At 64.7% G+C, this 57416-nt stretch carries 49 protein-coding genes and 1 tRNA gene (2 of these 50 only partly in view); 19 read left to right on the top strand and 31 right to left on the bottom strand.

All coding sequences use genetic code 11. From position 1 onward, the window contains the following. The 10 genes from ACVNHC_RS20415 to tsaD all read right to left on the bottom strand — a co-directional run. Positions 1 to 64, bottom strand: the start of a protein-coding gene (locus ACVNHC_RS20415) for a hypothetical protein (RefSeq protein WP_058898594.1). The gene continues 350 nt to the left of window position 1, outside the view; only the first 64 of its 414 coding nucleotides appear in the window; it begins with the start codon at positions 62 to 64; its stop codon lies beyond the left edge, outside the window. 105 nt (positions 65 to 169) lie between these two features. Further along, positions 170 to 1282 carry a 3-isopropylmalate dehydrogenase gene (gene leuB, locus ACVNHC_RS20410; RefSeq protein WP_055455758.1) on the bottom strand — a complete coding sequence of 371 codons (1113 nt, stop codon included), beginning with the start codon at positions 1280 to 1282 and terminating at the stop codon, positions 170 to 172. 131 nt (positions 1283 to 1413) lie between these two features. After that, positions 1414 to 2349: a threonine/serine dehydratase gene (locus ACVNHC_RS20405; protein WP_457169113.1), complete on the bottom strand. Its 936-nt coding sequence runs from the start codon at positions 2347 to 2349 to the stop codon at positions 1414 to 1416. Positions 2350 to 2577: 228 nt separating this feature from the next. Beyond that, complete coding sequence (locus ACVNHC_RS20400) at positions 2578 to 3744, bottom strand: M20 aminoacylase family protein (RefSeq protein WP_457169111.1); 1167 nt, start codon at positions 3742 to 3744, stop codon at positions 2578 to 2580. A 166-nt stretch (positions 3745 to 3910) separates the two neighbouring features. Further along, entirely contained in the window at positions 3911 to 4579 is a 669-nt protein-coding gene (locus ACVNHC_RS20395) for a class I SAM-dependent methyltransferase (protein ID WP_457169109.1), read from the bottom strand. 30 nt (positions 4580 to 4609) lie between these two features. Next, a complete protein-coding gene (locus tag ACVNHC_RS20390) occupies positions 4610 to 5035 on the bottom strand; it encodes an EVE domain-containing protein (RefSeq protein ID WP_094463699.1) in 426 nt (141 codons plus the stop codon). A 2-nt stretch (positions 5036 to 5037) separates the two neighbouring features. Continuing rightward, a complete protein-coding gene (locus ACVNHC_RS20385) occupies positions 5038 to 5328 on the bottom strand; it encodes a YciI family protein (protein WP_019965987.1) in 291 nt (96 codons plus the stop codon). An 85-nt stretch (positions 5329 to 5413) separates the two neighbouring features. Then, the gene (locus ACVNHC_RS20380) at positions 5414 to 6418 is read right to left on the bottom strand and encodes an NAD(P)H-dependent glycerol-3-phosphate dehydrogenase (RefSeq protein ID WP_457169106.1); all 1005 of its coding nucleotides are present in this window, start codon (positions 6416 to 6418) and stop codon (positions 5414 to 5416) included. 3 nt (positions 6419 to 6421) lie between these two features. Continuing rightward, the gene (locus tag ACVNHC_RS20375) at positions 6422 to 6871 is read right to left on the bottom strand and encodes an NUDIX hydrolase (protein ID WP_457169104.1); all 450 of its coding nucleotides are present in this window, start codon (positions 6869 to 6871) and stop codon (positions 6422 to 6424) included. Positions 6872 to 6997: 126 nt separating this feature from the next. After that, on the bottom strand, positions 6998 to 8086 hold the full coding sequence (gene tsaD / locus ACVNHC_RS20370) for a tRNA (adenosine(37)-N6)-threonylcarbamoyltransferase complex transferase subunit TsaD (protein ID WP_457169102.1): 1089 nt from the start codon (positions 8084 to 8086) through the stop codon (positions 6998 to 7000). A gap of 187 nt (positions 8087 to 8273) precedes the next feature. Between tsaD and hemC the strand changes: the two genes are divergently transcribed. The 7 genes from hemC to ACVNHC_RS20335 all read left to right on the top strand — a co-directional run bounded on the left by hemC (position 8274) and on the right by ACVNHC_RS20335 (position 17869). Beyond that, positions 8274 to 9197, top strand: a complete 924-nt coding sequence (hemC, locus tag ACVNHC_RS20365; RefSeq protein ID WP_122522965.1) for a hydroxymethylbilane synthase — start codon at positions 8274 to 8276, stop codon at positions 9195 to 9197. A gap of 8 nt (positions 9198 to 9205) precedes the next feature. Then, the gene (locus ACVNHC_RS20360; RefSeq protein WP_094463677.1) at positions 9206 to 9904 is read left to right on the top strand and encodes a uroporphyrinogen-III synthase; all 699 of its coding nucleotides are present in this window, start codon (positions 9206 to 9208) and stop codon (positions 9902 to 9904) included. A 124-nt stretch (positions 9905 to 10028) separates the two neighbouring features. After that, complete coding sequence (locus ACVNHC_RS20355) at positions 10029 to 11954, top strand: mitofilin family membrane protein (protein ID WP_457169100.1); 1926 nt, start codon at positions 10029 to 10031, stop codon at positions 11952 to 11954. A 26-nt stretch (positions 11955 to 11980) separates the two neighbouring features. Continuing rightward, a complete protein-coding gene (locus ACVNHC_RS20350) occupies positions 11981 to 13798 on the top strand; it encodes a heme biosynthesis HemY N-terminal domain-containing protein (protein ID WP_457169098.1) in 1818 nt (605 codons plus the stop codon). Between the two features lie 450 nt (positions 13799 to 14248). Continuing rightward, positions 14249 to 14324 (top strand) — tRNA-Thr (locus ACVNHC_RS20345). Positions 14325 to 15015: 691 nt separating this feature from the next. After that, positions 15016 to 15918, top strand: a complete 903-nt coding sequence (locus ACVNHC_RS20340; RefSeq protein ID WP_209005050.1) for a hypothetical protein — start codon at positions 15016 to 15018, stop codon at positions 15916 to 15918. Between the two features lie 175 nt (positions 15919 to 16093). Continuing rightward, on the top strand, positions 16094 to 17869 hold the full coding sequence (locus tag ACVNHC_RS20335; RefSeq protein ID WP_058898603.1) for an SLC13 family permease: 1776 nt from the start codon (positions 16094 to 16096) through the stop codon (positions 17867 to 17869). 107 nt (positions 17870 to 17976) lie between these two features. Here ACVNHC_RS20335 and ACVNHC_RS20330 read toward each other — a convergent pair whose 3' ends face one another. From ACVNHC_RS20330 to ACVNHC_RS20285, 10 genes are all read right to left on the bottom strand, one after another. Then, complete coding sequence (locus ACVNHC_RS20330) at positions 17977 to 19095, bottom strand: response regulator transcription factor (protein ID WP_457169096.1); 1119 nt, start codon at positions 19093 to 19095, stop codon at positions 17977 to 17979. Between the two features lie 222 nt (positions 19096 to 19317). Next, entirely contained in the window at positions 19318 to 20427 is a 1110-nt protein-coding gene (locus ACVNHC_RS20325) for a class II histone deacetylase (RefSeq protein WP_457169094.1), read from the bottom strand. A 9-nt stretch (positions 20428 to 20436) separates the two neighbouring features. Then, entirely contained in the window at positions 20437 to 21606 is a 1170-nt protein-coding gene (locus tag ACVNHC_RS20320) for an MFS transporter (RefSeq protein ID WP_457169092.1), read from the bottom strand. A gap of 184 nt (positions 21607 to 21790) precedes the next feature. Then, complete coding sequence (locus ACVNHC_RS20315) at positions 21791 to 22579, bottom strand: crotonase/enoyl-CoA hydratase family protein (protein WP_457169090.1); 789 nt, start codon at positions 22577 to 22579, stop codon at positions 21791 to 21793. Between the two features lies 1 nt (position 22580). After that, on the bottom strand, positions 22581 to 23438 hold the full coding sequence (locus tag ACVNHC_RS20310) for a hydroxymethylglutaryl-CoA lyase (protein ID WP_457169088.1): 858 nt from the start codon (positions 23436 to 23438) through the stop codon (positions 22581 to 22583). Continuing rightward, positions 23435 to 25078, bottom strand: a complete 1644-nt coding sequence (locus ACVNHC_RS20305) for an acyl-CoA synthetase (RefSeq protein ID WP_457169086.1) — start codon at positions 25076 to 25078, stop codon at positions 23435 to 23437. The genes ACVNHC_RS20310 and ACVNHC_RS20305 overlap by 4 nt, the downstream gene beginning before the upstream one ends. Continuing rightward, complete coding sequence (locus ACVNHC_RS20300; protein WP_457169084.1) at positions 25068 to 27062, bottom strand: acetyl/propionyl/methylcrotonyl-CoA carboxylase subunit alpha; 1995 nt, start codon at positions 27060 to 27062, stop codon at positions 25068 to 25070. The genes ACVNHC_RS20305 and ACVNHC_RS20300 overlap by 11 nt, the downstream gene beginning before the upstream one ends. Next, the gene (locus tag ACVNHC_RS20295) at positions 27062 to 27490 is read right to left on the bottom strand and encodes an ASCH domain-containing protein (RefSeq protein ID WP_457169082.1); all 429 of its coding nucleotides are present in this window, start codon (positions 27488 to 27490) and stop codon (positions 27062 to 27064) included. Before ACVNHC_RS20295 ends, ACVNHC_RS20300 begins: the two co-directional genes overlap by 1 nt. 4 nt (positions 27491 to 27494) lie before the next feature. Then, complete coding sequence (locus ACVNHC_RS20290) at positions 27495 to 29102, bottom strand: carboxyl transferase domain-containing protein (protein WP_457169080.1); 1608 nt, start codon at positions 29100 to 29102, stop codon at positions 27495 to 27497. Next, the gene (locus ACVNHC_RS20285) at positions 29090 to 29719 is read right to left on the bottom strand and encodes a TetR/AcrR family transcriptional regulator (protein ID WP_457169078.1); all 630 of its coding nucleotides are present in this window, start codon (positions 29717 to 29719) and stop codon (positions 29090 to 29092) included. The genes ACVNHC_RS20290 and ACVNHC_RS20285 overlap by 13 nt, the downstream gene beginning before the upstream one ends. Before the next feature lie 344 nt (positions 29720 to 30063). Here ACVNHC_RS20285 and ACVNHC_RS20280 point away from each other — a divergent pair, with 344 nt between their 5' ends. Then, positions 30064 to 30447, top strand: coding sequence for a hypothetical protein (locus ACVNHC_RS20280; RefSeq protein WP_050473961.1), 384 nt, complete (start codon positions 30064 to 30066; stop codon positions 30445 to 30447). A 476-nt stretch (positions 30448 to 30923) separates the two neighbouring features. Here the strand turns inward: ACVNHC_RS20280 and ACVNHC_RS20275 are convergent, their stop codons facing one another. Further along, entirely contained in the window at positions 30924 to 31751 is an 828-nt protein-coding gene (locus ACVNHC_RS20275) for a lytic murein transglycosylase (protein WP_055455742.1), read from the bottom strand. A 360-nt stretch (positions 31752 to 32111) separates the two neighbouring features. On the opposite strand from ACVNHC_RS20275, the gene ACVNHC_RS20270 reads away from it, so the two are divergent. The 4 genes from ACVNHC_RS20270 to ACVNHC_RS20255 all read left to right on the top strand — a co-directional run bounded on the left by ACVNHC_RS20270 (position 32112) and on the right by ACVNHC_RS20255 (position 34517). Beyond that, entirely contained in the window at positions 32112 to 32498 is a 387-nt protein-coding gene (locus ACVNHC_RS20270; RefSeq protein WP_050473963.1) for a hypothetical protein, read from the top strand. Positions 32499 to 32713: 215 nt separating this feature from the next. Further along, positions 32714 to 33718, top strand: coding sequence for a signal peptide peptidase SppA (sppA, locus tag ACVNHC_RS20265; RefSeq protein WP_457169075.1), 1005 nt, complete (start codon positions 32714 to 32716; stop codon positions 33716 to 33718). After that, positions 33715 to 34029: an integration host factor subunit beta gene (locus tag ACVNHC_RS20260; protein ID WP_050473965.1), complete on the top strand. Its 315-nt coding sequence runs from the start codon at positions 33715 to 33717 to the stop codon at positions 34027 to 34029. Before sppA ends, ACVNHC_RS20260 begins: the two co-directional genes overlap by 4 nt. A gap of 134 nt (positions 34030 to 34163) precedes the next feature. Beyond that, positions 34164 to 34517, top strand: a complete 354-nt coding sequence (locus ACVNHC_RS20255; protein WP_050473966.1) for a LapA family protein — start codon at positions 34164 to 34166, stop codon at positions 34515 to 34517. A 14-nt stretch (positions 34518 to 34531) separates the two neighbouring features. Here the strand turns inward: ACVNHC_RS20255 and ACVNHC_RS20250 are convergent, their stop codons facing one another. From ACVNHC_RS20250 to ACVNHC_RS20235, 4 genes are all read right to left on the bottom strand, one after another. Further along, the gene (locus ACVNHC_RS20250) at positions 34532 to 35173 is read right to left on the bottom strand and encodes a trimeric intracellular cation channel family protein (protein WP_082206048.1); all 642 of its coding nucleotides are present in this window, start codon (positions 35171 to 35173) and stop codon (positions 34532 to 34534) included. Between the two features lie 90 nt (positions 35174 to 35263). Further along, the gene (locus ACVNHC_RS20245; RefSeq protein ID WP_050473967.1) at positions 35264 to 36199 is read right to left on the bottom strand and encodes a response regulator; all 936 of its coding nucleotides are present in this window, start codon (positions 36197 to 36199) and stop codon (positions 35264 to 35266) included. 20 nt (positions 36200 to 36219) lie between these two features. Further along, complete coding sequence (locus ACVNHC_RS20240) at positions 36220 to 39657, bottom strand: hybrid sensor histidine kinase/response regulator (RefSeq protein WP_457169072.1); 3438 nt, start codon at positions 39655 to 39657, stop codon at positions 36220 to 36222. Positions 39658 to 39895: 238 nt separating this feature from the next. Beyond that, entirely contained in the window at positions 39896 to 41848 is a 1953-nt protein-coding gene (locus tag ACVNHC_RS20235) for a phosphatase PAP2 family protein (protein ID WP_457169070.1), read from the bottom strand. Positions 41849 to 42134: 286 nt separating this feature from the next. On the opposite strand from ACVNHC_RS20235, the gene urtA reads away from it, so the two are divergent. The 6 genes from urtA to ACVNHC_RS20205 all read left to right on the top strand — a co-directional run bounded on the left by urtA (position 42135) and on the right by ACVNHC_RS20205 (position 51459). Further along, positions 42135 to 43418, top strand: a complete 1284-nt coding sequence (gene urtA / locus ACVNHC_RS20230) for an urea ABC transporter substrate-binding protein (protein WP_371328526.1) — start codon at positions 42135 to 42137, stop codon at positions 43416 to 43418. A 408-nt stretch (positions 43419 to 43826) separates the two neighbouring features. Continuing rightward, positions 43827 to 45455, top strand: coding sequence for an urea ABC transporter permease subunit UrtB (gene urtB, locus ACVNHC_RS20225; RefSeq protein WP_457169068.1), 1629 nt, complete (start codon positions 43827 to 43829; stop codon positions 45453 to 45455). Next, on the top strand, positions 45452 to 46645 hold the full coding sequence (urtC, locus tag ACVNHC_RS20220; protein ID WP_094463688.1) for an urea ABC transporter permease subunit UrtC: 1194 nt from the start codon (positions 45452 to 45454) through the stop codon (positions 46643 to 46645). Before urtB ends, urtC begins: the two co-directional genes overlap by 4 nt. Before the next feature lie 4 nt (positions 46646 to 46649). After that, positions 46650 to 47396 carry an urea ABC transporter ATP-binding protein UrtD gene (gene urtD / locus ACVNHC_RS20215; RefSeq protein ID WP_050475104.1) on the top strand — a complete coding sequence of 249 codons (747 nt, stop codon included), beginning with the start codon at positions 46650 to 46652 and terminating at the stop codon, positions 47394 to 47396. 291 nt (positions 47397 to 47687) lie between these two features. Beyond that, entirely contained in the window at positions 47688 to 48383 is a 696-nt protein-coding gene (urtE, locus tag ACVNHC_RS20210; RefSeq protein ID WP_050475154.1) for an urea ABC transporter ATP-binding subunit UrtE, read from the top strand. 148 nt (positions 48384 to 48531) lie between these two features. Beyond that, positions 48532 to 51459 carry an AsmA family protein gene (locus ACVNHC_RS20205; protein ID WP_457169065.1) on the top strand — a complete coding sequence of 976 codons (2928 nt, stop codon included), beginning with the start codon at positions 48532 to 48534 and terminating at the stop codon, positions 51457 to 51459. Positions 51460 to 51472: 13 nt separating this feature from the next. Here ACVNHC_RS20205 and phnN read toward each other — a convergent pair whose 3' ends face one another. From phnN to fosX, 4 genes are all read right to left on the bottom strand, one after another. After that, the gene (gene phnN, locus ACVNHC_RS20200; RefSeq protein ID WP_094463690.1) at positions 51473 to 52081 is read right to left on the bottom strand and encodes a phosphonate metabolism protein/1,5-bisphosphokinase (PRPP-forming) PhnN; all 609 of its coding nucleotides are present in this window, start codon (positions 52079 to 52081) and stop codon (positions 51473 to 51475) included. 278 nt (positions 52082 to 52359) lie between these two features. Further along, positions 52360 to 53505, bottom strand: coding sequence for an alpha-D-ribose 1-methylphosphonate 5-triphosphate diphosphatase (locus tag ACVNHC_RS20195; RefSeq protein ID WP_457169063.1), 1146 nt, complete (start codon positions 53503 to 53505; stop codon positions 52360 to 52362). After that, a complete protein-coding gene (locus ACVNHC_RS20190; protein WP_457169061.1) occupies positions 53502 to 54254 on the bottom strand; it encodes a DUF1045 domain-containing protein in 753 nt (250 codons plus the stop codon). Before ACVNHC_RS20190 ends, ACVNHC_RS20195 begins: the two co-directional genes overlap by 4 nt. Positions 54255 to 54336: 82 nt before the next feature. Continuing rightward, positions 54337 to 54777 carry a FosX/FosE/FosI family fosfomycin resistance hydrolase gene (gene fosX, locus ACVNHC_RS20185; RefSeq protein ID WP_457169059.1) on the bottom strand — a complete coding sequence of 147 codons (441 nt, stop codon included), beginning with the start codon at positions 54775 to 54777 and terminating at the stop codon, positions 54337 to 54339. A gap of 215 nt (positions 54778 to 54992) precedes the next feature. Between fosX and phnF the strand changes: the two genes are divergently transcribed. Beyond that, entirely contained in the window at positions 54993 to 55727 is a 735-nt protein-coding gene (gene phnF / locus ACVNHC_RS20180) for a phosphonate metabolism transcriptional regulator PhnF (protein ID WP_122523009.1), read from the top strand. On the opposite strand, the gene ACVNHC_RS20175 is transcribed toward phnF, so the two are convergent. Next, positions 55728 to 57320: a CYTH and CHAD domain-containing protein gene (locus tag ACVNHC_RS20175; RefSeq protein ID WP_457169057.1), complete on the bottom strand. Its 1593-nt coding sequence runs from the start codon at positions 57318 to 57320 to the stop codon at positions 55728 to 55730. Positions 57321 to 57379: 59 nt separating this feature from the next. Further along, a protein-coding gene (locus ACVNHC_RS20170; protein ID WP_058898623.1) for a cupin domain-containing protein crosses the window boundary here: on the bottom strand, positions 57380 to 57416 show its 3' end. Its footprint extends 461 nt past the window's final position; only the last 37 of its 498 coding nucleotides appear in the window; its start codon lies beyond the right edge, outside the window; the stop codon is at positions 57380 to 57382.

Below are 57416 nucleotides of genomic sequence, written 5' to 3'. Positions count from 1 at the left end.
GCTCGAAGTCGCTTTCCTCCACATCGAGGATCCAGGTGCCGAGAAACGGTTTTTCCTTGGCCATGTTGCCGTGCCTTTCGACTGGAGTGTGCCTCTGGTTGGGGCGCAATGCATAAGGCCGCCGCCTGCGCATGGCAAGCGGCGGCCTCGTGATCGGTTAGTATTCAGATCAGGCGCTGAGGGCGTTCAGCTCGGCCACGATGGCATCGCCCATGGCGGAGGTGCCGATGACGGTGGTGCCTTCCGAGGCGATGTCGCGGGTGCGCAGGCCCTTGTCCAGTGCGTTGGCGATGGCCTTGTCCAGCATGTCCGCTTCCGCCACCTTCTCGAAGGAGTAGCGCAGGGCCATGGCGAAGGAGGCGATCATGGCGATCGGGTTGGCAGCGCCCGTGCCGGCAATGTCCGGGGCCGAGCCATGCACCGGCTCATACAGCGCCTTGCGCTTGCCGGTGGCGGCATCGGGAGCGCCGAGCGAGGCGGACGGCAGCATGCCGAGCGAGCCGGTCAGCATGGCGGCAACGTCGGACAGCATGTCGCCGAACAGGTTGTCGGTGACGATCACGTCGAACTGCTTCGGCCAGCGGACGAGCTGCATGCCGCCGGCGTCTGCCAGCATGTGTTCCAGCTGAACGTCTTCATAGCCGTTCTTGTGGGTGGCGGTGACCACCTCGTTCCAGAGCACGCCCGACTTCATGACGTTGCGCTTTTCCATCGAAGTGACCTTGCCCTTGCGGGTGCGGGCCAGCTCGAAGGCCGCCTTGGCGATGCGCTCGATCTCGTAGGTGTCATAGACCTGCGTGTCGATGGCGCGCTTCTGGCCGTTGCCGAGGTCGGTGATGGTCTTCGGCTCGCCGAAATAGACGCCGCCCGTCAGCTCGCGCAGGATCAGGATGTCGAGGCCCTCGATCACTTCCCGCTTCAGCGAGGAAGCGCCGGCCAGCGCCGGATAGCAGATGGCCGGGCGCAGGTTGGCGAAGAGCTGCATGTCCTTGCGCAGGCGCAGAAGGCCCGCTTCCGGACGCACCTCGTAAGGCACCTTGTCCCACTTCGGGCCGCCGACGGCGCCGAAGATCACGGCATCGGCTGCCATGGCCTTGGCCATGTCGCCTTCGGAAATGGACTGGCCATGTGCATCATAGGCGCAGCCGCCGACGAGGCCTTCCTCGGTTTCGAACGTGTCCGTGCCGCGTGCGTTGAACCAGGCGATGATCTTCTTCACCTCGGGCATGATTTCCGGGCCGATACCGTCGCCGGGCAGAAGAAGAAGCTTGTGAGTTGCCATGGGTGTCCATCCCGTTTTTTGAAATTGCTCTGGCCCTTGGGTTAGCGGCTTGGGGCCGCCTTTTCAAGGCGAAGGCACGCGTCAAGAGTTCAAGCGAGGCTGGGCATTTGATCAAGTGAGAGAGGCGCGCATCAGTGGGCGGTCAGTCCCGCGGGATCCATGTTGCCGCCGCACAGAAGGATGCCGGTGCGCTCACCGCGCTGGGGCACATAGGCACCACACAGCAGTGCCGCGAAAGCCGCGGCGCCACCAGGTTCCGCCACCAGCTGCAGCCCCTGCCAGAGCCGCTGCTGTGCGGCCATCACCTCTTCGTCGCTGACGGTGACGATCCGCTCGACGCAGCGTGCGGAAATGGCATAGGTGAGGTCGGACGCCCGCCGCGCACCGAGGCTGTCGACGGCTATGCCGGAGACCGGCACATCGACCGGCTGTCCGGCTTCCAGTGCGCATTTCATGGTCTGGCAGCCTTCGGTCTCAACGCCGATGATGCGGGTTTTTCCGGCAAACCACGTGGCTATGCCGGAAATCAGGCCGCCACCGCCCACGGCGATGAGCAATGTATCCAGTCCCCGGGTCTGGCTTTCCCACTCCAGCGCCTGGGTCCCCTGTCCGACGATTGTTTCGGCTGCGGCATAGGCGTGAATGTCCATTGCGCCGGTCTGGGCCTGATAGGCGCCGCAAGCGTCACGCGCTTCGGCATAGGTTTCCCCGCCAATTTCAAGCTCGGCTCCGTAGCTGCGGATCTTGGCTGTCTTGAACGGGGTTGCCAGTTCAGGCACAAAAATTCTGGCCTGGATGCCAAGGCTGCGGGCGGCATAGGCGACGGCCGCCCCATGATTGCCGCCCGAGGCGGCGGCGACGCCAGCGGCCGGAATATCCTTGCTTAACAGCATGTTGAAGGCCCCGCGGGCCTTGAAGGAGCCGCTGTGCTGCAGGGATTCCAGCTTCAGGGAAACGCCCGACGGAAGATTGAGATCTCCGGATCTGAGCTGCAGAGCTGGCGTGACGCGGATATGGGGCGTAATTCGGTCATAGGCAGCCTCAATGGCTGCAGCAGTCACGAGCATGATGGGCCCCGATGTTCTATTATCTCTCGCCACCATAAAAAACTCTTTGGCCGCCTGCCAGAAGAGAATGAAAGCATGATCCCTAAGGATGATGCAGGAAGCTTTTCCGAAGCTTTCTGAGAGGGTGGCATGAGCGGTCAGCACATGAACCCTGCTTCGCACATGGCCGCTCACCGGCTCCGGTGGCGTTCCGGAGCCGGGGCAGGCGATGTCAGATGCGCGGCAGGATCAGGCGGCGAGCGCTTTTTCCACCAGCCGCGCGAAATAGGAGCTTCCGGACGGGATCAGCCCGTCATTGAAGTTGTAGCGCGGGTGATGCAGGCTGGCGCTGTCGCCGTTTCCGGCGAAAATATAGGCGCCCGGGCGCTCCAGCAGCATGTAGGAGAAGTCCTCGCCGCCCATCATCGGCTCGGTCTCGCGCTGCACCCGCTCAGGCCCGGCAATTTCCTCGGCGACGCTGACGGCAAAGTCCGTCTGGTCATCGTGGTTGGCGGTGACCGGATAGCCGCGGCGGAATTCGATCTCGGCCGTGGCGCCATAGGCGGTGCACAGGGCGTTGACGATCTCGTTCAGGCGTTTCTCCGCCAGATCGCGGGTGGCATCGGTCAGGCTGCGAATGGTGCCGCGCAGGGTTGCCGTTTCGGGAATGACGTTGAAGGCTGTGCCTGCCTCGAAGATCGTGACGGAGACGACCACCGAATCGAGCGGATTGACCGCGCGGCTGGCGATGGTCTGCAGGGCGCTGACGATCTGCGTGCCGGTAATGATCGGATCGACCGTCTCATGCGGCTTGGCCGCATGGCCGCCGCGCCCGGTGATGGTGATGCGGAACTCATCGGTTGCAGCCATGATCGGCCCCTTGCGGATGGCGAATTCGCCCACCGGCAGGCCGGGCAGATTGTGCAGGCTGTAAACTTCATCGATGGCCCAGCGGGTCATCAGCCCGTCGTCGATCATGGCCTTGGCACCTGCGCCGCCCTCTTCGGCCGGCTGGAAGATGACCACCGCCGTGCCGTTGAAATTGCGGGTCTCGGCGAGGTATTTCGCGGCGCCCAGCAGCATGGAGGTGTGGCCGTCATGGCCGCAGGCATGCATCTTGCCGGGCGTCTTCGACGCATAGGGCAGGCCGGTCATCTCCGCGATGGGCAGGGCGTCCATGTCGGCGCGCAGGCCAATGACCCTGCCCGCGCCACCATTCTTGCCCCGGATCACGCCGACGACGCCGGTCCTGCCAATGCCGGTCACCACCTCGTCCAGCCCGAAGCTGCGCAGCAGGTCTGCCACTTTGGCGGCCGTGCGGACAGTCTCATACATGATTTCCGGGTTCTCATGGAAATCACGGCGCCAGCTGGCGATTTCATCGGCAAGATCGGCAATACGGTTGACGACCGGCATGGAAGGCTCCTCGGGGGACTTGATGCTGCCGGTTCTGACCGGCACAGCAGGTTTTCTTGCCAGAATGGTCTGGCGGAAAGGGATCTCTATAGGAGGGGTTGCCTGCAAAAAGCGCAAGCTGCTTTATGCGGCGCTGCAGCAGAAGACCGTCAACGGCCCCGGTGAATCAACCACCCGGAACTGGCCGGAAGCGGTAAACGCTGGTTTTCTTCACTTCCGAATCTTCGAGGCTGCGGATCACCGGCACCGTATAGGTGGCCAGATGCTCCAGCCTGTCCTTCGGCAGATAGGAGCGGCCCGGATCGCCGACGAGAATCAGGGTGCGGGCCTCGTCCAGCTGGTCGAGCCAGGCAATCAGCTTGCGCGACATGGGCAGCTCGTAGAACACATCGCCGCAGATCATCAGGTCCGTCTGCGGCGGCGGGGTGCCGGTGATGTCGCCCAGCTCCGTGGACAGACGGACGCCGTTGAGCGCCGCATTGAGGCGGATGGCTTCGATGGCAAAGCGGTCGATTTCCACGGCCGTCACCGATGCGGCCCCTGCCATCATCGCGGCGATGCCGACAATGCCGGAGCCGGCGGCAAAATCCGTCACCGTCTTGCCTTGCACCAGATCCGGATTGTCGAGGAGATAGCGCGCCAGCGCCTGCCCGCCTGCCCAGGCAAAGGCCCAGAAGGGCGGCGGCAGGCCGATTTCGCCCAGCTCATCCTCGGTTTTCTGCCACAGGTCCATGGCTTCGCTGGCGAGGTGGAGCCGGATTTCGCTGGCATGCGGGACGGCGAGCACTTCCGTGTTCGTCTCGATGAAGTGCTTCGGGTCTGCAATGCCGGTCAATCCGGTCTCCTGAACTGCGGGGAAAGGGAATCAGACGTTCGGATCGAGCCCGCCCATCTCGCACACCACTTTCCATTCCTCTTCCGTCACCGGCTGCACCGACAGGCGCATGGAGGTGACGAGGGCCATCTGGGCAAGGCGCGGCTCGGCCTTGACGGCGGCCAGCGTCACGGGCTTCGGCACGTCGCAGACGGCGCGGAAATGCACGCAGTCCCAGCGCGGGTCATCGGTGGTGCTGTCCTGCGCGGTGCCGCTGCACACTTCCGCCACGCCGACAATCTCCTTGCCGATGTTGGAGTGGTAGAAGAAGGCCCGGTCGCCCAGCGACATGGCACGCATGTTGTTGCGGGCCAGATAATTGCGCACGCCCGTCCATTCCTCGCCCGCAGCGCCCTTGGCTTTCTGCATTTCCCAGGACCAGACGTCCGGCTCGGACTTGATCAGCCAGTATTTCACGGTCACTGCGCCTCCGGGTTCTTGATCACCCAGTTCCATGGGCGGATCTCGACGGAGGCAAAAAGTCCGGCGCGGGCGTAGGGGTCTTCCTGCGAAACGGCGAGGGCTTCGTCCCGGTTCTCCGCTTCGATGATGACGAGGCTGCCGGTCATGTTGCCGGCGTCATCGAGAAAGGGACCGGCCGCCTTCAGGCGGCTGCCCATGGCCTTGAGAAATTCCACATGCGCCGGGCGGTTGTCGAGGCGCGTCTGCAGGGCGCCGGGCTTGTCGGTGCAGATCAGGGCATAAAGCATGGAAGAACCTCCTGTTTGTGCCGCAGGTTAGAGCATTTGGCGGTGGAATGAAGCGGCAAAATTGCCGCCGGTCACGCAAATTGAATCAGGCTCCGGCCTCGCGCCGCAGCGGGCGGCTCATCAGCCGGTTCAGCGCCTCGTCAATGGTCAGCCGGGCGGCGATCACATCGGCCACCACCTTGCAGACCGGCAGATCGACGCCGTGCCGCTCGCCCAGTTCCACGGCGATTTCAGCCGAGAATACGCCTTCGGCCAGCTTTTCGCCTGCATTCAGCAGGTCTTCCGCCGTGCGGCCCTCGCCCAGCTTGTGGCCGAAGCTGAAGTTGCGCGACTGTGTGGAGGAGCAGCTGAGCACCAGGTCGCCAAGGCCTGAAAGGCCCGTCAGTGTCTCAGGCCTTGCGCCTATGGCAAGGCCCAGACGTGTCAGCTCGGCAAAGCCACGGGCGGTGAGGGCGGCCTGCGCCGAGGCGCCGAGCTTGCGCCCCGCCACCGCGCCGCAGGCGATGGCCAGCACGTTCTTCAGCGCTCCGCCCACCTGCGTGCCGATGAGGTCACTCGAGGCATAGGGCCGGAAGCTGGCGGAAGCGAGCGCCAGCGCCAATGCATCGGCCATTGCGCCGTCACGGGCGGCAACCGTTACGGCCGTCGGCAGGCCGCGCGCCACATCGGCGGCAAAGCTCGGGCCGGACAGCACAGCCGGATGGGCCTGCGGCAGCACCTCGGCCAGCGTGTCGGTGAGAAGGTTGCCGGTGCCCTTTTCGATGCCCTTGGAGCAGAGCACCACCGGCGTGCCGGGGCGCAGGAGCCCTGCCAGCGGCGTCAGCACGGCGCGGGTGGTCTGGGCCGGTGTCACCAGCAGGATGGCATCGGCCTTTGCCGCTTCGGTGATATCGCCGGTGGCGGTCAGCGGCTCGTCGAAGGTGACGCCCGGCAGATAGGCGCTGTTGGTCTGGCGGGCGCGGATTTCTGAAACAAGGGCGGGATCGCGGGCCCACAGCAGGACGGACCGGCCTGCACGGGCTGCGGAAAGTGCCAGCGCCGTGCCCCATGCGCCGCCGCCCAGAACGGCAATGGTCTCGATCCCGGCCATGGTCTATCTCCCTTGCAGGCGCTGCCGCAGCAGGCCGATCTGTGCGCCGAAGCCCTCGTAGAACACGGCAGGGTCCACCTCGGTGAACAGATCCTGCCAGAACAGGCGGAAGCGGATCGGATCGCCGCCATCGCACGGCGTCATTTCGTAGTGTTCCCACTCGTCCTTGAGAATCACCGGCACCGTGGCGTGAAAATGGCGGCGCTTGTGCAGATCGCGCCCCCGGCCATTGTCGAACACGTGGTCCTGATCCGTGAGGTGATCAAGGGCGCCGTCCAGTGTCAGCCCGGTTTCCTCGAAGAATTCACGCCTCGCGCCGATGAGGTGGCTCTCGCCCGGATCCAGCGTGCCGCCGGGCACTTGCAGGCCGACCTCCGGCTGATCCGGCTGAGCAAAAACCAGCAGCTTGCGCCCGCAGGTGAGGTAGACATAGGCCTTGTGGCGCACATGCATGGCAGCATCCATCCTTCGAAACCGCCCCTGCCTAGCAAGTCCGGCTGGAGAAGGGAACCGGGTTTTGAAGGCGCACTTCATCTTCGATGGGTGCTGGTAACCTGCGTTGGTGAAGCCAGGGTGCCCTTAAACCTTCGCGCCCTTTTTCCCCGCGCCGAGCAGACCGGCGGAGGTCTCGTCGAGAGGCCAGCGGGGGCGGGGAGCGAAGGACATGCCGTCGAGGGAGGCGCCCGTGCGGCGGGCTTCCACCATGTGCTCGATCCCGGCCCAGGCGATCATGGCGGCGTTGTCCGTGCACAGCCGGGCCGGAGGGGCGATGAAGCGGGCCCCGGCCGCATCGGCGGCAGATGTCAGCGCACGGCGGATTTCGCCATTGGCGGCAACACCGCCCGCCACGACGATCACGGGTTCAACCCCGGCAAACCGCTGGCGGAACAGGGCAAAGGCGGCGCGGGTGCGGATGGCCAGCACGTCGGCAACCGCCTTCTGGAACCCGGCGCAAAGGTCGCAGACGGTCTGCTCGTCCACCGGCTGCAGTTTTTGCGCCGTTGTGCGCAGCGCCGTCTTCAGTCCGGCAAAGGACATGTCGAGGCCGGGCCGGTCCATCAGCGGGCGAGGCAGGGCAAAGCGGCCGGCATCGCCGCGTGCTGCCATCCGCTCCACCGCCGGGCCGCCCGGATAGGGCAGGCCGAGCAGCTTGGCGGTCTTGTCGAAGGCCTCGCCGATGGCATCATCAATGGTGCTGCCCAGGCGCTCATAGGCACCAATGCCGGTGACCAGCAGGAACTGGGTGTGCCCGCCCGAAACAAGCAGCAGAAGATAGGGGAAATCCAGCTGGTCGGTGAGGCGCGCCGTCAGCGCATGTCCCTCCAGATGATTGACGGCGATGAGCGGTTTTCCGGCTGCCATGGCGATGGACTTGGCCGTCATCAGCCCGACGATGACGCCGCCGATGAGGCCGGGGCCTGCGGTGGCTGCTACTGCGTCGATGTCATCGAAGCTGACGCGGGCTTCCGCCATGGCTTCGGCCACGATCCGGTCCAGCACGGCGATATGGGCGCGGGCGGCGATTTCCGGCACCACGCCGCCGAATTCGGTGTGCTCGTCAATCTGCGAGCGGATGACGTTGGAGAGGATTTCCGGCGTCTGCGGCCCGCGCACAACGGAGGCGGCGGTTTCGTCGCAGCTGGTTTCGATGCCAAGAACTGTCAGCATGGGGTCCTGCCCGCCGTCGCGGCTGCCGTGGTTTCACGGGCTTTGCCGGTGTCTCAAAAGGTGCTCCGGTGCCCCAATCCGGCCCGCCCAGTATAATCCGGGATTGTGCCGCCTTGGACAATGGCGCTAGAGAACCTATTGTCATCATGAATTCAATGGTCAGCCCCTAGCACCCGGATCCTTCGTCTTGCAATCGAAACCTTTGCGCATCGGAACGCGTGGCAGTGCCCTCGCACTCGCCCAGGCCCATGAAACCCGTGACCGGCTCGCCGCCGCCCATGGCCTCAAGGAGGACGACTTCGAGATTGTCGTGATCAAGACCTCCGGCGACCAGATCCAGGATCGGCCTCTTTCGGAAGCGGGCGGCAAGGGCCTGTTCACCAAGGAAATCGAAGAGGCCCTGATCGAGCGGCGCATCGATCTGGCCGTGCATTCCTCCAAGGACATGCCGACCGTGCTGCCGCAGGGGCTGGCGTTGACGGCCTTTCTGCCGCGCGAGGACGTGCGCGATGCCTTCATCTCGCCCAAGGCCAAGCACCTCATGGATCTGCCGCAGGGCGCGGTGGTGGGCTCGTCCTCCCTGCGCCGCCAGGCGATGATCAAGCGCCTGCGCCCGGATATCGAGGTGGTGATGTACCGGGGCAACGTGCAGACGCGGCTGAAGCGCCTGGAGGAGGGGCAGGTGGATGCCACGCTTCTGGCCCATGCCGGCCTGCGCCGCCTTGGCCTTGCGCATATCATCACCAGCCTGCTCGATACGGATGACTTCCTCCCCGCAGTGGGGCAGGGCGCCATCGGCATCGAAAGCCGCATCGATGACGAGGCGACGCTGAAGCTGCTCGCACCCATTCATGACCGTGACACGGAAATCCGGCTCACTGCCGAACGCGCTTTCCTGGCGGTGCTGGATGGCTCCTGCCGCACGCCGATCGGTGGGCTGGCGGAAGTTGACGGGAACCGCCTGCGCTTCCGGGGCATTATCCTGCGCCCGGATGGAAGCGAGCACCATGCAGTCACCCGCGAGGGCGGACTTGACGATGCCTTCGAGCTTGGCTGCGAGGCAGGTCAGATTCTGCAGTCTCTCGGTGGTCCTGCCTTCTTCCGGTACTGAGGTTCCTCATGCGCATTCTCGTCACCCGGCCCTATCCCCATTGTGCCCGAACCGCCGCGCGTCTGCGCGACATGGGGCATGAGGTGATCGAGGCGCCCGCGCTGGACATCGTGCGCCGTGCGCCGGACGAGATTGATCTCGGCGGTGTCGATGCGCTGGCCATCACCAGTTCGCAGGCCATCGGCGCGCTGGTGGGTCACCGCCAGCTGCCGGAACTGGCGCGCCTTGCCGTCTATACGGTGGGAGCACGCACGGCGGCAGCGGCGCGGGAGCTCGGCTTCACCTCGGTGCTGAGCGCCGACGGCGATGCCAAGGATCTGTCGCGCCTGATCGAGGCCTGCCACGGCAGCGGCGATATTCTCTATTTCGGCGCGCGGGACCGCTCGGGCGATCTGGAAAAGCACCTGGCCGCCGCGGGCATCGGCTGCCGCCTGATCGAGGTCTATCAGGCCGATCCGGTCGCCAGCTGGCCGCATGAGGTCAACGAGGCGCTGGTGAAGGGCGAGATCGACATTCTGCTCGCCTATTCCACCCGTTCTGCCGAGGTTTGCGCGAATCTGCTGCGCGGCCTTGCGCCTGCCATGCTGCCGCGCATGGTGGCGCTGTCGGCCAAGGCCGGGGCGCCGCTGACGGCGCTGGGGCCTGTGGAATGGGCGGAGACGCCGGACGAGGAGGCTCTGTTCCTGCGCGCCTTAAATCGCTGTTAACCGGCTGGGTGGCCTGCTCGCGCCGGTTAGACATCATGTCACGCCGGGTCAGCGGTTCCTGCCCTGCCGGTATTGTGTATAGTTGATGGCCCTGAAGCCGGTCATGCCACAGGAGGAAGAGGTCATGGTTTCCGAAAAGGACAAGCCCGGTCAGGGCGCCAAAGGCTCCGAATCTGCAACCAGCGCATCTTCATCCGGCGCGGCAGGCGGCTCCCGCCGCCCGGTGACCATCGATCTGGTGCCGGAGAAGGTGGAGGCCAAGGGCGAGGCGAAGGCGGAAGCAGCCAAGGCCGAATCTGCCAGGACCGAATCTGCCAGGACCGGGGCAAAATCCGGAACCACACCCGAAACGCCCAAGACAGATGCACCGGAAACGCCCAAGACAGATGCACCGGAAACGCCCAAGGCGCCTGCAAAGGCGGCCGGGCCCACACCGGAAATCCGGTCTTCCCCGGCTGCCGCAGAGAAGCCTGCCGCTGAAGCTGCTGCCGGTTCTGCCAATGAGCCCGCAGGCACAGGCAAATCCGGGGCGGGCAAGGACACCTCTCCGGCCAAGCCAGCCGCTGCATCCGCAGCCTCTGCCGCACAGGCGGGCCCGGCTGCTGCCAGCCAGAGCGCGGCCGGTGCCGCCAAGCCGTCGACCGCTTCCGCAGCTTCGCAGAGCCAGGCAGGCCAGAGCCCGGCAGGCCAGAAGCCTGCTGGCCCCAGCGCTTCCGGGCAAGGCGCTGAGCCGGCCGCTGCATCCGCCTCGTCTTCTGCCACGGCTCAGGCCGAGCGGGCGCCGTCCTCATCGCAGCCGCGCCGCCCGGCGGCTGCCTCCATCGGCTTCGGTGGTGCGCTGGCGGCTTCGCTGCTTGTCAGTGCCGCCGTGTTTGGCGCCGGTTACGGGCTCAATCTGGCCGGATATCTGCCGCTGCGCGCCGGGCTCAGTGCAGAGGTTGCCGAACAGGCGGCGCTGGACGCCACCCGTCTCGACACGCTGGAGCGCCGTCTTGCCGAATTACAGGCTGCGGCTCCGGCTGAAGGTCAGGCACAGGGCGATGCCCAGCCTCCCGTCCCGGAGGAACTGGCGGGCCTCGATACACGCCTGACCCAGACCATTGACGCCCTGCGCGGTGATACGTCCTCGCGCCTTGCCGATCTGACCGGCCAGTTGGATGCCCTGCGCGGCAGGGTGGATGGCATGGCCGCCACCGCACCTGCGGAAGGGGATGGCGCTGCCCCGGCTGCAGCCGCTCCGGCAGGCAATGCGGAGCTGACCGCACGGCTCGACAGCATGCAGCAGGCGATCGACGCTCTGTCAGCCTCTCTGGCCGCGCTGCAATCGGCTGCCACCAGCACGGAAGCGGCCATCCGCATGGTCTCCGACGCGCAGGGGCGCAATGCCGGCACGCTGACCAGCCTTTCGGCGGAGCTGACTGCCGCTACGGAAGAGAGCCGTAAGTCCCTGGACGCGCTGAAGGCTGAGGCCGGGGAGCTGACCCAGCGCCTTGCTGCCGTGGAAAGCACCATGGGCGATGCCACCGCCCGCGAAATGGCGGCGCGCGCCGTTGCCGTCTCCGCACTCAGGACGGCGGTGGATGCGGGCAAGCCCTTCGAGACGGAACTGGCCGCCCTGCGCGCCAGCCTGCCTGAGGGCGCGGACATTGCCCTGCTGGAAAGCCATGCGGCACAGGGCATTGCCCCGCAGCAGAAGCTGATGGCGGAATTTGCTCCCGTGGCCCGCGCCATCCACGCCACCTTCGCCAAGCCTGCGGAAGACGGGTCGATCCTGGGCAGCCTGACCTCCAGTGCTGCCTCCATCTTCACCGTGCGCGGACCGGGCGATGCCAGCGGGCAGGGGCCTGAGGCTGCTCTGCGGCGCATGGAAAATGCCGTTGCTGCCGGGGACTTGCCTGCCGCGCTGGCCGCTTATGACGAACTGCCGGAAGCGGGCAAGGCGGCCGGTGCGGACTGGGCCGCTTCGGCCCGCGCCCGTGTGGCCGTTGATGAGCTTACGGAAAAGACTTCGAAGGACGTTCTCTCCAGCCTCGCCCGCAAGGGCAGCTGATCCGACCCGCAGCCCGGAGGACTGGCATGATCCGCGTTTTTGTCTTCTTCGCCGCCCTGTTCGCCGCCGCGCTCGGGTTCGCCTGGCTCGCCGATCTGCCGGGCATGGTTGCCGTCACCTGGAATGGCTACATCTGGGAACAGCCGCCCGCCACCGTGGCGCTGGTCGTGATTGTGGGCCTTGCGCTGTTCCTCGGTGCCGTCTGGCTCGTGCTCACCGTGCTGCGCTCGCCGAAGATCGCCAGCCGCTTCTTCCGCCGCCGCCGCCGCGACAGGGGTTATCAGGCCCTGTCCTCCGGCCTGCTGGCGCTGGGCACGGGCAACGCAAAGCTTGCCCGCAAGCATGGCCTTGAGGCCGGCAAGCTGCTGCCCGGCGAGCCTGCCGCCCAGTTGCTGATCGCGCAGGCCGCGCAGATGTCCGGGGACCGGGACGAGGCACGCCGCCGCTTCGAGACCATGCTGGAAGATCCGCGCACCCGCGTTCTCGGCCTGCATGGCCTCTTCATCGAGGCCGAGCGTGAGGGCGCCCCCGCCGCGGCCCGCCACTATGCCGAGGAGGCGCTGCGGGCGCAGCCCGGCCTCGACTGGGCCGGCAAGGCCGTGCTGGGCTATCAGGCGGTTGCTTCTGACTGGGAAGCCGCCATCGCCACGCTGGAAAAGAACTACACCGCCCGCCTCATCGACAAGCCGGCCTACCGCCGTCAGCGCGCCGTGCTGCTGACGGCAAGGGCGCTGGAACTGGAGGACAGCGATCCCGATCAGGCCATGCAACTCGCCCGCGAGGCCCATGGGCTGGCCGGAGATCTGGTGCCAGCTGCGGCCGTCACCGCCCGTCTTGCCACCCGCAAGGGCGATGTGCGCAAGGCGGCCAAGGTGCTGGAAGCCACCTGGCGCCTGTCGCCGCATCCCGATCTGGCCGAGGCCTATGCCCATGCTCGCATTGGTGATGCTGCTGCCGACCGGCTGAAGCGGGTGAAGACGCTGGCAGCCCTGCGCCCCAACACGGCGGAAGGCGCGCTCGCCATTGCCCGTGTGGCGCTGGATGCCCGCGAATTCGCCGAGGCCCGCACCCAGCTGAAAAAGGTGCTGCGCTCCGAGCCCACCCGCAACGCTTTCCTGCTGATGGCGGATCTGGAAGAAGCCGAAAGCGGCGACAAGGGCCGCATGCGCGAGTGGCTCGCCCGCGCCGTGCGCGCGCCGCTCGACAAGGCATGGATTGCCGATGGCATGGTGTCCTCCGTCTGGTCACCGGTTTCGCCGGTCACGGGGCGTCTTGACGCCTTCGTCTGGGAGACGCCGCCTGCGCCGTCCGGTGCGCTGGCGCTGGACCTGCCCGATGAGGCCCTGTTCGACCGCCCCGGCCTTGCCGCGCCGCAGGAGGCAGCCGCAGAGGCTGCCAAAGAGGCGGCCCGCCCGGCTGGCCCCTTCGATATGCCCGTGCGTTCGCCCAAGCCGGAAGCCGGAGGCGAGCCGGTGATGGACCTGACGCCGGAACCTGCTGCAACGCCTGCCGCAACACCTGCCACAACACCTGCCACAACGCTGGCGGAAGCGCCCGGCGAGAAGCCTGCCGTCAAGCCGGCCGGGGCTGCTGCGGCAAGCGTGAACGGCGCTGCTGTCCCCCAGCCGGGCAAGCCTGCCGCCGCCCCGGCTTCTGCTGCAGCCGTGGCACCGGTTGATGTGATCAACCCGGCGGCAAGCCAGCCGGTGGATGCACCGGCGCCGGACAATGCGGGCAGCCCCGTCCGCCACGCCGCCGCCTATCCTTTCCCCCGCCTGCCGGACGATCCGGGCCCGGATGCCGCTGACGACGTGCCTCTGCCCAAGCCGAAGTTCGTGAACTGAGGCAGGGAGCATTCCCTGGGGCAGCAGCACCGCCCCGGACAGCCGGAAGCCGCGCAACGCCTCCCCATGCACCGTCCCGGCCTCCGTGCTGACCTCCCTGCCGGGACCTGTGAGGGACGCTCTGCTGTGCCGTTTCATGGCTGCTGCCCGGCCCGCGCTGCGTTTGCCGGGGCAGTGCCAGTGAGGCCGCCGTGCTCCCGGCCGTCGCGGCAGCAACCCGCCGGATCTTCTGGATGCTTGTTCTGCCGCAGGCCGTCAAACGCCGCCCGGAGCCGCGCGGATGCTGAAGCATCCACAGGCGGGAAGGGCGGTGACAATCTTGCAAGAAACCCTCTTGCATCCCCGCCCCGCCTCCGCTATCAAGCGCGCACCACCGCACCAAGCGGTGCCGGTCTCCGCGCCTTGCGCCGGACACCATCCGCAAGAGCTTCAACCGCTCCCGTCGGATAAGCCGCTTTAGCTCAGTTGGTAGAGCACATCATTCGTAATGATGGGGTCGCAGGTTCGAGTCCTGCAAGCGGCACCACTTCTTTCCAGTTTGATCGTATTGTGAATGTGAGTTCGTTCTTGTTTTGCGGTTTGCAGGCAGGCGGTCACACAGCAGATTCGCGGCTTCTTTGAAGCGGGTGATCTGGAGAAAGCGGCAACTTGTAAGGAGCTCTCACAAGTTCGAACGAAGTCCCGCTCTTCTTAAAGTCCGGCCCTCTCGCCGAGGTAAGCGCTGCAGGCAAATACGCGGCCGCGTTTACGGCCGGTGCCGGTGACGCCAGTTCTTCAAAAAAGCCAAAGGCAAGCCGGATAGTAGCCGCTTCGTGTTTCACAAGCCTCCTTCCGTCATGCCATGACTTGATCATGGCATCCATTCCGTGACCGCGCTGCACGCTCAGTCTCTCTGAAAACACGCACCCCGCTACCGCTCCGGCATGGGGATAGGCAAGGGTATGGATGCCATGGTCGAGCCATGGCATGACGGAAACAACAGGGCTCCGTAAAGGAAGGGATCACCGATGCGGGAGAAGGCGGAGCTGACGCTTCCTCCTGCTCCGGGCCGGGATATCTGATTGACTTTTGGGGGAAGCGTCACCCCCTATCCCGCCAAACACCACCGCCCATTTGCGCCGCAATCTTGACCTTGCTGCCTTGACAAGGCCATGGTTAACGCCAGTGTGCGGGGTGTGATTCGGCAGGGCTTTCAGGGCTGCCGGGCGGAGGGGTGTTTGGGCGAGACGGGAACCATTGAGCTTGCGCGGCGTGCGGGGGCCATGGGGCTGGCGGTTCTGGGGCTTGCCGGGGGGCTGACCGTGTTCAGTGCCTTCACGGTGCTTGTCTGTCTTGGCGGGGCAGTCGGGCTCTACACGTCGCTGCCGCGCCGCAAGCCGCCCACGGGGGCGGTGCAGCCGCGCTGGCGCCCTTCGATCTTCACCTCTGATCTCATTGGGTTTTCTGTCGGCATTCCCCTGTTCACGGCGGCTTTTGCCGGTGCGGGGCTGATGCCCGGCAGCGCCGGGCTGTGGTTTCTGCTGCTGCTTCTGCCCGCCGGTCTGTCGATCCCGGTCTTCATGATTGCGGTGCGGCAGGAAACTTCCTGGATCCGCTTCTTCGGCAATGGCTTCGAGGTGACGGAACTCGGCCGTGTCATCCGGGTGCGTTACACGGATCTTGCCCGTGTCGAGCTGAAGCTGCGCAACGTGCGCGGCACGCTGGACTGGGCGGCGGCCATGCTGGGAGCCGAAAAGGCCGTGGTGCTGCTGGGCGGCTCCGGCGCATCCACGGCGCTGACCTTCCGCCGCAAGGATGGGTCCACCTTCATCATCTCCACCGAGGCAATCCCGGATCTGGAGCGCATCTTCATCGACATGGACCGTGCCGGCATTGACCTGCCTTCAGGCCTGTCCGAGCGCGGCAAGCGGCGCATCCGGCGGGTGCGCGAAAAGCTGTATGGCAAGGTTGCCCCGAAGGAAAGCTTCATGCCGCTGCCGCCGGAGATGCCGCGCACCGTGCGCGAGGGGCTGGAGCTTCTGGCCCGTCAACGTTCTGGGCAGCTCTCCGGACAGCACGCCTTGCAGCAGGCCGGTGCCTCCGGGGCGCAGGGGCAGACCCGTTCGCGGGCGGGCCTTTGAAGCGGGCGGCGTTTTCCTTGCACCAGCGGAGAACCGCATTCTCCGGGAACCGCCCGCCGTGGCATGGCATTGCTATTCCTGTGAAACAGTTGTCCGGCGGTTGCTTCATCGCAAGCGCTGCCGGTGCTAGGCTCCGCCGTCGAACCTGCGGCTCTGAAAGGCGCGTTGTCCGAACATGACACTTGACCAGTTTATCGTCTTCGCCCTTCTTGGCCTCGTTTTTTTCAGTTTTTTCAAGGAAATATATCCGCCGGAGGTGACCGCCCTGGCAGGCACGGCCGTGCTTCTGGCGGTCGGCATCATCGACACCAAGGAGTTTCTGTCGGTCTTCAGTTCCGGCGCACCGATCACCATCGCCATGATGTTCATCCTCAGTGCAGCTCTGGAGCGAACCGGCGTTCTGCAGGTGATGGGCGACTGGCTCGGCGCATCGGCCAAGGGCTCCTATCTCAGGGCCGTGTTCATCATGATGGTGATGGCCATCATCGCCTCGGCCTTCATGAACAACACGCCCGTGGTCATTCTGCTGGCGCCGGTGATGATCGCGGTTTCGGCGCAGCTGGGCTCTGCCCCGTCGAAGTTTCTCATTCCGCTGTCCTATGCGGCCATTCTCGGCGGCACGCTGACGCTGGTGGGCACCTCCACCAACATTCTGATGAGCGGCATCACGACAAAGGCCGGGCTGCCGGCCATCGGCATGTTCGAGATGACGGGCATCGGCCTTGTCTTCGCCGCTGTCGGCCTTCTCTACATGCTCTTTGCCGTGCGCTATCTCCTGCCCGAGCGCCAGTCCATGGCAGGCGTCCTGGGGCAGGGCGGCTCGCGCCGCTTCATGGCGCGGCTGCTGGTGCCGGCGGGCTCACGTTATGTGGGCAAGACGCTGAGTGAACTGCCTTTCACCAACAGCCAGAGCCGGGTGGTGGACGTTCTGCGCGGCGAACAGTCGCTGCGCAACAGGCTGGACGGCATCACCCTGCAGGCCGGTGACCGGATCGTGGTGAAGACCGGCACGGGCGAGATTCTGGCCTTGAAGGAGGACGGGCAGATCGAGTTCCGCGATGTGTCCGACCAGGGCTTCGAGCCGGTCGCCGCCGATCAGAGCATCACGCTGGAGGCCAGTGTCGGTCCCAATTCGCGCCTGATCGGGCGGCTGCTCAACTCGCTGGACCTGCGCCGCACCTATGGCGTCTATGTGATGGCGGTGCACCGGCAGGACCGCAATATCTCCAAGGAGATCAACACGCTCCGCCTGCATTTCGCCGATACGCTGCTGCTGGAAGGCCCGGCCGAAGGCCTGCAGCGGCTGGCCCAGAGCGAAGGGCTGATCAACCTCTCTGCCCCGCAGGAAAGCCCGATCCGCCGTCAGAAGGCCCCCATCGCCATTGCGTCCATTCTGGGTGTCATGGTTCTGGCCGCGCTCAATGTTATGCCCATCGAGGGGCTGGCGCTGATCGGGGCGGTCCTCGTGATGATGACACGCTGCATCGAGCCGCAGGATGCCTTTGATTCCATCGACTGGAACATCCTTTTTCTCATCTACGGCATGCTTGGCTTCAGTATCGGCATGGAAAAGACCGGCGCAGTGCAGCTGGTGGTGGATGGGGTGATGCATGTGCTGGGCCATGCCAATCCGATCGTCATTCTGGCCATGGTCTATGTGCTGACCTCGGCGCTGACGGAGATGGTCAGCAACAATGCGGTGGCGGTGCTGGTCGGGCCACTGGCCATTTCGCTGGCGCAGCAACTGGGGCTTGACCCCCGGCCCTTCATCATGGCGGTGATGTTTGCCGCCAGCGCCAGCTTCGCCACACCCATCGGCTATCAGACGAACACCTTCGTCTACAGCGCCGGCGGCTACAAGTTCCGCGACTTCATCACCGTCGGCCTGCCGCTGAACATCATCTTTGTCTTTGTGGCCATGGTGGCCATCCCCCTGTTCTTCCCGTTCTGAGGCGTTATACCAAGGCTTTCGATGCTGATGCATCACGCCTTGAAAATGCTCAAGCGCCGCACGGGCTTAACCAATGCTCGATGAGTCAAGCTCATCGAGCATTGGTATTAGCGGCCCGGGCGGGTGCTTTCGTCCTGTCCTCCGATAAGGCGCGAGATCTGCGCCTTGTCGTGCACGCCGAGCTTCTTGTAGGCGGAGCGCAGATGGTGGCGGACCGTGGCGGGGGAAATGTTCAGCTGCCGTGCCACCTCCTTGTAGGAGGCCCCGCTGGCGAAATGCCGGATCGTCTCCAACTCCCGGGCGCCCAACCGGTCAATCAGGGTCCGGGGCCGCAGCTCAAGAACGAAGAGCCCGGCAACACTGCTTATGCCGATCCGGCATGTGGTGCCGGTGAGCGCCGCATCCGGGGTTGTCTGCAGGTGACGGCAAAGCGCTGCGGGCAGAGCAGGCCCCTCCCAATCGGGCCACTCGGCCTTGATGCTTTCGGGAAATCCGGTATCTGCCCGGTGGATGACACCATAGGCATCACAGATGGCGCGGGTGACGGGCCCGGTTCCGTCCCTGCCCAGATGGAAGAGCTGAACCGTGCGGTTGATCCGCATGGCAGCGGCTAGATGCGGGATCACGGTCTCGATGATCTCCGCTTCTGCGGCGGTGAAGGGCTGCGCCGGGTCAAAGCGGTAGACTGACAGGAAGCCGAACAGGCCGAATTGCCCATCGACGGCACAGATATGCATCAGTTGTGCGAGGCCGAACCGGCTGGCCCAGGCGCTGAAAACCGGATCCACCGTGGCGGTGGTCATGTTGATGACATTGGCGCGTCCGATGATCAGCCGTGAGAGGTCGGCCAGTGGATCACTGTGCATCACCGCCAGCCATTCGCGGAAGAATGTCTCCGGCAGGCGATGGGTGAAGCTGTTGTGTATGACCGGACGGTTGCCGCCTGCGCCCGCAACGCCTGTCCAGCCTGCGTCCAGAGGGATCAGTTCCTCCAGCAGCAGAAAGACGGAGCGCTCGAAACGGCCGACGGGCTCGCGGACCGCGGCGGCATAAAGGTCCAGCAGGAAAATGCTCAGCTTGCGCCCCTGCGCCTCCGCATGGGCCAGGGTCTCGGCAAAGTCAAGACGGCGGGGCGGCCGCAGAAGACCGGAGACGAGGTCAAGCCTGACCGGCTCCTGCAGCTTTTCCGGCTGACCAGGGGCTTTTATCCTGCTGTGCCCTTTCACAGGTGGGCCCGCGTCAGACTTGTCACTTGTGCCTTCTGCCACTTCGATCCCCATCCTCTCGAAGCCCGGCCGTCCGAAACTTTGCCTTCCGAAACTGGCCCGATACCGGCACCCGGTGAGCTGGCAGCGCCGGAAAGCCCGGCCGAGTTTGTCCAAGCTTACCTTGCCGCACAAGCCGGAGGTGCCTTGTGATGTGCACCCCGGCCTGTGTTCTGTCCGCCGCTAAAGTCCGAGGCTTTGCGCAAGCTCGTCGAGAAGCTGGAACTGCAGCGCATCAAAGCGGCTGGAGGGCTGCCAGAGCTGGGCCATCTCCAGCAGTGGATCGGTGACGCTGGTGGTCTCGCCCGACAGCGCCTCGACCAAGGCGTGACCGCAGAAGGGGACATAGGTTTCCGAATAGCCGCCTTCGTGCACGATCACCAGCCGCCCGCCGCAGAGCCGGTCCGCAGCCTCGCGGATGGCGGCTGTCATGCTGCGGTAGCTGCCGCTGTGCAGTTGCATGCGCGCCAGAGGATCGACTGCGGAGGCGTCAAGGCCGCTGGCGACCACGATCAGATCCGGCTTGAAGGCCTCCAGCGCCGGAATGACGATCTGCTCGAAGGCGCGCATGTAAACCGCATGGCCGCCGCCCGGCAGCAGGGGGATGTTGATGTTGGCGCCCAGCCCTGCCCCCGCACCGCGATCTTCCGCGCCGTTGTAGCCGGGGGGAAAACAGCCATCCTGATGCAGCGAGATCGTCAGTGTGTCCGGGTCTTCGTAATAGATCGCCTGCGTGCCGTTGCCGTGATGCACGTCCCAGTCCACTACGGCAACGCGTTCAAGCCCGTAGCGCGACCGGGCTGCTTCAACGGCAATTGGAATATTAGCCAGCAAACAAAACCCCATCGGCGTGCCGGGAAGGCAGTGATGACCTGGCGGACGGGACAGGGCGAAGGCGTTCTTCAAGCTGCCGGAGACCACCGCTTGCACGGCTTCTTTTGCCAGACCGGCCGACAAAGCAGCGATCTCGTAGCTGCCCGCACCAAAGGGAGCGCTGACGCCCAGATCGCCGCCCCCGGCGTTGCTGACCTGCTGGAAGGTGTCGAGATACTGGGCGGGGTGGATGCGCAGCAGGTCTTCCCGGCTCGCCGGTTCGGCGCTGCGCAGGTCAAGCTTTGCCGCAAGACCCGAGACCTGCAGCAGCGACAGGAAACGGCGCTTGGATTCAGGAGATTCGGCAAAGCCTGCAGCTGATGGCGGCTGCACCCAGCCGCCCACCGGCAGCACCAGCGACTGGATGCCGCCCGTGTGCCAGAAGGTTCGTTCGTCAGTGAAGAAGCCGGTTGTTTTCATGGATGTCACTCATTTCAGGCTGGAAGCGGCGCGGGGCGAAAATGCCAGACAGGCGAAGGACAGCGCCCCGCAGGCTGCTGCGGCGAGGAAGACGGCGCTGAGGCTCCAGCCTGCGCCGAGCAGTTCCCCTGCAAACAGCGGACCGAGAGACAGCCCGGTGCCGATGATCATGGTCGTGGAGGCGACGAGACGGCCCGATGGGTCGCGCTGGGCCACTTCGGCAATGATGAAGGGCAGGGCGAAGGTCCATGCAAACTTGAAGGCGAAGATGGCTGCCGCGAAACCTGCCGCTCCCTTCAGGATCGCCAGCCCCGCCAGTGAAGCCACAAGGATGGCGTAACCTGCGAGCAGCATGGAGCGGCGGTAAAGGCGGCCGCCGGTGACGGCGGTGATCAATGCACCGGCGATGCCGAACAGCGATGCAATGGCAAGCAGCGTTCCCGTCTGCGGTTCCACGATACCGGCCTCTGCGGCGGCATGGCTGGCAAAGGTCCAGGCGCCACCGATGGCAATGTAGAAAATCAGCACCGCTGCGAGCGTGAAAGCTGCAAGGACGAGGAATGGCTTGTCCATGGCCGCGCCAGTCTTCTTTGACCCCGGTGCTGCGGCGGGCGCGAGAAAACCTTTGTAGAGGGGCACCAGAGCAAGGGTAAGCAGGCCGAGGAGGATGTAGAAGGACTGCAGGCCAAAGCTTGCAAACACATGCGGCAGCGCGGCCAGTCCTACGGCTCCGGCCACGAGCTGGCCTGCGACCCAGTAGCCGTAGATCCGGTCAGGGTTCTGCGCATCCTGGGCGCTGATCATGGACAGGACCATCAAGGTGCCGCCGCCGAAGCCGGTCATCGCGCGGATCAGCAGCAGGCTGGTGTAGTCCGGCAGCACCAGTGGCGTCAGGAGATTGCCTGCGATGAAGACGGCAAGAGCGGCAAGCGCGGCATGATGCACGTTGATGCGGCCAAGCCAGATCAGCGACAGGAGCGATGCTGCACTGAAGGCGCCGTTTTCGACAAAGAAATAGGTGCCGATCTGTGAGGGGCTGGCGTTGAGCTCTCTGGCAAGCTGAGCTGCAAGGGCCGGTGCCACCAGCAGCGCCAGTGGCGTGATGGCGGCAAAGGCCACAAGGGCAAAGAGCGTGATCCTTGGAAAGCTGCTTTCGGCGTGGGCGGAGGCGCTTGTCATGGACACACCTCTGCCGCCGCAGGGACACTGCCCCGGTTCTTGTCTGCCATCTTGTTCCCCAATCTGACTGCTTGCCTCTTTTGGCGAGGCTTGCCGTCAGTCTTTGGCGGAAATGGCTGGCTGCATAGCCGTTCATATGAACGGCTATGCAGCTGCGGTGCGGCCTATGGAGCTTCCGTAAAGGTCAGGCCCACGCCGGTTTGCGCTTTTCGAAGAAGGCGGAGATGCCCTCGTGGGCTTCGGGGTCTTCCCAGCAGTCGGCCAGCTGGCGGATCGTGTCTTCGATCACCGCACCGGTGATGGGCGTGCCGAGCGAGCGGGCGAGGCGTTTGGCGCGGGCAACCGCGCCGGGCGCGGCGGAGAGGTAGGGCTTCACCTCGCGCTCGATGGCTGCGTCCAGATCCTCCGGCGCAACGGCCCGGCCGGCGAGATCCAGCGCCACGGCCTCCTGTGCATCGAACAGCCGGGCGGACATGAACACGCGGCGCGCCTTGCCCTCGCCCATGCGGGCCAGCACATAGGGGCTGATGGTCGCCGGGATCAGGCCGAGGCGGGTCTCGGTCAGGCCGAATTTCGCGCCTTCTGCCGCGATTGCCACGTCGCAGACGCTCATCATGCCGATGCCGCCGCCGAAGGCCTGGCCCTGCACACGGCCAATGAGGGGCTTGGGCAATTCGTTCAGCGCCTTCAGCATCAGCGCCAGCTTGCGTGCCTCGGCCATGCGGGTGGCGCGGTCAGCGGTAAACTGCTCGCGCATCCAGTCGAGATCACCGCCCGCGCAGAAGCTGGCGCCCGCGCCGGTGAGGATCACCACCCGCACGGCGCTGTCTGCGGCAAGCTGCGCGGCAGCTTCCGTGAGTTCGGCAATCATCTGCGCTGACAGGGCGTTGTGCTTGTCCGGACGGGCGAGCGTCAGCGTGGCAACGCCGCGGGCGTCCGTCTCAAGGCGGATGGTCTCGTAAGTGCCGCTCATTCTATGCGTCCTTTCTGAGCGTGCGGGCAAAGGCGGCGGCTTCTGCCAGCTTCTCCCTGTCGAGGCCGGTCTCGAAGCCCTTGTCTGCCAGCAGGGCCGCAACTGCTTCCGTCGCCACATTGCCCTTCGCGCCGGGGGCATAGGGGCAGCCGCCGAGCCCGCCGACGGCGGCATCGAACACGCGCAGGCCTTTCTCAAGGCTCACCTCGATATTGGCGAGGGCCAGCCCCTTGGTGTCGTGGTAATGCCCGGCGAGCTTCTGCGCGGGTACCTGTGCCAGCACCGCGTCCAGCATCCGGCCGATGGTGTCCGGTGTGCCTGCGCCGATGGTGTCGCCGAGGGAAATCTCGTAGCAGCCCATGGCCAGCAGCTTGGCTGCGACATCAGCCACGTTTTCCGGCGGGGTGGGGCCGTCATAGGGGCAGTCTGTGACGCAAGAGATATAGCCGCGCACCGGGATGCCGTCCTCCAGCGCCTTGTCCACCAGCGGGCGGAAGCGCTCCAGACTCTCTGCAATGGAGCAGTTGATGTTCTTGCGCGAAAAGCCTTCCGAGGCCGAGCCGAACACGGCCACCTCATCCGCCCCGGCCGCGCGGGCGGCCTCGTAGCCCTTCACGTTGGGGGTGAGGGCCGTATAGGCGGTCTGCGGCCGGCGGTGGATGCCCGCCAGCACATCGGCGGCATCGGCCATCTGCGGCACCCATTTGGGGCTGACGAAGCTGGTCACCTCGATCTTGGCAAAGCCGCAGGCGCTCAGCATGTCGACAAGGCGGATCTTGTCTGCGGTGGCAATCAGCGCCTTCTCGTTCTGCAGCCCGTCGCGGGGCCCCATTTCGAACAGGGTGACGAAACCGGTCATGACGCTTCTCCGGAGTTTTCGTTGCTTGCGCGCTGGCGCAGCTCCCGGCGGATCACCTTGCCGGTGGTGGTCATCGGCAGGGCGTCCACAAACTCCACCTCGCGGGGGTATTCGTGGGCGGCAAGGCGGGTCTTGACGAATTGGGCGATGTCACCGGCGAGGCTGTCCGAAGGCTCCACCCCGGCCTTCAGCACCACATAGGCCTTGACGATTTCCGTGCGCTGGGCGTCCGGCTTGCCGACAACGCCGGCCATGGCGACGGCGGGATGGCGCAGCAGGCAATCCTCGATCTCGCCCGGTCCGATGCGGTAGCCGGAGGAGGTGATCACGTCATCATCCCGGCCGACGAAGCGCAGCCAGCCGTCCGCATCACGCACGCCCGTGTCGCCGGTCAGCATCCAGCCGTTGATGAACTTGGCGCGGGTGGCGGCCTCGTTGTTCCAGTAGCCGAGGAACATCACCGGGTCAGGTCCGCGCACGGCGATCAGCCCCTGTTCGCCATCGGCGGCAAGTTCGCCTGTCTCCGTCACCACGTCCACGTCATGGCCGGGCACGGCGCGGCCCATGATGCCGGGGCGGGCCTCCATGACGGCGGCGCAGCTCGACACGATCATGTTGCACTCGGTCTGGCCGTAGAACTCGTTGATGGTGAGGCCGAAGACCTTGCGGCCCCAGGCGATCAGCTCGGCCCCCAGCGTCTCGCCGCCCGAGGCGACGGAGCGCAGAGCCAGTTTGTAGCGGGTCTGCGGGCTTTCCACCTGCCGCATCATCTTCAGCGCGGTGGGCGGCAGGAAGGCGTTGCGGATGTTCTGTTTTTCCATCAGCTCGAAGGCCGCTTCCCCGGTGAACTTGCGGAAGCGGCAGGCGACCACGGGGATGCCGTGATAGAGCGCGGGCATCAGCACATCGAGAAGGCCGCCGATCCAGGCCCAGTCCGCCGGGGTCCAGAACCGGTCACCGGGGCGGGGCAGGAAATCGTGGCTCATTTCCACGCCGGGCAGATGGCCCAGCAGCACCCGGTGCCCATGCAGCGCGCCCTTGGGCTGGCCGGTGGTGCCGGAGGTGTAGATGATGATGGCCGGATCTTCGGCGGCGGTGTCCACCGGGGTGAAAGCCGTCTCGTGCCCGGTCAGGGACCGTGCCAGATCCTCCGCGCCGTGATGGGCGCCGTCGATGCAGAACACGGTGGTGAGGGCGGGAAGCCTGTCCCGCAGATGCTCCAGCTTCGCCGCGCCGCCCGCATCGGTGACGAGGATCTTCACCCCCGCATTGCCCAGCCGGTATTCCAGCGCCTCTTCGCCGAAGAGGGTGAAGAGCGGAATGGTGATCGCCCCGCATTTCAGCGCGGCGATATGGGCAGCGGCGGTTTCAACGCTCTGCGGCAGCAGCACGCCCACCCGGTCACCGCGCTCAAGGCCCCGGGCGCGGAACAGGTTGGCCATGCGGTTGGACAGGGCTTTCAGCTCGCCATAGCTGACGCGGGTGGCGGTGCCGTCTTCGGCCACATAGGTGATGGCCTCGCGGTCCGGTTCTGCATCCGCCCAGCGGTCGCAGATGGCGGTGCCGATGTTGAAGCGATCGGGGATCTGCCAGCGGAAGGCCGCCCGCATGGCGTCATAGCTGTCAGCTTCAGGCAGCATCGGCGCTCTCCTGAGCAAGGGCCAGCAGCAGCGTGCCATCAGTCACCTGTTCGCCTTCGCTGACGAAGACATCGCCAATCACCCCGTCACGCGGGGCGGTGAGCGTGTGCTCCATCTTCATGGCTTCCAGGATCAGCAGCGGCTCGCCGCGTGTCACGGCCTGCCCTTTGGCGGCGGTCAGCACCTTCACCAGCCCCGGCATCGGGGCAATCAGCCGGTCACCGGCGGCATCGCCCTCATCCTCGCCGGACAGCATGTCGGCGCGGGTGAATTCGAAGGCCTCGCCGCCGTGGAAGACGGAGATGGCCGCGCCCATATCGGCAATGCGCGCCTTGTCCCGGTGGCCGCCCGCATCAAAGCGGATGGTGCCGTCTTCCACATGGGTGATCTCGATCTCCAGAACGCTGTCCGCCACATGGGCGGCAAAGCGGCTGCGGCCAAGGCTGTGCACCTCGACTTCAAGCCGCGTGCCCTTGTGATCGAGCACGGCAAACTGGCGCGCTGCGCTCCAGGCCCGCCAGCCGCTCAGCCGCTCCCACGGGTCCTGCCCGGTGGCTGGGCGCGTCAGGCCAAGGCTGGTGAGGGCGGCAAGCGCCAGAACCACGGGTGGTGTGCCGGGCCTTGCGGTCAGCGCTTCCTGATCGCGGCCAATGAGGCCGGTGTCCACGTCTCCGGCGGCAAAGCCCTCGTGGCGGCACAGGGCGGCGAGGAAGGCGGCATTGGTGACGGAGCCCGCCACTTCCGTTGCCTCAAGGGCTGCCAGCAGCCGCGCCAGCGCCGTCTTGCGGTCCGGGCCGTGGACGATGATCTTGGCGATCATCGGATCATACCAGGGGGTGATCGTGTCGCCCTGCCGCACGCCGGAATCAACGCGGGCCATGTCTTCCGGCAGGCGCAGATGGGTCAGCGTGCCGGTGGCCGGCAGGAAGCCGCGTTCCGCATCCTCCGCATAAAGCCGCGCTTCGAAGGCCCAGCCGTGGATGGCCAGCTGGTCCTGCGTCAGGGGCAGGGGCTCGCCATTCGCCACCTTCAGCTGCCATTCCACCAGATCCTGCCCGGTAATCAGTTCCGTCACCGGATGTTCCACCTGCAGGCGGGTGTTCATCTCCATGAAGTAGAACCGGTCCTGCGACAGGCCTTCCGACACATCGGCGATGAATTCGATCGTGCCTGCCCCGCAATAGCCGATGGCCTGCGCGGCCTTGACGGCGGCAGCGCCCATGGCGGCGCGCATGTCCTCCGGCATGCCGGGGGCAGGGGCTTCTTCGATCACCTTCTGGTGGCGGCGCTGCAGCGAGCAGTCGCGCTCGAACAGATGCACCACATTGCCCAGGCTGTCGCCGAAGACCTGAATTTCGATGTGGCGGGGCTTGGTCAGATATTTCTCGATCAGCACCCGCGGATCGCCGAAGCTCGCCGCGCCCTCGCGCTGCGCGCCCTCCAGAGCCGCGCGGAAATCCTCGCGCCGGTCCACCCGGCGCATGCCCTTGCCACCGCCGCCTGCGCGCGCCTTGATCAGCACGGGATAGCCGATCCCGTCAGCGCGCTCCTGAAGGAAATCCGCGTCCTGATTGTCGCCGTGATAGCCAGGCACCACCGGCACCCCGGCCTTTTCCATCAGTGCCTTTGCGGCATCCTTCAGCCCCATGGCACGGATGGCGCTGGCGCTGGGGCCGATGAAGGCAATGCCGGCCGCTTCCAGCGCCTCGACGAAATCCGGGTTCTCCGACAGGAAACCATAGCCCGGATGCACCGCTTCTGCGCCCGACTGGCGGCAGATCTCGATGATGCGCTCCGCCTTGAGATAGCTTTCCGCCACCGGTGCCGGACCCAGCCGCCAGGCCTCGTCCGCCATGGCCACATGCTGCGCGCCCGCATCCGCATCCGAATAGACCGCGATAGTGCGGACACCAAGCCTGCGCGCCGTCTTGATCACCCGGCAGGCAATTTCGCCACGGTTGGCAATGAGGATTTTTCTGAACATCACTGTGCCTCCCCGGCGAGATCTTCAACGACACGGAACCGCTCGCAGACGAGTTCCATCTCTGGCGAAAAGCCGCCGTTGCGCTCGAAATAGGCCCCATGATCCCGCTGCCAGCCGGCCAGATCATCATTTTCCCCCTCGCTGAGGGCGAATTCGGCCTCAACATCGCAGAAGCGCCGGATCGTGACGGAGCTGGTTTCGATGACGATGGCAGGCGTGCCGTCCCAGTTGAGGACAATGTCGCGGCGTCCGGCCACCGGCAACGGCTCTCCGCCTTCCGTGAAGTCCCGCAATGCAGCGCAGGTGCCTGTCTTGCGGCCGCTGCGCACCAGGGCGATCAGCTCCGCCGACAGGCGCTCACTGTCGCCGAACTTGAATGTCACGGCGCCGGGATACTTGGCTTGCAGATCATCCAGTGTCTGGGTCATGGCATCACATCCGGAACAGGCCGAAGCGGGTGTCTTCGATCGGGGCGTTGAGGGCGGCGGAGAGGGAGAGGGCGAGGATCTCGCGGGTCTTGCGCGGATCGATGATGCCGTCGTCCCACAGCCGCGCCGAGGCATAGAGCGGGTGGCCCTGCGCCTCGAACTGGTCGATGACCGGCTGCTTGAAGGCCTTTTCCTCGTCTGCGGACCAGCTGCCGCCCTTGCGCTCGATGCCCTCGCGCCGGACGGTGGCCAGCACGCCGGCAGCCTGCTCACCGCCCATCACCGAAATGCGGGAGTTGGGCCAGGTCCACAGGAAGCGGGGCGAATAGGCGCGGCCGCACATGCCGTAATTGCCCGCCCCGAAGGAGCCGCCGACCAGCATGGTGATCTTCGGCACGGAGGTGGTGGCCACAGCCGTCACCAGCTTGGCGCCATCCTTGGCGATGCCGCCGCTTTCATACTTCCGGCCAACCATGAAGCCGGTGATGTTCTGCAGGAACACGAGCGGGATCTTGCGCTGGGAGCAAAGCTCGACGAAATGCGCGCCCTTGACCGCGCTTTCGGAGAAGAGCACGCCGTTGTTGGCAATGATGCCCACGGGCATGCCGTAGATATGGGCAAAGCCGCAGACCAGCGTCGTGCCGTAGCGGGCCTTGAATTCATCGAAGCGCGAGCCGTCGGTGATGCGGGCGATCACCTCGCGGATGTCATAGGGCGTCTTCAGATCCGCCGGAACCACGCCGAAGATTTCCTCCGGATCATAAAGCGGATCTTCCGGGCTCTGCAGGTCGAGGTGCACCCGTTTGGTGCGGTTGAGATTGGCCACCGCCCGGCGGGCCAGGGCCAGCGCATGGGCGTCGTCCCGGGCGAGGTGATCGGCCACACCGGAGAGGCGCGTGTGCACGTCGCCCCCGCCAAGGTCTTCCGCGCTCACCTCCTCACCCGTCGCCGCCTTCACCAGCGGGGGGCCTGCGAGGAAGATGGTGCCCTGATTGCGCACGATGATGGTTTCATCGCTCATGGCCGGGACATAGGCCCCGCCAGCGGTGCAGGAGCCCATCACCACGGCGATCTGGGCAATGCCGCGTGCGGACATGTTGGCCTGATTGAAGAAGATGCGGCCGAAATGGTCGCGGTCGGGGAACACTTCGTCCTGGTTCGGCAGGTTGGCGCCGCCCGAATCCACCAGATAGACGCACGGCAGGTTGTTCTCGGCGGCAATCTCCTGCGCCCGCAGGTGCTTCTTCACCGTCATGGGATAGTAGGTGCCGCCCTTCACCGTCGCGTCATTGGCGACGATCATCACTTCCCGGCCCTCGACACGGCCAATGCCGGCGATGACGCCCGCCGAAGGGGAGGCGTTGTCATAGAGCCCATGGGCGGCGAAAAGGCCGACTTCCAGAAAGGGCGAGCCGGGATCGAGCAGGCGCGAGACGCGCTCGCGCGGCAGGATCTTGCCACGTGAGGCATGGCGGGCGCGGGCTTCCGAGCCGCCGCCTTCAAAGGCCGCTTCCGCTGCCCGGCGCACCTCTTCAAGGGCCGCTTCATGCGCCTTGCGGTTCTTCTCGAAAACCTCGCCGCGTGTGGCCGCGTTCGATTTCAGGATGCCCATTGTCTCCCGGCTCCTCTCCCTCCGGTGACGCTTGCGGTCACCATGTCCAGATAGATGGTTTCGATGTCGGCCTTGGAGAGCCTGCCGCCCTCCCGGTACCAGGTGCCAAGGCCGGTCAGCATGGCGATGATGGCGCGGGTGGCCACCTGCGGCTCGCTGACGGCAAAGCTGCCCGCCTGCGCACCGCGCTTCAGAATGTCCGTCAGGATCGCCTCGTACCGCTGGCGCAGATGCTCGACGGCCTGAAAGTTATCCGGCTCCAGATTGCGGAGCTCCATGTAGGAGACAAACACCGCATCGGTGCGCGCCAGATGGTAGCGGATGTGAAAGCGGGTGAAGCGCTCCAGCGCCGCATCCGGACTTTCGCCGGGCTCTGCTGCGGCGCAATTTTCGTCCCAGGCTTCAAGCAGTGCCTGCATGTGGCTGACCATCAGGTCGCGCAGGATGTCCTGCTTGGTGGGGAAATGATTGTAGAGCGCACCGGGCTGGACGCCGACGGCAGCCGCGATCTGGCGCATGGAAACGGCGGCGTAGCCCTCGCGCGCAAACAGCCGCAGCGCAGCCTCGCGCACGCGCTCTGCCGTTTCCTCGCCCCTGGCTCCCACCGTGCGTGCCATGCCTGTTTCCTCCCTCCTTTAAAATAAATGAACGATCATTCATTTGCAAGTGCAGCTGATGGAGGGCACGACCATGGCGTCTGCAGGAAATGATGGGGGCGTGAAACTTGGTATAAGACAGGGTTCTCCGTAGTTTTCCGCAGGTGTTGCAATTTTTCTGCGTGCGCTTAATGCATTGAAATTCAATTAAAAATCCGGACACGCAACCGCGTGTATAATCTCAGGTTGCTGCGGGAGGACTTATTTTGGTCCGGTTGCCCTTGTCCGTTTTGCCGATTGCCGCTAGGCCGTGGCCGTTTTCACAAGCCATGCGTGCAGACTTGCCGCGATAACGGAGGCGAACCTTGAAGAAGATACTGACTGCGCTTGTTGTAGGCCTGACCCTTGCCGGCTGCGCATCTTCCGGCAATCAAAGTCTCAGGAACGAGACGGAGGCGAGCGTCTCCGCCAAGCTGACCGAAGGCAAGACGACGCGCAGCGAGGTGCAGCAGATGTTCGGCTCGCCCTATCAGACGAGCTTCACCTCCGAGGGCGAAGAGATCTGGACCTACCAGCTCGACAACCTGCAGGCTGATGCGGTGAACTTCATCCCCGTGGTCGGTGCGCTGGGTACGTCCCACTCGGGCAAGCGCAAGCAGCTTGTCGTCCTGTTCAACAGCAAGAACATCGTCCGCCGCTATTCGATGACCGATTCCGACGTCTCGGTGAAGACGGGCGTCTTCCGGTAAGACTATGCCCTGAACTCAAAAGTCACGGCAGGAGTGAACTGAACCCATGAATTTGGATGGTTCATAGACTGGGCCGATTTAAGGACTGGGTCCTGTACTGCAAAGGGCTCAGTCCTTCGAGTTTCGTCTTGCCATGGCCCGGCCATGGCATCCATTCCGTGACCGTGCAGCCGCTCTGAATGCTCGCGTCCTTTCACTGCTCCGGTGTCTGGAGATGCAAGGGTATGGATGCCATGGTCAAGTCATGGCATGATGGAAGAGGGCATGTGAAACCCAAAGGGCGTGCCCATCCGGCACGCCCTCAGACTGCTGACAAACCTTCGGCCTCTCCATCGTCATCCTCGGCCTTGTGCCGAGGATCTATACAAATCAATGTCTTGTAGATGGCTGGGACAAGCCCGGCCATGACGAAAGAGGAGAACACTTGCTTTGTCATCGACCTCAGGGCGCCCCCATCCGGCGCGCCCTTTGGCTTTTTATTCGACGAGCTGTTCAGCCATCACGCCGATGGTCTGGACATAGACCTCGGCCTTGTTCCATTCCCGCAGAACTTCGTGGTTCGGCGTGCCGGGAGCCCAGCTTTCACCGGCGCGCCAGCCCTTCTGCTTGAGATAGTTGGCGGTGGAGGCCAGCACGTCCGGGATGGAGCGGATCAGGTCGCGCTTGCCGTCCCGGTCATAGTCGACGGCGTAGTTGAGATAGGAGCTGGCGAGGAACTGGGTCTGGCCGAGTTCTCCCGCCCAGGCGCCGCGCATGTCCTCGCGCACCTTGTCGCCGTTTTCGATGATCTTGAGGGCCGAGACCAGCTCGCGGGTGAAGAATTCCGAACGGCGGCAGTCATAGGATAGGGTCGCCAGCGAGCGCACCACATCCATCTTGCCCGAGTTGGCACCATAGCCCGTTTCGAGGCCCCAGATGGCGATGATGATCTGCGGCGGCACGCCGAAGTCCTGCTGGATGCGCTCGAACAGCCCGGCATATTGGGCATGCAGCTGCCGGCCCCGGTTGATCAGCGCCTTGTTGACGCGGCGCTGGTAGAATTCCTCGAAGCTGAGCTTGAAGGACCGCTGCCCCCGGTCGAGTTTGATCACCTGCGGATCATAGGTCACGCCCTCAAGGGCGTTTGCCACCGTGTAGGCCTTCAGCCCATGACGGGCCGGGGCTTCCTGCTTGAAGGCTGCAATCCAGGCATTGAAACCGGAGGCATCATTGCCGCAGGCGGCCGCCCGGGCGGGCGTCGCCGTCAGGGCAGGGGCGAAGGATGCAGTCAGGGAAAGGGCAAGAGCGCAAAGCAGCTTGCGCATGGCGGGCACTCCCGGATGACCCGGCGGCACAGAAGCCGGGCATGTGTGATGGGTAAAACCGAAGGGTGGATGATTCGTGATGACTCCTGCCCTTCGAGTTAGCTGGCTTGCCTTCGTTTCCCCCGGTTCGTCAAGGGAAAGCGGGCGTTAAATGCCGTTTCAGCCGGCGGTCCCACGCGGTTGTGACCGGACGTGAACCTTCAGAGGCTTCAGGCGGCAGGATGTGATAGCGCAAGCCAATCGGCCGGAATGTGATGCAGACCACGGTTTTGGTCCGGCAACAGGCGCATGCCATCTCCATGGGGGCGGGCTGCAGGGCCGTGAAGGCGCTGGAGCGGCTTTGGATCAAGGAACAGACCCATGCGAGGCATTTCCTTCTGGTTCTTCATTTCCGCCATGTTCTATGGCGTGGGCAGCATCATCTTCGGCATTCAGATGTCCGCAGGTCAGGGGGCAGGCTTTGCCACCGCCAATGTGCAGCTGACCCTGCTCGGCTTTCTGACGATGACGCTCTTCGGGCTCTACTACAACGCCGTGCCGCAGGCGGCCCATTCCCGGCTGGCGCGGCTGCATTTTGTCGCAGCAACCATCGGCATGTGGCTGATGATCCCCGGCGTTGCGATTGCCATCGAGGATGGCAACCTCTTGCTGGCGATGACAGGCTCGGCCGTCATGGCCCTCTCCATGGTGCCTTTCGTCATGATCCTGCGCCGCCTGCGCCGGATTGCGGCTCATGCGGCCGGTTGAGGCGCCGCGCCGTCAGCCTCAAGCAAGGCAGAAATCTTAACTCAAGGCCGGGGTCCGGCTGTCCCCGGCCTTCCGCATCGGCGCTCCGGGGCAGAGAGTCAGGCAGGCAGAATGTCTCTTCCGCTGCCAATGATTTGACCTTGCAGCCTATTTGGGCTTTTCATCGCAGCGCAGGCTGTGTAGCCATGAAGGCCGTTGACCGTGGAGCGTGACAGATGTCCCTGGATGCCGAAGCCATAACCGACCGCCGGAGGCTCCGCCGCAAGCTCGTGTTCTGGCGCGTTGCAGCCTTTCTCATCCTGGCGGCCGCCCTCATCTCAGGCCTCATTGCTCTTGGCGGCGGTTTCAATGCGGAGCGCAGCAAGCCGCACATTGCGCGCATTCCCATCGAAGGCGTGATCATGGAGGACCGCGACCAGCTCAAGCTGATCCGGGAAATCGGCGAGAACAAGAGAGTCGCCGGTGTGATCATTTCCATCAATTCGCCCGGCGGCAGCACCACGGGCGGCGAGGCGCTTTATCAGGCGCTCCATGAGCTGTCCAAGAAGAAGCCGGTGGTCGCGGAAATCCGCACGGTTGGCGCCTCGGCCGGATACATGGTGGCTCTGGCCAGCGATCACATCGTCGCGCGGCACAATTCCATTACCGGTTCCATCGGCGTGCTGTTCCAGTTCGGCAATGCAGAGAAACTGCTGGATATGGTCGGGGTGAAGATGGATGCGGTGAAAAGCGCGCCGATGAAGGCCGAGCCCGATTTCTATTCCGATCCCTCGCCCGAAACCCGTGACATGCTGGCGCTTCTGGTGGGCGACAGCTACGACTGGTTCGTCAAGCTGGTGGCTGAGCGGCGCAAGCTGAGCCCGGAGGCGGCCCGTGCCGTGGCCGATGGCAGCATCGTCACCGGCTTCCGGGCGCAGGAGCGCAAGCTGGTAGATGCGATCGGCGGCGAGGCGGCAGCCATCGCCTGGCTGGAGAAGGAAAAGGGTGTCGCCAGGGATCTTCCGGTCGTCACCTGGAAGGTGCCCGATGAGCGCAGCCGCCTGCCGTTTGCGGCACGGATGTCGCAAGGTATCGGTGAAGGGGCCGCCAAGGCGCTGATTGAGGGCGTTTCAGAGGCTAAGGGATTGATTTCTCCAAGCCTTACGCTTGACGGGCTCGTGTCTGTTTGGCAGGCTCCCGGGGGTGTGCCGGGTGGTCAGGAACAAGGGAGCGGGGAATGATCAAGTCCGAGCTTGTGCAGCGCATCGCGGAACAGAACCCGCATCTCTATCAGCGCGACGTCGAGAACATCGTCAACGCGATCCTTGACGAGATCACCGAGGCGCTGATGCGCGGTGACCGTGTGGAATTGCGCGGCTTTGGCGCCTTTTCCGTCAAGAACCGCCCGGCCCGTGTCGGCCGCAATCCGCGCACGGGGCAGAAGGTCGAGGTGGACGAGAAATACGTTCCCTTCTTCAAGACCGGCAAGGAAATGCGTGAACGCCTGAATGATGGCGTCGATCACGGCGAAGATAGCGACGACGAAGACTGACCGCCGCGCAGCCAAGGCAGTTCCAGCAAAGGCGGAGACCGGTTTTGTGTCCGCACTTGCGTGAAGACAAAGACCCAAGAGCATTGCAGGCGGAGCCGTTTGCGCCGGACATGCTCTAGAAAAAGGCAGGGCCCGTGACCCGGTTTCTCAAGAACCTGATCCTTGTTGCCATCGCCCTTGTGGTGGTGCCGCTGTCTGTGGCCAACCGGCACGGGGTCGATCTTTCGCTGAACCCCTTTGATCCGCAGGATCCGCGCCTGACGCTGACCGGCGTGCCGCTGTTCTGGGTGATTTTTGCCGCCATTCTGGTGGGCATCGTCATCGGCGGGCTTGGGGCCTGGGCAAAGCAGGGCCGCTGGCGCCGCGAGGCGCGCGTCAAGCGCTCCGAGGCCGACAAGTGGCACAAGGAAGCCGACAAGCTGCGGGCCGAGGCCGAGCAGTCCTCGCCGTCCCGCGCCCTTCCCGGTCCGGGCAGCCGCGCTGCCTGAGACCGGCGCAAAAATCAGGATTTCGGTGCGGAATAGCCCGGCAGCGTCCAGCCCCTGAGAATGGCGCCGCCCCGGATGATGAAGGCTGCGAGCGCACCGATGATGGCCGCGGGCCAGAGCGAGAAGCCGACCAGCGTCAGCACCACGAAGACGGCCGCGCCGGTAAAGGCAGCGGTGACATAGATCTCCGGCTTGGCAATGGCGGTCGGGTCGCCGGCGACAACGTCACGCAGGATGCCGCCGAACGTGGCGGTGGAGGCCCCCAGCAGGATGGCGACGAGCGGCATGTGATCGACCGCCATGGATTTGGCCGCCCCCATCACGCAATAGGCGGCAAGGCCGATGGCATCGGCCCAGCGCAGCGGTTTGCCCCAGCTTTCGACGATATGCGCGCCGAACCACATCAGCACGCTGACGCCAAAGCAGACCAGCAGGTAGCCTTCCGATTTGGTCCAGAACACGGGCACGCCGAGGATCAGGTCACGCAAGGTGCCGCCGCCGACGCCGGTCATGGTGGCGAAAAACAGGAAGGCGATGAAGTCCATGCCCTTGCGCGAGGCGACGATGGCGCCGGTCACGGCAAAGACGGCAACGCCCACATAATCGAGCACCATCAGCACGTTGAGCAGCGTTTCGGGGGCCTTGTCGAACATCATGAGCCGGTCACCTTCTTCTTGCCGGGGCGAAAAGCCGCCTGCAATCGAAGCTTCTCTAGTCCAGATCGGTGCTTGCGTGCAATCGCGCTGCTACAGCTCGCTCATGGCTTCGGCGGCCTTTACGGCGGCGGAGGCGCGGTTTTCGACGCCGAGCTTCACGTAGATCTGCTCCAGATGCTTGTTCACCGTGCGCGGTGACAGGCCGAGAATTTCGCCGATGTCCTTGTTGGCCTTGCCACGGGCGATCCACAGCAGCACCTCCGCCTCGCGGGCGGTGAGGCCGAAGCGGGTGCGCAGGCCATCGGTCTGGCCTGCCTCGTCGCCGCCCGTCAGGCGGAAGAGATATTCATCCGGGCCGACGGCGCCCAGATAGGTGAAATCAAGCTTCTGCCCCGGCGCCCCCATGAAGGAGGTGGAGCGGCTGCCGCCCATCTGGCCTGCCATCTGACTGGGGCTGCCAAGCCAGGCGCCCAGATGCTGGCTGATGAGGGGGAGCACATCGCTGCCCACACGGCCGGCGAAATGGCTCAGCGCGGTGCGGGCCTGCGGGGTGGCCCATTTCACGCTGCCGGTTGAGGTGACCGCCATCAGGTGCCGCCCGGCGGCATCCAGCGCGATGCGGGCGCTTTGCACCTGCCGGGCATTGGCCAGATGCACGCGGATACGGGCCTGCAGCTCATCGAGATTGATTGGCTTTGTGAGAAAATCCACGCCGCCGCTTTCCAGTGCATGCACCACATGCTCGGTTTCGCTGAGGCCGGTCATGAAGATCACCGGCACATGCGCCAGCTCCGGCATGGCCTTCAGCTGCCGGCAGGTTTCGAAGCCGTCCGGTTGCGGCATCACCGCGTCCATCAGCACCATGTCGGGTGTGATGCGCCCGGCAATGGTGAGGGCTGCCGTGCCGGAGGTCGCAACCAGAACAGTCACGCCCGAGGCCTCCAGCGCCTTCGTCAGAAAGCCGAGGGTTTCGGGGGAATCATCCACCACAAGAACGATGTCGCGCTGGGCAGGGGCTTCAGTCATACGGCCTCACGCAGCTTGTTTCAGTCATGGGGCTGGACCTCTTCCAGAATTGTTCTGTAGCCGGCAAAATCGAACTGCTCCAGCCGCTCGCGCAGGGCGGCGACGAGGGGCGCATTGCCCGCCTCCCGGCCCAACTCGCTCAGTTTCGCCTCGATGCCATGCACATAGCCGATATCGCCAAGATCCATCAGGTCGCGCAAGTGGCCAGGGCCGGGACTGGTGTAAATTGCGGGCGCCGTCTCCCGCTGCGGGTCTGCCTGAGGCAGGATGATGGGCAGGGAAAGGGCGGCCTGCGGCTCCGGGGCAGGTGCGGCCGGTGCGCCATAACGCCAGACGAGGCCGGGCAGGCGGCCGAGACGGTCGAGAAGCTGGGCCATGTCCACGGGCTTGGCCAGTGTGTCGTCATGGGCAGGCTCGCCGGTGGGGCGCAGGGCCGTGTCGCCGATATTGGCCGAAAGCATGACGATGCGCCCCTTGTAGCCGCGATGGCGCAGGGCGGCTGCCACTTCCCAGCCGTTGAGGCCGGGCATGGAAATATCGGCCAGCACCAGATCCGGGGCCAGTTCCAGCGTGAGGTCTATGCCCTCCTGCCCGTTTTCCGCCGTCAGCACGATGAAGCCGAGTGGCGCCAGCATTTCGCGCATGAGGGCACGGTGGTCGCCATTGTCGTCGATGACGAGGATGGACCGGCGCGGCCCCTCATAGCCGCGCACCAGCCGGTCGGCGGCAAGCGCGGGCGCGGGGCCATTGAGGGCTGCCAGCATCAGCCGCACGGTGAAGGTGCTGCCCTTGCCCTGTTCACTCGTGACGTCAATGGAGCCGCCCAGCGTCTGTGCCAGAAGCTTGGTGATGGTCAGCCCGAGGCCGAGCCCCGGCGTGCGGTGTACGGCTTCACTGCTGCCGCGGCCAAAGGGCTCGAAGATGCGCTCCAGATCTTCCGGCGCAATGCCGCGGCCCGTATCGGTGATGCGGAAGGTGGCGACCTGCGAGCGGTAGGCAACGTCCAGCCGGATCTGGCCCTTGTCCGTGAACTTGATGGCATTGGACAGGAGATTGACGAGGATCTGGCGCAGGCGCTTTTCGTCGGTGCGGACCAGCGCGGGCAGGTTCGGCGCGCGGGAGAACTCGAAGCCGAGCCCGGCGGCTTGCGCCTGCAGCCGCACCATGGCGACAATCTGGTCCAGAAACTCGTGGATGTTGACCGTATCCGTGCTGACCTGCAGGCGCCCGGCTTCGATGCGGGAAATGTCAAGCAGGCCGTCGATGAGGCCGGACAGATGCTCGGCGCTGCGGCGGATGACCTGAATGCTGGCCTTGCGTTCGCGCGGGATGGCCTCGTCCCGCTCCAGCACCTGCGCATAGCCGAGCACCGCATTGAGCGGGGTGCGCAATTCGTGGCTGAGGCCGATGACATAGCGGCTCTTGGCGTGGTTCGCCGCTTCCGCCGCCTCCTTGGCGCGCTGCAGGGCGGCGTCCGTCTTGCGGTGCGCCTCGATTTCCTGCAGCAGCAGGGTGTTCTGGCGGGCGGATTCTTCTTCCGCCACCCGGCGTGTGTCATGGGCGAGCACCAGAAACCAGACGCCGATGCCGGCGGCAATGGCGAAGACCACGAAGATCAGCGCGATGATCTGCCCCGGCGCCAGGTTTTCCTGCGGGCTGTGCACCATGGACTGATTGTAGATGATGGTGAGGATGAGGCCGATGCCGGCGATGACCAGCACCGATGTGGTGAGATAGCGGCCAAGGCGGGTGCCGAGCTTTTCCATCACCCAGGCGGGCAGGGCGGCTGCTGCGACCGTTTTCGTCTGATAGGCCAGCCGCGCCTTCGGCTTGCAGCTGTCGCCGCAGCGGGCATCCAGCGTGCAGCAGAGCGAGCAGATCGGCACCTGATAGGCCGGGCAATAGGCCATGTCCTCCGGCTCGAACGGGTTCTCGCAGACCGAGCAGGTGATGGCGGTGCGGGACTGCCAGTGGCGGCGCGGCTTGCGGGCCAGATAATATTTGCCCTTCGTGCCCCAGGCGATGAGCGGGGCGAAGACGAAAGGCAGGACAAAGGCGATGAAGGTGGCCAGCGCCGCCGCCGTGACGCCGAAAATGCCGTAATGGGCGAGAAGCGCAATCAGCGCCGCCCCGCCCATGGCCCCTGTGCCGACCGGATTGATGTCATAGAGATGGGCACGCTTGAACTCGATGCCCGGCGGGGCAAGGCCCAGCGGCTTGTTGATGAAGAGATCGGCGGAAATCGCCGACAGCCAGGCCATGGCGATGATGGAGAAGACGCCCAGCGTCTCCTCCAGCAGGGCATAGATGCCCAGTTCCATCAGCAGGAGCGCAATGCCGACATTGAACACCAGCCAGACCACCCGGCCCGGATGGCTGTGGGTCAGGCGGGAGAAGAAATTCGACCAGGCCAGCGACCCGGCATAGGCATTCATCACGTTGATCTTGAGCTGCGCCACCACCACGAAGGCGGCCATCAGCAGAATGGCGGCCTGTTCGGACGGCAGCATGTAGCCGAAGGCGACCGCATACATGCGTGACGGCTGGTCCGCCTCGCTTGCCGGAATGCCGGAGGAGAGCACCAGAACGGCAAGGAAGGAGCCGGCCAGCAGCTTCGGCAGGCCGATGACCACCCAGCCGGGGCCGGCCAGAAACAGGGCAAAGCGGCGCAGCGGCGACAGGTTTTCCTTCGCCGGCAGAAAGCGCAGGAAGTCCACCTGCTCGCCGATCTGCGCCATCAGCGCCAGCACCACGGCAGCGGCGGCCCCGAATTGCAAGAGGTCCACCGGATTGGAATAGGCTTCCCGGGGCGCGCCGGAGGCCGGGTCAATGCCGGCAAAGCCGAGCCAGACGCCCACCGCCTGCCAGTCCGTCAGCGCAATGAAAATGAAGGGCAGGATGTTGAGAACGATCCAGAAGGGCTGGGTCAGAAGCTGGAAGCGGCTGATCAGGGTGATGCCATGGGTGACCAGCGGGATCACCGCCACGGCGCTGAGGATGTAGCCGATCCACAGGGGTATACCGAAGGCATATTCGAGGGCGCTCGACATGATCGAGGCCTCAATGGCGAAGAGGATGAAGGTGAAGCTGGCGTAGATCAGCGATGTCAGGGTGGAGCCGATGTAACCGAAACCGGCGCCGCGCGTCAGCAGGTCGATGTCCACTCCGTGGCGCGTGGCATAGCGGGCGATGGGCAGGCCGACGAAAAGCAGCACGGCACAGCCTGCCAGAATGGCGGCAAAGGCATTGGCGGTGCCGTAGGACAGGGTGATGGCCCCGCCAATTGCCTCCAGCGCCAGAAAGGAAATCGCACCGCTGGCCGTGTGCGAGATGGCGCGGCTGGAAAAGCGCCGGGCGCTCTTGGCCGTGAAGCGCAGCGCATAGTCTTCCAGGGTCTGGTTGTTGACCCATTGATTGTAATGCCGGCGCACCGGCAGGATGCGCTGACGCGCTGTCATCTCTGCCCGTTTCTGGCCAGTCTGTGCCCGCTATCTGCCCAAGAAATAAGCATCCGCCCTCCGCGGCTGCACCGGTCAGTTAGGTGCAGCCCCCTGTCACTCAATACTTGATATCAGGAAAGCAGGAATCATGCCGTTCCTGAGTTCTGCCCAAGATGCGGCCACTGGATGGAAATGTTCAGGGCGGGGACGGCTTTCTGGCCGTCCCCGCCCTGGTTTTGTGCCGGATGTCAGCGTGTCAGTTGACGAGGCGGATGGCGACGCCCGTGCCGCTGTAAACCGCTTCAGCCTGCTTGCCGTTCAGCGTGACGGAGGCAAACTTGCCATCAATTTTTGCAGCGGTCAGGACCGGCAGGCCTTCACTGGACTTGGCCGCAGCCTCATCATCGGCCGTGACGGTCAGTTCGGCGCCGTCCACAGCGAGCGCACCGCCGATGGAGACGCTTGCCTTCCGGCCCGCGGTCGACGTCACGATCAGGCCGGACGCACCGGTGAAACTGATGTTGCCTTTCAGCTCAAGTGCGGTGTTCTCCACCACAAGCTTGCCGCCAGCGGCAAAGACGTCCCCTGCGCCCAGCGCTGTTTCGCTGCGGGCAATCAGGTTGCCGGCCTCAATGAGGGTGCCGCCCGTGTAGCCATTCTCGCCGGCAAGAGCCAGGCTGCCGCTGCCGCGCTTGGTCAGCATGCCTGCGCCGGAGATGCTGTTGGACCAGACGTCAAAGGCGTTGAAGCCGCCGAGGCTGGCGTCCATGGTGACGGTAACATCGCCATCGAAGGCTCCATAGCCATCGGCAGCCTTGAAATAGTTCAGGCGGCCAAAGCCTTCCGGATCATCCATCACCGGGTTACCGGAGGCGAAGGCGGTCGTTTTCAGCACCACCCGGCGCTGTTCGGCTGTGAGGTATGGCTGACGGGTTTCCAGCAGGACTTCAGCGCCTGCCGGCACGTTTGCAGGCAGGTCTGTGGCTCCGGCCGCCGGAAGGCCGTAGTCCATCCGGAAGGCGACGAAGGCGGCATTTGCACTATGATCGGCGAAACGGTCGCGCACGGAAGGATGCGAGTGAGCCACACGCATCAACTCCGCCTGTGTTTCCGAGCCGGTCTTTTTCATCAACCAGGATTGGGTCTGGGAGAAGGCGTCGGCCTTCAGGCCGGTATTGTCAGGCTTGTTGAGGTTGTAGATCACAACGGCCGTGCCGAGAATCCGCCCGCCGATCACATCGAACGGCGAATGCATGCCGGCCACAATGCGGCTGTCGCCGAGTTCGGTTGCTCTGGTGAGCATTTCCTGGAAACGCTCGGGCACGAGATAGGCCATCACCAGACCATCGCGCCAGGCTTCGGCGGTGTGGCCGCTTGGGAAGCCGCCGTCATTTTGCGGCTTGGAACTGCGGGCCGGCAGCAGGGACGGCAGAACGCTCACGTCCTGGCTCCAGCGCCAGGGGCGGGCGTATTTGTAGAAGCGCTTTGACGGCTCGGTCGAGCCATCCTTGCTGGCGGCCTCGATCAGGTCAACGGCAAGGCCGAGATCGGCGTTGGGGGCGATCTTCTTTTCCGCATCGCCGGTGCTGCCGATGCCCCGGTTGTTGCCTTCGTCTTCGTATTTGACGAGAGAGGCGTCGGCTGGAACATCTGTAATGGTGGTGTGCTGCTTCGTGCCTTCGCGCCATGCATCCGCGAGCGGCCCGAGACCGTCGACAAGACTGGCGTTCTTGCCGCGGCGGTCATCGAGATAGGCCTGAACGGCCTGCACGGGAGTGCGGCTGCGTGTGAGGGCCTCTACATAGGCGATGTTGGCAGCATGCAGGTCCAGGTTCACGGGGCTGCCATCGGTCACACTGCCGGGAATGCCATCCCAGGTGGATTTGGCCACGGCAGGACAATTGCCCTCGGCTTCGGCTTCAACATCTGCATCGACCAGAAGCGACGACGGTGTCCAGACCTTCAGGAATCCGGCCAGCACGCGCACGCCGGCATTGCCTTCCAGCGTGGACATGCACGCCTTCCCGCGTTGGTTGGTTGCACCTGCGTCGATATATGCCGTCAAGCCGGAAACTGGCTGTGCGGTGTCCTCACGGCCAAGGCCTGCGGGTGGTTGCGGCAGGTCGATGGCAAGCGCGGCCGTTGCAGCCGGGATCATGAGACCGAGAACGAGTGCGCTGACTGAAGCGAGATAGGGCAGGGGTTTCATCGGTTGATTCCTGGGAGGGGGGGAGGATGAATGGCCCTGCCTTATTGTTGTTTCGTGAAGCTTTTTTGTCTTTTTTGTATCGTTTGACGCTCTGTCTGACACGGCTTTGAAGGCATTACGTCAATCGACGTATATGGCAGTGCAGCAATCCCGGACCACACTGATCAATGACGGCAGTAACAACTGTCCGCATCTGGGGCGCTGCCCTCGGCCCGGCTCACTGCAGCCGTTGCACGAAGGCGCAGGGGCTCCCTCAGTGAGGGGATAGACTGACATGATGACCAAGATGACTTCCCGCATGGCAGGGTTCGTGGTGGCGGGCCTGATGACATCGACCATGATCGGCGGCGCGCTGGCCGAGGAGACGATCAAGATCGGCATCCTGCATTCGCTGTCGGGCACGATGGCGATTTCTGAAACGACGCTGAAGGACACCATGCTGTTCCTCATCGAGGAGCAGAACAAGAAGGGCGGCGTGCTGGGCAAGAAGCTGGAAGCCGTCGTCGTTGATCCTGCATCCGACTGGCCGCTTTTTGCCGAAAAGGCCCGCGAGCTTGTCGCGGTCAACAAGGTTTCGGCCGTCTTCGGCTGCTGGACCTCCGTGTCGCGCAAGTCCGTGCTGCCGGTGTTCGAGGAGCTGAACTCGATCCTGTTCTACCCCGTCCAGTACGAGGGTGAGGAAAGCCAGCGCAACGTGTTCTACACCGGGGCTGCCCCCAACCAGCAGGCCATTCCGGCGGTTGACTACCTCATGAACGAGGAAGGCGTGGAGCGCTGGGTGCTGGCGGGCACCGACTATGTCTATCCGCGCACGACGAACAAGATCCTTGAAGCCTATCTGAAGTCCAAGGGCGTCAAGGAAGAGGACATCATGATCAACTACACGCCGTTCGGTCATTCCGACTGGCAGACGATCGTGTCCGACATCAAGGCCTTCGGCTCCACCGGCAAGAAGACCGCCGTGGTCTCCACCATCAACGGCGATGCCAACGTGCCCTTCTACAAGGAACTCGGCAACGCCGGCATCAAGGCCGAAGACATTCCGGTCGTCGCCTTCTCCGTGGGTGAGGAAGAGCTTGCCGGTCTCGACACCGCCCCGCTTGTCGGCCATCTGGCTGCCTGGAACTATTTCCAGTCCGTCGATACCCCGGCCAATGCCGAGTTCATCGAAAGCTGGCGCGCCTTCATCGGCAACGACAAGCGCGTGACCAACGATCCGATGGAAGCCCATTACATCGGCTTCAACATGTGGGTGAAGGCCGTCGAGAAGGCCGGCACCACCGACACGGATGCAGTCATCGACGCGCTGATCGGCGTCTCCGTGCCGAACCTCTCCGGCGGCTACTCGGCCATGATGCCGAACCACCACATCACCAAGCCGGTGCTCATCGGCGAAATCCAGGCCGATGGCCAGTTCGAGACCGTCTGGGAAACCCCCGGTCTCGTGGTGGGTGACGAGTGGTCCGATTATCTGGAAGGCTCCATGGACCTGATCGCCGACTGGCGCGCCCCGCTCTCCTGCGGAAACTTCAACGTGAAGACCGGCAAGTGCGGCGGCTCCGGCAGCTGATGTGAGACGGCTTCCAGTGAGGGGCGGTGCCGCCCCTCACCCCTCCCTGCGAGGGGCAGCATTTCCAACGGAACGCCAGTCAGGTTCCAACTCCTCTCCCCCCTTGAGGGGGAGATGCCCCCGGCAGGGGGCAGAGGGGGGTAACGGACTGTCCTCTCGTGAGAGAAGTTCTGCCGTGCTGAAGCGCTGCTACCCCCCTCTGTCTGCTCACGCAGACATCTCCCCCTCAAGGGGGGAGAGGGGCGCTGCGGCAAAAGGCGAGGGTTGAAACGCCCCGGAAGCCACTTCTCACGCAGCACGGTCCGCATGTTTCGCAAAACGCCAACGCTCCCTCTTCCTTGTGGGGTGGGGTCGCGGCGGGGGCTACAGCCTCCCGCTGCCATGATTTTTTCCAGCCAGGTGACGCCCATGTCTCTGAAACGCCTCATGATCTGTCTGCTGATGCTGGTGATGTCCGTTGCCGTGCAGCAGCATGCCCTTGCGCAGGACACGGATGCGCTGCGCCCCTTGGTGAACAAGCTGGGTGAGGGCGGGTTCAAGGAAACCGAGGCGCAGGTGGGGGCGCTGGCGGCAACCGGGGATCCCGCCGTGGCTCCGGCGCTGGAGGCTTTGTCGTCCGGCGATCTCTACGTGCGCAAGAGCGACGCCATGGCCGTCATCGGGGTGAAGGCGGGCTCCGGCCTTGCGCTGACCGATCCGCTGACCGGTGAGGCGCTGGGCACCGTTTCCACGGGCGAAGTGATCAAGATCAAGGTCAACAACGGGTTGCGCCGGTCGATCCGTGCGGCCGTCGGCAGCCTGACGCTGGGCTCGTCCGATGCCGCCGTGCGTCTGGCTGCGGCCAATTCCATGTTCCGCTCCCGCGATGTGGAAACGCTGCCTCAACTGGAGGACGCGATTGCCAGGGAGACGGATGCGGGGGTGAAGACTGCGATGGAGCGCGCCCGGGCGGCCACTGTGCTGGCCGGAGATGCACCGGAGGCAGACAAGCTGGCGGCGGTGGATCTGATCGCCTCGGCGGGTGGGCGTGATGCCCTGTCCGTGCTGACGTCGATCGCCAGCGATGCCAAGGCGCCTCAGGCCCTGCGCGATGCGGCGCAGACCGGCCTCACCCGCATCGAAAAATCCCTGGTCCTCTGGGATGGCGCGCAGAACATCTGGTACGGCCTGTCGCTGGGCTCGGTGCTGCTGCTGGCCGCCATCGGCCTTGCCATCACCTTCGGCGTGATGGGCGTCATCAACATGGCCCATGGCGAAATGGTGATGATCGGCGCCTATGTCACCTTCATGGTGCAGGAGGTGATCCGCACCAGTTTCCCCGGCCTGTTCGGCGCGTCGCTCTTCATCGCGCTGCCGCTTGCCTTTCTGGTGACGGGGCTGATCGGCATGGCGATCGAGCGCGGCATCATCCGTTTCCTTTACGGGCGGCCGCTGGAAACGCTGCTGGCCACCTGGGGCCTGTCGCTGATGCTGCAGCAGGCGGTGCGCTCGATCTTCGGGCCGACCAACCGGGAAGTGGGCAATCCGGACTGGATGTCCGGCGCCTTCCAGCTGGGTGAGATGACCATCACCTATAACCGGCTCTGGATCGTCGTCTTCGCCATGCTGGTCTTTGCCGGGCTGATGCTGGTGCTGAAGAAAACGCCCTTCGGCCTCTATACCCGCGCTGTCACGCAGAACCGCCGCATGGCCGCCTCCATGGGCATCCGCACGCCCTGGATCGACGCGCTCACTTTCGGCCTTGGCTCCGGCATTGCCGGGATCGCCGGTGTCGCCCTGTCGCAGATCGACAATGTGTCGCCCAACCTCGGGCAGGGCTACATCATCGACAGCTTCATGGTCGTCGTCTTCGGCGGGGTGGGCAACCTGTGGGGCACGCTGGTGGGCGCGCTGACGCTGGGCGTTGTCAACAAGTTCCTGGAGCCCTATGCCGGGGCGGTGCTCGGCAAGATCCTCGTGCTCGTCTTCATCATCCTCTTCATCCAGAAGCGTCCACGGGGGCTGTTCGCCCTCAAGGGCCGGGCAGTTGACGCATGATCACCCATTTCCTTCTCCGCGCCTTCGACCGGCAGGCCACGCTTTTCCTCCTCATCGCAGGCGGCATCATCCTGGCGGTGCCCGCGCTCAACCTGCTGCTGCCGCCGGATCATCCGCTGCATGTGCCCACCTATGCGGTGAGCCTGATGGGCAAGTATCTGACCTATGCGCTGCTGGCGCTGTCGGTGGATCTGGTCTGGGGCTATTGCGGCATTCTCTCGCTGGGGCACGGGGCTTTCTTCGCCCTTGGCGGCTATGCCATGGGCATGTATCTGATGCGCCAGATCGGTCCGCGCGGGGTCTATGGCGATCCGGTGCTGCCGGACTTCATGGTGTTCCTCAACTGGAAGGAACTGCCCTGGTACTGGTACGGCTTCGACAGCTTTCCCTTTGCCATGCTGATGGTGCTCCTGGTGCCGGGCGTGCTCGCCTTTGTCTTCGGCTGGTTCGCCTTCCGCTCGCGGGTGTCGGGGGTCTATCTGTCGATCATCACGCAGGCGCTGACCTATGCGCTGCTGCTCGCCTTCTTCCGCAATGACATGGGCTTTGGCGGCAACAACGGCCTGACCGACTTCAAGGATATCCTCGGCTTCTCGGTTCAGGCCGATGCCACCCGCGCGGGGCTGTTCCTCGCCTCCGGTATTGCGCTGCTCGTCTCTTTCCTGCTGGCCCGCTCCATCACCCGCTCCAAGCTCGGCAAGGTGCTGGTGGCCGTGCGCGATGCGGAAAGCCGCACCCGTTTTCTCGGTTACAAGGTGGAGCGTTACAAGCTGTTCGTCTGGACCGTTTCAGCCATGATGGCGGGCCTTGCCGGTGCGCTCTACGTGCCACAGGTCGGCATCATCAATCCGGGTGAATTTGCACCGGCCAATTCCATCGAGGTGGTGATCTGGGTGGCGGTCGGCGGGCGCGGCACGCTCTATGGCCCCATTATCGGAGCGGTGCTGGTCAACTACGGCAAGACCTGGTTCACCGCCGTTCTGCCGGAAATCTGGCTCTTTGCGCTGGGTGCGCTGTTCGTGGTGGTGACGCTGTTCCTGCCCAAGGGCATCACCGGCCTTGCCGCGCAGATCCGGGAGAAGGTCCGGACGAAGACCGCGGGCCGCAGCAAGCCGCAGGACACGTCTTCATTGGGCCCCCAATCCGGTCCCCAATCTTCTGGCGCCAAAGCGCCGCAACCGGCGGAGTGAAGCCATGACCCTTCAGTCGAGCCTTCTCTATCTGGATGGCGTCAGCGTCTCCTTCGATGGCTTCCGCGCCCTCAACTCCCTGTCCTTCGTCATCGCACCGGGCGAGATGCGCGCCATCATCGGCCCCAATGGTGCGGGCAAGACCACGATGATGGACGTGATCACCGGCAAGACCCGGCCCGATACGGGCGAGGTGTTCTTCGGCGGCGAGACCGACCTCACCCAGCTGGACGAGGCCGATATCGCCGAGCTTGGCATCGGCCGGAAGTTCCAGAAGCCGACGGTTTTCGAGAGCCATACGGTCCAGGACAACCTGGAACTGGCGCTGAAAGCCCCGCGCGGGCCGTTCTCGACGCTGTTTCATGTGCTGTCGCGCAAGGAAAAGGCGCGGATCGAGGAGCTGCTGGAGCTGATCCGGCTGGCCGGGCGGCGCAACGAGCTGGCGGCCAATCTCAGCCATGGCCAGAAGCAGTGGCTGGAAATCGGCATGCTGCTGGCACAGGAGCCGCAGCTTCTCCTGGTCGATGAGCCCGCCGCCGGCATGACCGATGCCGAAACGGCGGAAACGGCGGAGCTGCTGAAGGACATCAACAAGACCCGTTCCGTGGTGGTGGTGGAGCACGACATGAGCTTCATCCGTGCGCTGGGCGTCAAGGTCACGGTGCTGCACGAAGGCTCCGTTCTGGCCGAAGGCTCGATCGACCACGTGTCCTCGAATGAGCGGGTGGTGGAGGTTTATCTGGGGCGGTGAGGGGGGCGTGTTTCCTCCGGCCTGACCAAGGCTCCCGTTCCTCTCCCCCCTTGAGGGGGAGATGCCCCCGGCAGGGGGCAGAGGGGGGTAACGGACTGTCCGTTTATGAGAGAGATCCTGCTGTATTGAAGCGCTGCACCCCCCTCTGTCAGCTTGCGCTGACATCTCCCCCTCAAGGGGGGAGAGGGGCACTGCGGCAAAAGGAAAGTGCGTTCCTTCTCCTCGCGAGGGCAGAGGGGCTTGAGCCCGATGAAAGTCCGGCACCTTGTGCCGGGTGAAATGGAGCAGATCATGCTGAGCGTTGAAAAGATCGATCTTCACTACGGCGCGGCTCAGGCGCTCAAGGGCGTGTCCATTGAGGCGGAGGCGGGCAAGGTGACGTGCCTGATGGGCCGCAACGGTGTGGGCAAGACCTCGACCTTGCGTGCCATCGCGGGCCAGCAGCCGGTCAGCGGTGGGCGCATCCTGTGGCAGGGACAGGATATCTCGCGCCTTGCGCCCCATGCCCGGGCCCGGCTTGGCATTGCCGTCGTGCCCCAGGGCCGCGAGATCTTTCCGCTCCTGAGCGTGAAGGAAAATCTGGAGACCGGCTATGCCCCGCTCGCCCGCCGCGACCGGACCATTCCGGACACGATCTTCGAGTTGTTCCCGGTGCTGAAGGACATGCTGTCACGCCGGGGCGGTGATCTGTCCGGCGGCCAGCAGCAGCAGCTGGCCATTGCCCGCGCCCTCGTCATGCGACCAAAGCTTCTGGTGCTGGACGAGCCGACGGAAGGCATCCAGCCGTCCATCATCAAGGACATTGGCCGGGCCATCGAGTGGCTGCGCGATCAGGGCACCATGGCGATCATTCTGGTGGAGCAGTATTTCGAATTCGCCCGCGATCTCGCCGACCGTTTTGCCGTGATGGACCGGGGCGAGGTGGTGATGGCGGGGCTCCGGACGGAGCTGGATGAGACGGAAGTCCGCCGCCATCTGACGGTCTGAGCCCGGGTGCCCGGGAGCCGGGGACGGCTTGCGGACGCTCGAATGCGCAAGAGGCCGCATAAGAATTACGCAGTTCTGCGTTTCAAGGTCACGCTGTTGACACGCTTTGTCCTAAACTCGGTCCGATTCGGTATTCGGGGAGACTGGGATGAAGCGGCTTGTGATCGGGGCGGGCATTGTGGCTGTGCTCGTGGCCTCTGCTGTGGTCATCGTGCCCATGGTGCTGCCGAAGGACGCCATCAAGGCGCGCGTCGTGCAGGAAGTGGAAGCGGCCACCGGCTGGCGGCTGCGGATCGACGGGCCCGTCGCCATCTCTCTTCTCCCCCAGTTTCAGCTCAGCGCCACGGATGTGGGCCTGTCGGGCGAGGCCGGGGCGCGGGGTGTCGAGTTTGCACGCGCCGGCACCATTTCTTTTGAGCTTGCCTGGGGTGCCCTTTTCGGTGGGGCCATTCAGGTGACGGGGATCGGCCTCGACAAGCCGGAGTTCGATCTGCTCATCGACGCGGAAGGCCGCACCTCCTGGGCGCCGCGCAAGCCGATGAAGCGGATTGAGGGCGTTTTCACCCAGTTTGACGGTAAGGGCAGCCCGCAGCCCGCATCTGCCGGATCACCGGCGCCGGCGCTCCCGGCCGAGGCACCGCAGGAAGCGCGTGATCTGACCGCCCTGACGCGGATCGGCTTTGATGATGTGCAGATTCGCGGCGGCCGCATCGCCTTTGCGGATGCGCGCAGCGGTTCCCGGCAGGAGCTGAGCGATATCAACGGCCGCTTCACCGTCCCTGCTCTGGACCGCACGGCCGATCTTGACGCTAGTGCCGTGTGGAATGGCCAGTCCGTCGTGCTGGATGTGGAGGTGACGAGCCTTCTGAAGCTTGCCGCCGGAGAGACGGCAGCCATTGATCTGATGGTTAAGGCGGGCGGGGTGACCGTCAATGTGGAAGGCGGGCTTGGCCTGTCGCCGCTGGCTGTGGATCTGGCCGTGGATGGCAAGGCCGCTTCTCTGGCTGCCATCATGGCGCTTGCCGGAGCTGACGGCGCGCAGGACAGCGGTGAAGTGTCCCTCGCGGGCCGTGTTGCCGGCGATACGCGCCAGATTGTCCTGCAGGATGGAACAGCGGCCCTTGGCGCGCTCAAGCTGGCGCTGTCTCTCGATGCGGACCTCACTGGCAAGGCGCCGCGGGTTGAAGGCCGTGTCCAGTCGTCGGGTGGCAGCTTGCAGGATGCGCTGAGGCTGGCAAACCTGTCCTTCCCGGCCACGGGTGAGTTCGGTACGGATCTGCGCTTTGCGGCCGCAGGAGCGGATACGCCTTCGCTGCTGGGCTCGCTGGAGCTCTCCGGCCTTGTCTCGGTCTCGGGCGGCACGGTGACAGGCCTTGATCTGGCCGCTGCCACCGGCGGCGATGAAAGCGCTAACCAGATCAGCGGCATCAATGCCAAGATGAGTTTCGACGGGCTGGACAAGCCGGTCACCGTCTCCGGCGGGCTGAGCTGGCGCGGCGAAGCCTTCGCCCTGAAGGGAACCGCCACTCCGGCCATTCTTCTGGCCGGTCTTCCAGCACCCGTCGATATCCGCCTTGAAGGTGCCAAGGGGGCCGCCGGGTTTGAAGGTTCTGCCTCCTTGTCCGGCGGGGTGGATGGCTCGGTCTTCGTGGAGACGAAGAGCCTGCGCAATCTGCTGTCCTGGCTGGGCCGCCCGCTTGCGCCTGGCGCCGGTCTTGGCCCGTTCCGGGTGGCGGGTGTGTTTGCCGCCGGGGACAATGCGGTCTCCTTCCGCAACACGGCCTTCACGCTGGATGGCATCAGCGGCAGCGGCGAGGGCCGGCTGGCTTTCGGACGGGTGCCGAAGCTGACGGCTTCGCTCGTGCTCGAAAGCCTGCCGCTTGATCCCTATCTGGGTACCGGCCCGGCGCAGGCGCCTTCCGGTGCCAAGCCCGCCGCAGGTGCTGCGGCCCCCTCCGGCGGCGCCAGAGCTGCGAAGGGCTGGAGCAATGCCCCGGTCGATTTCGGCGGCCTTGCGGCTTTTGATGCGGACCTGACCCTCACGGCCAAGTCTATCAACTGGGACAGGATCAAGCTTGGCAACAGCGCGCTCAAGGTGGCGATTGCCGATGGGGTTCTGACCGCAGATCTGCAGCAGGTCTCGCTGTATGGCGGCGAGGGCAAGGGCACGCTGACGGTGGAAGGCGGCAACCGCCAGCCGCAGATCCGCTCGGCCTTCACCCTGTCCAAAGTCGGAGCCCGGGATCTCTTGCGCGATGCCACGGGCATTTCCTGGCTCGATGGTGTGGGCTCGCTCTCCTATGACGTCAATACGCGTGGCAGCAGTGAAGCGGAGCTGATCGGCAATCTCGGTGGTGAAGCGAAGCTTGAGGTCCTCAACGGCGCCATTCTCGGGGTCAACCTGCCGGATATGGTGCGCAATGTTGCGGCCCGCACACTGCTGGGCTGGCAGCAGTCCAGCGAGGCGCGGACGGATTTCACCACCTTGAGTGCATCCTTCCAGATCAGCAATGGTGTTGCCCTCAACCAGGATCTGGCGCTGGCCGGTCCGCTGATCCGCATGACGGGCAGCGGCACCACCGACATGCCGGGCCGGACGCTGGACTGGCGGGTGGAGCCGCAGATCGTACCCAGCCTGCAGGGCATTGCTCCGACGCCGCGGGCCAAGGGCGAATCCAAGACGATGGCGGCCCTCGGCGTGCCGGTCGTCATCCGGGGCTCCTGGGACCGGCCGCAGATCTATCCCGATATTCAGGGCATTCTGGAAAACCCGCAGGCAGCTTATGAACAGCTGCAGCAGGTGGGCGGCGAGCTGGTGCAACTTCTCAAGGTCAAGCCGGATGAGGCGCTCGGGACCGTGGCCAATGACCTGATCAGCCAGACCACCGGTGGCAAGGTGCAGATCGATGTGCAGAAGGTTCTGAGCGGCGAGGTCAGCGACCAAAGCGTGCTGAAGGCGCTGGAGCAGGGCTTTGGCCTGCCGTCCGGCTTCCTCGGTTCTTCAGGCCCCGGCGTGCCGGAGGGACGGGAGGTTCTGCCCGAGGAGCCGGGTTCGGAATCCCAGCCCCAGCCTTGAGGTGAAACCGGCGTCAGCTTGCAGCGTCAGGCAGGCCAAGGGCCTTGCGCATGCAGGCAAGGCTGTCATCCAGCTTGCCGGAATTGTCGATGCGGATGACGCCGGGCACGTCGGGCATATCGATATCGGCCCGGCTGAGGCGGCGGCTGATTTCTTCCCGGCTTTCGCGTCCGCGCGCTGCCAGCCGTCCGGCCAGCACATCAATGGGGGCGGTCACCAGCAGGATGATCAGGGAGGCATATTTCTGCCGGGCCTGATTGAGGATCTGGCGTGAGCCATTGGCGATCACCGTGTGACCGGCGCGGATGCCGTCATCGATGCTCTCCGGCAGGATGTAGCCAAGGCCGTGCGCCTCCCAGGCAAGGGCCACGCGGCCCTCGCGGCAAAGCCCGTCGAATTCGGCCCGGCCGATGGCATCATGGTCCTCCGTCGCCCCGTCCGTTGTCCGGGTGATGAGGCGGCGAGCGAAGATATAGGCCGGATCGCCCGCAAGGCTGTCACGCAGGGCATTCATCAGCGTGTCCTTGCCCGCCCCGCTGGGGCCAACCACCAGCACCAGCCTGCCCGGCCCGAGCAGGGCCGTGCCGCCGCTTGTCTGGCGTTCCTCTATCCCGCCGTTCATTGCACTCTCCGTGACAAGCCGTTTCAAACGGCTGTTTCTGTGGGCAGTGTTCATTGCGGACTGTCTGTCAGGCTCAAACCCCTCTCCCCCCTTGAGGGGGAGATGCCCCCGGAAGGGGGGCGAGGGGGGTAACTGACTGTCAGATCATTCGGAAGATGTGCCGTGCTGAGGCGCTGCCCCCCCCTCTGTCTGCTGACGCAGACATCTCCCCATCGTGGGGGGGAGAGGGACGCTGCGGCTCTGTTCTGGTCACGTCATCCGGTTCGGTCCTGTCAGTCTCACGCGACGCGCCGTCCCTCGCGCCAGACACCGCGCACGACCGGGACATTGCCCACCAGCCGCACCTGCACCAGATCGGCCCTGAGGCCCGTTTCCAGGCGGCCGCGGTCGGCAAGGCCTGCCATCTTCGCCGGGGTGGCCGTCACCATTGCCATGGCTTGCGGCAGGGAAACGCCCTCGACGTCACCGGCGAGATGGAACGCGGCCTGCAGCATGGACACCGGCACATAGTCGGAGGAGATGATGTCGAGGCAGCCGTCTTCCGCCAGTGCCTTTGCGGAAATGTTGCCGGAGTGGGAGCCGCCGCGCACCACATTCGGCCCACCCATCAGCACGCCCATGCCGGCCGCATGCGAGGCGCGGGCTGCTTCCAGCGTGGTCGGGAATTCGGCAATGCCGGTGCCGAGGCTGATCGCCTCGTCCACATGGGCCACGGTTGCATCGTCATGGCTGGCCAGAAGAATGCCGCGCTCACGGGCCGAATCTGCCAGCAGCTTGCGGTGCTGCGGGGCGTTCTTGTCCGCAACAGCCTGCCGCATGGCGATATAGGCTTCCATCTGCTCGTCGGTGAAGTTCTTCTTGGTCTGGTAATAGACGCGGTACATCTCGATGGAGACGAACTGCCGCTGGCCGGGGGTGTGGTCCATCAGCGACATCAGGCGCACATGGGCATCGTTCTTGAAATGCTCGTAGGCGCTCATCACGTCCGGGGCGGAAACCTCACAACGCAGATGGATGAAATGCTCGGCGCGCAGCCGCTTTTCGGCCTGTGCGCTTTCGATGGCGCCGGCGAGCGCGCGCATGTCGTCCACATTCAGTTCCGCTTCCGCATCCATGCCGACGCGCAGGGCGTCAAACACGGTGGTGATGCCGGCACAGGCGATCTGCGCATCATGGGCCTGAACGGCGGAAACCGGGTTCCAGCGCACCTTTGGGCGCGGGGAATAGTGGATTTCCAGATGGTCGGTATGCAGTTCGACCAGTCCCGGAATCAGGAAATCGCCCTCGCAATCATGGCCATGGGCCGGGATGCCGCCTTCATCGATGGCGCTGATCGTGCCGCCCTTCACCTCCAGGCTGCCGGTGATGACACTCTCCGGCAGGACGAGGCGGGCATTGGTGAAGCTGTGCGTCATGTGGGTCATTGGCTCTGGCTTTCGGCAGAAACGGGGATCAGGCGCAGGGCAGGGTCCTGCGGGCCGGTGGATCCCGTGAGGGGCAGGATGTCGACGGCGCGGAACGGCGCGCCGCGTTCCGGCTCGGCAAAAAGGCCGAGGCTGGCAATCTGATGCGGGCGGTCTGTCACCGTAGCAAAATGATCCATGGCGGCCGCTTCAAGGGCTGACATGGTGCTGTCCTCCTCCAGCTTTACCGAAAGGGTCATGTGGAAGCGGAATTCCTCGAAGACATAAGGATAGCCCCAGGCCCGCAGGAGGTCCTGCTGGCGGGGCGAGAGGTTCGCAGCCAGACGGCGCGCCATGTCGGCTTCGCTCAAAGGCGCGCGGAAGGGCTCGAAAGCCTCGACGCAGGCAGCGGCAAAGCCATTCAGATCCCCGCTCACCGGCTGCGGGGTCAGCGCCAGAAAGCGGCCAAGCCGGGTGACCGACAGACCGGGAATGGTGAAGGGGGCCGCATGGCTGCAAAAGACACGGAAGGCATCGCGCAGCGCCCGTTCATCAAGTCCGCCTGCGAGGGAAAACGGCGCCTTCAATGTGCCGTGAAAGCCATAGCGGCGCGGGTCCGTGGTCAGGGTGGCAAGGTCTTCGGCTGTGAGGCCCGGTACATGCGGCTGGGGCAGGGCCGTGCCGTCCACCGCGTCGCGTCCAAGCCACGTGGCACCGAGCCGGGTCAGGGAACTGTCTGCGGGAGCGGTGTAATAAATAGCGTAGCGCATCGGAAGGGGAGCCGTCTTGTCTCAAGAATCGTAAGGCTGGATATAAGAAGCAATGGCCAGAACTAAGGCTGGCGCATGTAGGCTATGTGACAGAGACGCCGCTGTCCTCAGCTCCGGTGTGGCGCACGTAGGCGGCGAGCCGCTCCTCCAATGTGCCGGAGTGAAGCTCGAACAGGTGGTTGTCTTCGTCGTAGAAGTACACCGACCGGCCCTCACCGGCAATGCGGGGCCGGGGCGGCCTTACCTCAAGGCCAAGGCTGCGGATACGCTCCATCGCAGGCTCGATCTCCGCGTCATCCACCTTGAAGGCGATGTGATTGTAGCTGCGCTCAGGCAGGCTTTCGCCCTGCATGACGGCGATCCAAATATCCCCAGATACAAAGAATTTCTCCGGAGATAACGAAAATCCGGCCCCGCGGCTGCAGTAAACCTCGCGGAGGCCAAGGACCTCCGTGAGAATTCTGGCCATTCGCGTGATGTCACGGCAGATGAAAGTCATGTGGGAAAGGCCGTGAATCGGCATGAATCATATCCCTGTTTGCATTTGCAGCCAATGCGCGTAGATATTCGCGAAATTGTGCCGGTGGTTGTCTTAGATCAACTTGCTTTTCGCGGCGGCATAGGTAATTACTGCAATGCCCTGCCGCGCAGGTGAGGGGTGATGAGTGTTCGTTAAATTTGTCTACTTGTATACATTGAAGTGAGTGGCAAAGCAACGCCGTGGCAAGGGGGCGCTGAATGACCGGGTTTGGACCGCTGGACCGGGGAACCGGGATTGCCGTCTGGCGCCAGATAGCCGAGTGGATCCGCACCGAAGCAGCCACCGGCCGGTTTGTGCCCGGAATGCAGCTGCCGCCGGAAATGGAGCTTGCGGCCCGCTTCGGCGTGAACCGGCACACGGTCCGGCGGGCCATCTCCGTGCTGACACACGAGGGCCTGCTGCGGGCGGACCAGGGGCGGGGAACATTTTTTGCCGACCGTTCTGTCAGCTATCCGATCTCGCGGCAGACACGGTTTTCTGAAATTCTGGCCGGACAAGGCCATGCGCCGGGCGGGCGCCTGACGGGAGCCGGGGTCGAGGGGGCGAGCGAGTTCCTTGCCGGCAAGCTCGAGCTGCCGGCGGGAACGCCGCTGCAGCGGATAGAGACCTTGCGGGTTTCCGGAGAAACACCGGTTCTGGCTGGAACAAGCTGGTGTGAGTTGATCCGCTTTCCGGGTCTTGCGGCGGATTTCGCCGAGACGGGTTCCTTCACACAGTGCTTCACGCGTGCCGGCCTTGGCGGCTATTACCGCCGGGAGACGCGGATCTATGCCGAACGGGCGACGCAGGCCGATGCCCGGTTGCTGGATATCGAGCTGGGGTCGCCGGTGATGGTCATGGAAATAGTCAACGAGGACCCGGATGGCCGTCCGGTGCAATATGCCCGCAGCCGCGTTGCGGCAGACCGGATGGAACTGGTGGTGCGCAGCTGATCAGCTCTTCTTGCGGGTCCAGCAGGGCTTTGCCTTGCTGGCTTCCTTCCAGCCGCTGCGGGCTTCCGGCCAGGCTGTCCGGGCCTGTGCTTCATGCCATCCCAGGACGAAGCCGGACGCGGCGGCCAGAGAGGTGGCACGAACCGTCTTGCCCGCCGCTTTACCTGCCGTCTTTACGGGACCAGGAGACAGCGTGGCCAGTCTTTCCGCCATGGCCACGTCATTGAGGTAGCCGAAGACATCCTGCAGATTCTTGAGGTGCTTCAGAAACGTCTTGCGGCTTTCGCCGGGGAACAGGCAGGCGAAGAACTCCAGCCCGTAACGGAACTTCTTCAGAGCCTTGCGCATGTCATGGCGCTCGGTCCGCGACAGGGTGTCGAGCCGCCGGCCATAGCTCTGCACCTTGCGCCAGCGTTTGCCAATGGCCTCGCTGGCAAAGGCGGTGACGGCTTCGGCGAGCCGGTCCGCCTGACGTGCATCCTCTTCCTTGCGCCAGCCCGCTGTCTCGCAGTAGCTGGCAAGATCCAGCAGGAAGCCGTTGAAGGCTGCGCTGGCGAGTTCTGCCGTCAGCTCCAGCCGCGTTGCCTGCCGGTCCTTGCCAAGCTGCTCCAGCAGCAGCGGAATATTGATGCCTTCCGGCGCGTGAGATGCAAGAGGGGCGGTGATTTCATCGCTCAGCACGTCGAGATCCCGCAGCGCTCCGGCGGCGGCGGCATAGCGGCTGGCCTGCTGGTCCAGCGCGCCGGTGCGGCGCGGGTCGAGCACCGGGCGGAACAGCTTGAACGCGGTGCGCAGCCGCCGGAAACCAATGCGCAACTGATGCGGGCCTTCGTTGTCCGCACTGGTCAGGCAGACCATGCGGGCGGCGGAAATCTGATCGATGCAGGAGCGCAGGATGTGCTGATAGGCTTCTTCCACGCGCATCGTCGCGTCGAGGTCGATGCTGCCGGCGTTGCACGGGGCTTCGTCCTGCCCGAGAAACAGCCGGTAGCCGCGCTCGGCTTTGCTCATAGGCGAAAAGCGGAAGGCGTTGTTGCCCGCCAGCGCCAGTGCGGCTTCATAAAGCGGCGCGATGCTGCCGGATTTCAGCTCCAGCTCCAGTTCGCACAGGGGCAGGCGCTTGTCTCCCGCAACAATCTCGCCGATATCCAGCGCGGCTTCGATGACGGTGCCATCTTCCCGGGTGAGGTCGCGCTGGGTGCGCTGCATCACGGTCTCGAAACAGGGAACGAGTTCGTCACCGCCGGTGCAGTCTGCGATCTGGCGGCGGATGTTCTCATCGGAGACCTGATCCAGCTGGAACTGCGGGCCGCTGACATCCGTCTCGATCTCGATGGGAGAGGACAGGCCCCCGGAAAGCGGCTTGCCGAGCTTGACCGTCTGGATCCAGCGCCGCCCGGACTTGCGCACCCGTGCGGCGATCCTGGCCTTGTGCAGCCTGAGATCTGCCGTGTCGAAATAGATCGACGTGAGTTGCTTCGTTGAGGCTTTGCCGGAGAAAAATCCTGTGACGGCCCCGGAGATCTTGAGGCTCTCCGCTGCGCCAGGTTCAAGCTCCAGCTTGAGTTCGACTTCCTTGTCCGGCGTGCTCATGGCAGAAGTACTAGCCTGCCGCCGGTGCGGTGTCGAATGATTTCGGGAGACCTGCGCGGTCAGCCGCGCCCGAACAGGCGGCCGAGGCGGGCGCTC

The sequence above is a fragment of the Pannonibacter sp. Q-1 genome (assembly GCF_054073275.1).
This window is presented reverse-complemented; position numbering and strand designations above follow the sequence as displayed.

Bases quoted from the DNA above. Each gene is read 5' to 3' on its own strand.
- leuB (WP_055455758.1), bottom strand. From the start codon at position 1,282: ATGGCAACTCACAAGCTTCTTCTTCTGCCCGGCGACGGTATCGGCCCG.
- ACVNHC_RS20405 (WP_457169113.1), bottom strand. From the start codon at position 2,349: ATGCTCGTGACTGCTGCAGCCATTGAGGCTGCCTATGACCGAATTACG.
- ACVNHC_RS20400 (WP_457169111.1), bottom strand. From the start codon at position 3,744: ATGCCGGTCGTCAACCGTATTGCCGATCTTGCCGATGAAATCGCCAGC.
- ACVNHC_RS20385 (WP_019965987.1), bottom strand. From the start codon at position 5,328: ATGCTTTATGCCCTGATCTGCACCGACAAGCCCGGCGCCCTGCAGACG.
- ACVNHC_RS20380 (WP_457169106.1), bottom strand. From the start codon at position 6,418: ATGGCCGGGATCGAGACCATTGCCGTTCTGGGCGGCGGCGCATGGGGC.
- ACVNHC_RS20375 (WP_457169104.1), bottom strand. From the start codon at position 6,871: ATGCATGTGCGCCACAAGGCCTATGTCTACCTCACCTGCGGGCGCAAG.
- tsaD (WP_457169102.1), bottom strand. From the start codon at position 8,086: ATGCTGACAGTTCTTGGCATCGAAACCAGCTGCGACGAAACCGCCGCC.
- ACVNHC_RS20360 (WP_094463677.1), top strand. From the start codon at position 9,206: ATGCGCATTCTCGTCACCCGGCCCTATCCCCATTGTGCCCGAACCGCC.
- ACVNHC_RS20355 (WP_457169100.1), top strand. From the start codon at position 10,029: ATGGTTTCCGAAAAGGACAAGCCCGGTCAGGGCGCCAAAGGCTCCGAA.
- ACVNHC_RS20350 (WP_457169098.1), top strand. From the start codon at position 11,981: ATGATCCGCGTTTTTGTCTTCTTCGCCGCCCTGTTCGCCGCCGCGCTC.
- ACVNHC_RS20335 (WP_058898603.1), top strand. From the start codon at position 16,094: ATGACACTTGACCAGTTTATCGTCTTCGCCCTTCTTGGCCTCGTTTTT.
- ACVNHC_RS20325 (WP_457169094.1), bottom strand. From the start codon at position 20,427: ATGAAAACAACCGGCTTCTTCACTGACGAACGAACCTTCTGGCACACG.
- ACVNHC_RS20320 (WP_457169092.1), bottom strand. From the start codon at position 21,606: ATGACAAGCGCCTCCGCCCACGCCGAAAGCAGCTTTCCAAGGATCACG.
- ACVNHC_RS20315 (WP_457169090.1), bottom strand. From the start codon at position 22,579: ATGAGCGGCACTTACGAGACCATCCGCCTTGAGACGGACGCCCGCGGC.
- ACVNHC_RS20310 (WP_457169088.1), bottom strand. From the start codon at position 23,438: ATGACCGGTTTCGTCACCCTGTTCGAAATGGGGCCCCGCGACGGGCTG.
- ACVNHC_RS20305 (WP_457169086.1), bottom strand. From the start codon at position 25,078: ATGCTGCCTGAAGCTGACAGCTATGACGCCATGCGGGCGGCCTTCCGC.
- ACVNHC_RS20300 (WP_457169084.1), bottom strand. From the start codon at position 27,062: ATGTTCAGAAAAATCCTCATTGCCAACCGTGGCGAAATTGCCTGCCGG.
- ACVNHC_RS20295 (WP_457169082.1), bottom strand. From the start codon at position 27,490: ATGACCCAGACACTGGATGATCTGCAAGCCAAGTATCCCGGCGCCGTG.
- ACVNHC_RS20290 (WP_457169080.1), bottom strand. From the start codon at position 29,102: ATGGGCATCCTGAAATCGAACGCGGCCACACGCGGCGAGGTTTTCGAG.
- ACVNHC_RS20285 (WP_457169078.1), bottom strand. From the start codon at position 29,719: ATGGCACGCACGGTGGGAGCCAGGGGCGAGGAAACGGCAGAGCGCGTG.
- ACVNHC_RS20275 (WP_055455742.1), bottom strand. From the start codon at position 31,751: ATGCGCAAGCTGCTTTGCGCTCTTGCCCTTTCCCTGACTGCATCCTTC.
- ACVNHC_RS20270 (WP_050473963.1), top strand. From the start codon at position 32,112: ATGCGAGGCATTTCCTTCTGGTTCTTCATTTCCGCCATGTTCTATGGC.
- sppA (WP_457169075.1), top strand. From the start codon at position 32,714: ATGTCCCTGGATGCCGAAGCCATAACCGACCGCCGGAGGCTCCGCCGC.
- ACVNHC_RS20260 (WP_050473965.1), top strand. From the start codon at position 33,715: ATGATCAAGTCCGAGCTTGTGCAGCGCATCGCGGAACAGAACCCGCAT.
- ACVNHC_RS20250 (WP_082206048.1), bottom strand. From the start codon at position 35,173: ATGATGTTCGACAAGGCCCCCGAAACGCTGCTCAACGTGCTGATGGTG.
- ACVNHC_RS20245 (WP_050473967.1), bottom strand. From the start codon at position 36,199: ATGACTGAAGCCCCTGCCCAGCGCGACATCGTTCTTGTGGTGGATGAT.
- ACVNHC_RS20240 (WP_457169072.1), bottom strand. From the start codon at position 39,657: ATGACAGCGCGTCAGCGCATCCTGCCGGTGCGCCGGCATTACAATCAA.
- ACVNHC_RS20235 (WP_457169070.1), bottom strand. From the start codon at position 41,848: ATGAAACCCCTGCCCTATCTCGCTTCAGTCAGCGCACTCGTTCTCGGT.
- urtA (WP_371328526.1), top strand. From the start codon at position 42,135: ATGACTTCCCGCATGGCAGGGTTCGTGGTGGCGGGCCTGATGACATCG.
- urtB (WP_457169068.1), top strand. From the start codon at position 43,827: ATGTCTCTGAAACGCCTCATGATCTGTCTGCTGATGCTGGTGATGTCC.
- urtC (WP_094463688.1), top strand. From the start codon at position 45,452: ATGATCACCCATTTCCTTCTCCGCGCCTTCGACCGGCAGGCCACGCTT.
- urtD (WP_050475104.1), top strand. From the start codon at position 46,650: ATGACCCTTCAGTCGAGCCTTCTCTATCTGGATGGCGTCAGCGTCTCC.
- urtE (WP_050475154.1), top strand. From the start codon at position 47,688: ATGCTGAGCGTTGAAAAGATCGATCTTCACTACGGCGCGGCTCAGGCG.
- ACVNHC_RS20205 (WP_457169065.1), top strand. From the start codon at position 48,532: ATGAAGCGGCTTGTGATCGGGGCGGGCATTGTGGCTGTGCTCGTGGCC.
- phnN (WP_094463690.1), bottom strand. From the start codon at position 52,081: ATGAACGGCGGGATAGAGGAACGCCAGACAAGCGGCGGCACGGCCCTG.
- ACVNHC_RS20195 (WP_457169063.1), bottom strand. From the start codon at position 53,505: ATGACCCACATGACGCACAGCTTCACCAATGCCCGCCTCGTCCTGCCG.
- ACVNHC_RS20190 (WP_457169061.1), bottom strand. From the start codon at position 54,254: ATGCGCTACGCTATTTATTACACCGCTCCCGCAGACAGTTCCCTGACC.
- fosX (WP_457169059.1), bottom strand. From the start codon at position 54,777: ATGCCGATTCACGGCCTTTCCCACATGACTTTCATCTGCCGTGACATC.
- phnF (WP_122523009.1), top strand. From the start codon at position 54,993: ATGACCGGGTTTGGACCGCTGGACCGGGGAACCGGGATTGCCGTCTGG.
- ACVNHC_RS20175 (WP_457169057.1), bottom strand. From the start codon at position 57,320: ATGAGCACGCCGGACAAGGAAGTCGAACTCAAGCTGGAGCTTGAACCT.